The organism is Borrelia puertoricensis (assembly GCF_023035875.1).
Classification (GTDB): domain Bacteria; phylum Spirochaetota; class Spirochaetia; order Borreliales; family Borreliaceae; genus Borrelia; species Borrelia puertoricensis.
In genome coordinates this window covers 115,344-173,014 of sequence record NZ_CP075379.1, presented here as the reverse complement: position 1 = coordinate 173,014, position 57,671 = coordinate 115,344, and the positions used below count along the sequence as shown (strand labels likewise).

Annotated in this window: 52 protein-coding genes (2 of these 52 cut by a window edge); 39 read left to right on the top strand and 13 right to left on the bottom strand. The window is 28.8% G+C overall.

The features are described 5' to 3' along the window. The 3 genes in view from bpuSUM_RS00835 to bpuSUM_RS00825 are tightly spaced (each overlapping or abutting the next) and all read left to right on the top strand, a layout consistent with a single transcriptional unit that may run on beyond the window. Positions 1–138, top strand: the end of a protein-coding gene (locus bpuSUM_RS00835; RefSeq protein WP_247065362.1) for a vWA domain-containing protein. It extends 852 nt beyond the left edge of the window; the window shows 138 of its 990 coding nt (coding positions 853–990); its start codon lies beyond the left edge, outside the window; it ends in the stop codon at positions 136–138. Then, complete coding sequence (locus bpuSUM_RS00830) at positions 120–707, top strand: tetratricopeptide repeat protein (protein WP_247065361.1); 588 nt, start codon at positions 120–122, stop codon at positions 705–707. The genes bpuSUM_RS00835 and bpuSUM_RS00830 overlap by 19 nt, the downstream gene beginning before the upstream one ends. After that, on the top strand, positions 656–2,701 hold the full coding sequence (locus bpuSUM_RS00825) for a hypothetical protein (RefSeq protein ID WP_247065360.1): 2,046 nt from the start codon (positions 656–658) through the stop codon (positions 2,699–2,701). Before bpuSUM_RS00830 ends, bpuSUM_RS00825 begins: the two co-directional genes overlap by 52 nt. Positions 2,702–2,748: 47 nt before the next feature. On the opposite strand, the gene infA is transcribed toward bpuSUM_RS00825, so the two are convergent. Continuing rightward, positions 2,749–2,970 carry a translation initiation factor IF-1 gene (gene infA, locus bpuSUM_RS00820; RefSeq protein WP_012537936.1) on the bottom strand — a complete coding sequence of 74 codons (222 nt, stop codon included), beginning with the start codon at positions 2,968–2,970 and terminating at the stop codon, positions 2,749–2,751. Positions 2,971–3,137: 167 nt separating this feature from the next. On the opposite strand from infA, the gene bpuSUM_RS00815 reads away from it, so the two are divergent. After that, complete coding sequence (locus bpuSUM_RS00815; RefSeq protein ID WP_247065359.1) at positions 3,138–3,521, top strand: TraR/DksA family transcriptional regulator; 384 nt, start codon at positions 3,138–3,140, stop codon at positions 3,519–3,521. A 3-nt stretch (positions 3,522–3,524) separates the two neighbouring features. Here bpuSUM_RS00815 and bpuSUM_RS00810 read toward each other — a convergent pair whose 3' ends face one another. Next, the gene (locus tag bpuSUM_RS00810; RefSeq protein WP_247065358.1) at positions 3,525–4,682 is read right to left on the bottom strand and encodes an OmpA family protein; all 1,158 of its coding nucleotides are present in this window, start codon (positions 4,680–4,682) and stop codon (positions 3,525–3,527) included. A 161-nt stretch (positions 4,683–4,843) separates the two neighbouring features. On the opposite strand from bpuSUM_RS00810, the gene malQ reads away from it, so the two are divergent. The 4 genes from malQ (at position 4,844) to bpuSUM_RS00790 (ending at position 11,071) form a co-directional block, all read left to right on the top strand. Beyond that, a complete protein-coding gene (gene malQ, locus bpuSUM_RS00805; RefSeq protein ID WP_247065357.1) occupies positions 4,844–6,325 on the top strand; it encodes a 4-alpha-glucanotransferase in 1,482 nt (493 codons plus the stop codon). A gap of 75 nt (positions 6,326–6,400) precedes the next feature. Beyond that, a complete protein-coding gene (locus bpuSUM_RS00800; RefSeq protein ID WP_430644641.1) occupies positions 6,401–8,251 on the top strand; it encodes a putative glycoside hydrolase in 1,851 nt (616 codons plus the stop codon). 22 nt (positions 8,252–8,273) lie between these two features. After that, entirely contained in the window at positions 8,274–9,251 is a 978-nt protein-coding gene (locus bpuSUM_RS00795; RefSeq protein WP_247065356.1) for a calcium/sodium antiporter, read from the top strand. A gap of 71 nt (positions 9,252–9,322) precedes the next feature. Then, the gene (locus bpuSUM_RS00790) at positions 9,323–11,071 is read left to right on the top strand and encodes a hypothetical protein (RefSeq protein WP_247065355.1); all 1,749 of its coding nucleotides are present in this window, start codon (positions 9,323–9,325) and stop codon (positions 11,069–11,071) included. Positions 11,072–11,074: 3 nt separating this feature from the next. On the opposite strand, the gene bpuSUM_RS00785 is transcribed toward bpuSUM_RS00790, so the two are convergent. Further along, positions 11,075–11,242: a hypothetical protein gene (locus bpuSUM_RS00785; protein WP_247065353.1), complete on the bottom strand. Its 168-nt coding sequence runs from the start codon at positions 11,240–11,242 to the stop codon at positions 11,075–11,077. A 74-nt stretch (positions 11,243–11,316) separates the two neighbouring features. Here bpuSUM_RS00785 and bpuSUM_RS00780 point away from each other — a divergent pair, with 74 nt between their 5' ends. Beyond that, positions 11,317–12,912, top strand: coding sequence for an RHS repeat domain-containing protein (locus bpuSUM_RS00780; RefSeq protein WP_247066211.1), 1,596 nt, complete (start codon positions 11,317–11,319; stop codon positions 12,910–12,912). Here the strand turns inward: bpuSUM_RS00780 and alr are convergent. The 4 genes from alr to bpuSUM_RS00760 all read right to left on the bottom strand — a co-directional run bounded on the left by alr (position 12,904) and on the right by bpuSUM_RS00760 (position 16,083). Beyond that, a complete protein-coding gene (gene alr / locus bpuSUM_RS00775; protein WP_247065351.1) occupies positions 12,904–14,004 on the bottom strand; it encodes an alanine racemase in 1,101 nt (366 codons plus the stop codon). The two genes, bpuSUM_RS00780 and alr, sit on opposite strands and share 9 nt — an antisense overlap. Before the next feature lie 77 nt (positions 14,005–14,081). After that, a complete protein-coding gene (locus tag bpuSUM_RS00770) occupies positions 14,082–14,498 on the bottom strand; it encodes a hypothetical protein (protein WP_247065349.1) in 417 nt (138 codons plus the stop codon). 3 nt (positions 14,499–14,501) lie between these two features. Further along, positions 14,502–14,927 (bottom strand): hypothetical protein, encoded by a 426-nt coding sequence (locus tag bpuSUM_RS00765; RefSeq protein WP_247065347.1) that lies wholly within the window; start codon positions 14,925–14,927, stop codon positions 14,502–14,504. A 22-nt stretch (positions 14,928–14,949) separates the two neighbouring features. Next, entirely contained in the window at positions 14,950–16,083 is a 1,134-nt protein-coding gene (locus tag bpuSUM_RS00760) for an LIC_12708 family protein (RefSeq protein ID WP_247065345.1), read from the bottom strand. Positions 16,084–16,146: 63 nt separating this feature from the next. Here bpuSUM_RS00760 and secA point away from each other — a divergent pair, with 63 nt between their 5' ends. Further along, positions 16,147–18,843, top strand: coding sequence for a preprotein translocase subunit SecA (gene secA, locus bpuSUM_RS00755; RefSeq protein ID WP_247065343.1), 2,697 nt, complete (start codon positions 16,147–16,149; stop codon positions 18,841–18,843). 12 nt (positions 18,844–18,855) lie between these two features. Further along, positions 18,856–19,467 carry a superoxide dismutase gene (locus tag bpuSUM_RS00750; protein WP_247065341.1) on the top strand — a complete coding sequence of 204 codons (612 nt, stop codon included), beginning with the start codon at positions 18,856–18,858 and terminating at the stop codon, positions 19,465–19,467. Between the two features lie 93 nt (positions 19,468–19,560). Here the strand turns inward: bpuSUM_RS00750 and nagB are convergent, their stop codons facing one another. Further along, a complete protein-coding gene (gene nagB / locus bpuSUM_RS00745; RefSeq protein WP_247065339.1) occupies positions 19,561–20,364 on the bottom strand; it encodes a glucosamine-6-phosphate deaminase in 804 nt (267 codons plus the stop codon). 32 nt (positions 20,365–20,396) lie between these two features. Further along, on the bottom strand, positions 20,397–21,602 hold the full coding sequence (nagA, locus tag bpuSUM_RS00740) for an N-acetylglucosamine-6-phosphate deacetylase (protein ID WP_247065337.1): 1,206 nt from the start codon (positions 21,600–21,602) through the stop codon (positions 20,397–20,399). 174 nt (positions 21,603–21,776) lie between these two features. On the opposite strand from nagA, the gene fliD reads away from it, so the two are divergent. From fliD to bpuSUM_RS00715, 5 genes are all read left to right on the top strand, one after another. Beyond that, entirely contained in the window at positions 21,777–23,777 is a 2,001-nt protein-coding gene (gene fliD / locus bpuSUM_RS00735) for a flagellar filament capping protein FliD (protein WP_247065335.1), read from the top strand. Positions 23,778–23,898: 121 nt separating this feature from the next. Next, entirely contained in the window at positions 23,899–24,903 is a 1,005-nt protein-coding gene (locus bpuSUM_RS00730) for a flagellin N-terminal helical domain-containing protein (RefSeq protein WP_247065333.1), read from the top strand. A 129-nt stretch (positions 24,904–25,032) separates the two neighbouring features. Continuing rightward, positions 25,033–26,151, top strand: coding sequence for an ATP-binding cassette domain-containing protein (locus bpuSUM_RS00725; protein ID WP_247065331.1), 1,119 nt, complete (start codon positions 25,033–25,035; stop codon positions 26,149–26,151). A 6-nt stretch (positions 26,152–26,157) separates the two neighbouring features. Continuing rightward, positions 26,158–27,057 (top strand): ABC transporter permease, encoded by a 900-nt coding sequence (locus tag bpuSUM_RS00720; RefSeq protein ID WP_247065329.1) that lies wholly within the window; start codon positions 26,158–26,160, stop codon positions 27,055–27,057. A gap of 49 nt (positions 27,058–27,106) precedes the next feature. Continuing rightward, positions 27,107–28,003 carry a glycine betaine ABC transporter substrate-binding protein gene (locus bpuSUM_RS00715; protein WP_247065327.1) on the top strand — a complete coding sequence of 299 codons (897 nt, stop codon included), beginning with the start codon at positions 27,107–27,109 and terminating at the stop codon, positions 28,001–28,003. Here the strand turns inward: bpuSUM_RS00715 and yidD are convergent. Then, positions 27,992–28,285, bottom strand: a complete 294-nt coding sequence (gene yidD, locus bpuSUM_RS00710; protein ID WP_247065326.1) for a membrane protein insertion efficiency factor YidD — start codon at positions 28,283–28,285, stop codon at positions 27,992–27,994. The genes bpuSUM_RS00715 and yidD overlap by 12 nt on opposite strands. Before the next feature lie 194 nt (positions 28,286–28,479). Here yidD and bpuSUM_RS00705 point away from each other — a divergent pair, with 194 nt between their 5' ends. From bpuSUM_RS00705 to bpuSUM_RS00685, 5 genes are all read left to right on the top strand, one after another. Further along, positions 28,480–29,664: a TolC family protein gene (locus tag bpuSUM_RS00705; RefSeq protein ID WP_430644640.1), complete on the top strand. Its 1,185-nt coding sequence runs from the start codon at positions 28,480–28,482 to the stop codon at positions 29,662–29,664. A 12-nt stretch (positions 29,665–29,676) separates the two neighbouring features. Beyond that, complete coding sequence (locus bpuSUM_RS00700) at positions 29,677–30,654, top strand: efflux RND transporter periplasmic adaptor subunit (protein ID WP_247065324.1); 978 nt, start codon at positions 29,677–29,679, stop codon at positions 30,652–30,654. 15 nt (positions 30,655–30,669) lie between these two features. Next, positions 30,670–33,843 (top strand): efflux RND transporter permease subunit, encoded by a 3,174-nt coding sequence (locus tag bpuSUM_RS00695; RefSeq protein ID WP_347343287.1) that lies wholly within the window; start codon positions 30,670–30,672, stop codon positions 33,841–33,843. 102 nt (positions 33,844–33,945) lie between these two features. Next, positions 33,946–34,239: a PG0541 family transporter-associated protein gene (locus bpuSUM_RS00690; RefSeq protein WP_247065322.1), complete on the top strand. Its 294-nt coding sequence runs from the start codon at positions 33,946–33,948 to the stop codon at positions 34,237–34,239. 146 nt (positions 34,240–34,385) lie between these two features. Then, positions 34,386–36,278, top strand: coding sequence for an AMP-binding protein (locus bpuSUM_RS00685; protein WP_247065320.1), 1,893 nt, complete (start codon positions 34,386–34,388; stop codon positions 36,276–36,278). 1 nt (position 36,279) lies between these two features. Here bpuSUM_RS00685 and bpuSUM_RS00680 read toward each other — a convergent pair whose 3' ends face one another. Beyond that, positions 36,280–38,157 carry a penicillin-binding protein gene (locus bpuSUM_RS00680; RefSeq protein ID WP_247065319.1) on the bottom strand — a complete coding sequence of 626 codons (1,878 nt, stop codon included), beginning with the start codon at positions 38,155–38,157 and terminating at the stop codon, positions 36,280–36,282. 141 nt (positions 38,158–38,298) lie between these two features. Between bpuSUM_RS00680 and hisS the strand changes: the two genes are divergently transcribed. Next, complete coding sequence (gene hisS / locus bpuSUM_RS00675) at positions 38,299–39,669, top strand: histidine--tRNA ligase (protein ID WP_247065317.1); 1,371 nt, start codon at positions 38,299–38,301, stop codon at positions 39,667–39,669. 45 nt (positions 39,670–39,714) lie between these two features. On the opposite strand, the gene bpuSUM_RS00670 is transcribed toward hisS, so the two are convergent. Continuing rightward, positions 39,715–40,854, bottom strand: coding sequence for a tetratricopeptide repeat protein (locus bpuSUM_RS00670; protein WP_247066205.1), 1,140 nt, complete (start codon positions 40,852–40,854; stop codon positions 39,715–39,717). A 186-nt stretch (positions 40,855–41,040) separates the two neighbouring features. On the opposite strand from bpuSUM_RS00670, the gene bpuSUM_RS00665 reads away from it, so the two are divergent. Genes bpuSUM_RS00665 through rseP form a run of 17 tightly spaced genes read left to right on the top strand, consistent with a single transcriptional unit; the run spans position 41,041 to position 57,013 of the window. After that, the gene (locus tag bpuSUM_RS00665; RefSeq protein ID WP_247065315.1) at positions 41,041–41,985 is read left to right on the top strand and encodes a tetratricopeptide repeat protein; all 945 of its coding nucleotides are present in this window, start codon (positions 41,041–41,043) and stop codon (positions 41,983–41,985) included. 37 nt (positions 41,986–42,022) lie between these two features. Next, entirely contained in the window at positions 42,023–44,725 is a 2,703-nt protein-coding gene (gene greA, locus bpuSUM_RS00660; RefSeq protein WP_247065313.1) for a transcription elongation factor GreA, read from the top strand. Between the two features lie 10 nt (positions 44,726–44,735). Next, positions 44,736–45,827 (top strand): recombinase RecA, encoded by a 1,092-nt coding sequence (recA, locus tag bpuSUM_RS00655; RefSeq protein ID WP_247065311.1) that lies wholly within the window; start codon positions 44,736–44,738, stop codon positions 45,825–45,827. A 1-nt stretch (position 45,828) separates the two neighbouring features. Beyond that, positions 45,829–46,602, top strand: coding sequence for a hypothetical protein (locus bpuSUM_RS00650; protein WP_247065309.1), 774 nt, complete (start codon positions 45,829–45,831; stop codon positions 46,600–46,602). Next, complete coding sequence (locus bpuSUM_RS00645; protein ID WP_430644639.1) at positions 46,574–47,317, top strand: pseudouridine synthase; 744 nt, start codon at positions 46,574–46,576, stop codon at positions 47,315–47,317. The genes bpuSUM_RS00650 and bpuSUM_RS00645 overlap by 29 nt, the downstream gene beginning before the upstream one ends. Beyond that, positions 47,318–47,974, top strand: a complete 657-nt coding sequence (gene cmk, locus bpuSUM_RS00640; RefSeq protein WP_247065307.1) for a (d)CMP kinase — start codon at positions 47,318–47,320, stop codon at positions 47,972–47,974. It begins immediately after the preceding gene. A gap of 13 nt (positions 47,975–47,987) precedes the next feature. Further along, positions 47,988–49,649 (top strand): 30S ribosomal protein S1, encoded by a 1,662-nt coding sequence (locus tag bpuSUM_RS00635; RefSeq protein WP_247065305.1) that lies wholly within the window; start codon positions 47,988–47,990, stop codon positions 49,647–49,649. Next, positions 49,642–50,244 carry a tetratricopeptide repeat protein gene (locus tag bpuSUM_RS00630; protein ID WP_247065303.1) on the top strand — a complete coding sequence of 201 codons (603 nt, stop codon included), beginning with the start codon at positions 49,642–49,644 and terminating at the stop codon, positions 50,242–50,244. The genes bpuSUM_RS00635 and bpuSUM_RS00630 overlap by 8 nt, the downstream gene beginning before the upstream one ends. Positions 50,245–50,292: 48 nt before the next feature. Then, on the top strand, positions 50,293–51,036 hold the full coding sequence (locus bpuSUM_RS00625; RefSeq protein WP_247065301.1) for a hypothetical protein: 744 nt from the start codon (positions 50,293–50,295) through the stop codon (positions 51,034–51,036). Between the two features lie 14 nt (positions 51,037–51,050). Then, the gene (locus bpuSUM_RS09935; RefSeq protein ID WP_347343286.1) at positions 51,051–51,329 is read left to right on the top strand and encodes a hypothetical protein; all 279 of its coding nucleotides are present in this window, start codon (positions 51,051–51,053) and stop codon (positions 51,327–51,329) included. Further along, positions 51,301–51,918, top strand: a complete 618-nt coding sequence (locus bpuSUM_RS00620) for a Maf family protein (protein ID WP_247065299.1) — start codon at positions 51,301–51,303, stop codon at positions 51,916–51,918. The genes bpuSUM_RS09935 and bpuSUM_RS00620 overlap by 29 nt, the downstream gene beginning before the upstream one ends. A gap of 39 nt (positions 51,919–51,957) precedes the next feature. Beyond that, on the top strand, positions 51,958–52,722 hold the full coding sequence (rpsB, locus tag bpuSUM_RS00615) for a 30S ribosomal protein S2 (RefSeq protein ID WP_247065297.1): 765 nt from the start codon (positions 51,958–51,960) through the stop codon (positions 52,720–52,722). A gap of 17 nt (positions 52,723–52,739) precedes the next feature. Next, positions 52,740–53,576 carry a translation elongation factor Ts gene (gene tsf / locus bpuSUM_RS00610; RefSeq protein WP_247065295.1) on the top strand — a complete coding sequence of 279 codons (837 nt, stop codon included), beginning with the start codon at positions 52,740–52,742 and terminating at the stop codon, positions 53,574–53,576. 35 nt (positions 53,577–53,611) lie between these two features. Continuing rightward, a complete protein-coding gene (gene frr, locus bpuSUM_RS00605) occupies positions 53,612–54,166 on the top strand; it encodes a ribosome recycling factor (protein WP_247065293.1) in 555 nt (184 codons plus the stop codon). Positions 54,167–54,170: 4 nt separating this feature from the next. Then, complete coding sequence (gene uppS / locus bpuSUM_RS00600) at positions 54,171–54,863, top strand: polyprenyl diphosphate synthase (protein ID WP_247065291.1); 693 nt, start codon at positions 54,171–54,173, stop codon at positions 54,861–54,863. Then, the gene (locus bpuSUM_RS00595) at positions 54,811–55,716 is read left to right on the top strand and encodes a phosphatidate cytidylyltransferase (protein WP_247066203.1); all 906 of its coding nucleotides are present in this window, start codon (positions 54,811–54,813) and stop codon (positions 55,714–55,716) included. Before uppS ends, bpuSUM_RS00595 begins: the two co-directional genes overlap by 53 nt. 16 nt (positions 55,717–55,732) lie before the next feature. After that, on the top strand, positions 55,733–57,013 hold the full coding sequence (rseP, locus tag bpuSUM_RS00590; protein ID WP_247065289.1) for an RIP metalloprotease RseP: 1,281 nt from the start codon (positions 55,733–55,735) through the stop codon (positions 57,011–57,013). Positions 57,014–57,054: 41 nt separating this feature from the next. Here the strand turns inward: rseP and trhA are convergent, their stop codons facing one another. Next, positions 57,055–57,671, bottom strand: the 3' portion of a protein-coding gene (gene trhA, locus bpuSUM_RS00585) for a PAQR family membrane homeostasis protein TrhA (protein WP_247065287.1). The gene runs 73 nt beyond the window's last position; 617 of the gene's 690 nt are visible here — the last part of the coding sequence; the start codon falls outside the window, past its right edge; it ends in the stop codon at positions 57,055–57,057.

The following is a 57,671-nucleotide window of genomic DNA, read 5'->3' as shown; positions in this document are numbered from 1 at the left end:
AATGATATAATGAAAAAAAGTTCAAGTGATATTTTGCTTATTGGTATTCTAAGATATAAGCTTTTTTTAGCTATCTCTTTTTTATTTATAGTATTGTATCTATTTGTTAAGGTCATTAAATGGGACGAAACTTTTTAATTTGGTTTTTAATGAGTTTTATGTTTGCATCCTTTTTATCTTGTTCTAATATTAGAGCTATGTCTCTTATGGCCATTGGTAATTATGAATATATTAGAGGTGATTATCAGGGTGCGATTTCCACTTATTATGATCTTGTAGATGATAAGCAAGCTACGTCGTGGGGTTATTATAATCTTGGGATTGTATATTATTCTTTAGGAGAGTATGAAAGCTCTCTTCGGATGTTTTCGTATGCAAAAAGAGATAATGATTCCTTTTTGAATTTTAATATAAACTATAATGAGGGAATAATATACTATAATCAAGGACTTTATCGAAAAGCAGAGGTGGCATTTAAGGAAGCTTTAAGGATCAATCCTGCAAGTTATAATGCTAAATATAATCTTGAACTTGCAATAATTAAAAAAAGAACTATTCCAGAAGATTTAGATAGTTTAAGTGTTAAGAGAAGTCAAAATTTTATTGAGAACAATGAAAATTTTTTAAGGTATATTGAAAATCTTGAGAGGGTTTTATGGGTAACAAGATCAGAAGAACAAACTGTGTCTTTGCAAGAAGATTGGTGATATCTTTAGTTTTATTTTTTATAAATTTTGAAATTTATTCTTTATCTGGTACCGATTATTTAGTATCAACTAAGGTCCTTAAAGGAACTAAGGTTGTTCATGTGATTAGATTAAATTTATCTCAAGATATTGATGAGACATCATTAAAGTTTGAAATAAGTAAAGATATAAATGATAACACCGAAATTGCTTCGATATCAAAGGTACCAGATGGAGATAATATTGTTACAGAAATAAAAATTGAATATGATTTTGATAAATTGGGATTTGTTAAGATTCCTTCATTAAAAGTTGTTTATCTTGGTGAAGTTTATTTAAGTTCAGAGTTTGAAGTGGTTGTTTTGAAAGAAGATGAGTCGCAGTTCTTTGGTTTGCCAGTTAAATTGTATTGGGATTTTGATAAAGAAGAAATTTATGAGTATCAGAGTGTTGGATTTGTTTTGCGTGTCAATTGGCTTGTGAATAATAATTTGAAGTCTATTGCTAGTTCTTTTAACGCTGTTAAAGATGCAATGATTGATAGAACCCCTATATTTGAAAATATTAAATATAGAACTTTTAATAGTAAAGAAATCTTGGATGTACCCCTTTATAACTTTATATTAACCCCTCTTAGAGGTTCAAAAGATATTGTTATTCCTAGTGTTTCTTTTAATATAGGTGAAAATATTGCCCGTATGAGTCCTGGTATTTCTTTAAAAATTAAACCAATACCCGATGAGGTTAAGTCTTTGGCCGTTGGAACTTTTAAAATTGATTATGAATTTCCTAATTCAACTTTAATTAATCAAGATACTTTTACTGTTTTAATAAAAATTACAGGGCAAGGTAATCTTCCACATATTCGTTTTCCAGAAATTGAGACTTATAATTCTAAAGTTATTTATAATAAAAAAAATTATAATTTTGAACCTTCAAAAGATGGTTATAAGGGCAGTATATCTAGGATATATACTCTTAAACCAGATAATAAGGGTAATTTATTCTTAAATATTGGTGATTTTACTTATTTAAATCCTGATGATGGGAAAGTTTATAAACTTGATGGTAAACGACTAAAATATGAATATTATGGGGAATTGAAAAATAATAATGATTCTGGTCAAGAGTTATTGTCAGATTTTAGTTTGCTTTCATATCATGATATTTTAAAACATAGGAATAAAACTTTTTTATTCTTTGTTCCTGTTTATTACTTAATTTTGATACCAGGAATTTTATTCTCTTTAGCTGTTTTTATTAAATATAAAAAGTTCTTTATCGCATCAGGTTGTGGATTAGTTATTTTAATATTAACTCTTGCTGTTAGTCTTAATGCTATTAACGATAGTTCTTTGTCAGAAAATAATATAAATGATTTAATTGAAGATTATAAATCAAAAAATTATGTTAATGCTCTTAATAGAATTGATAATATTCTTAAAAAGAATCCAAGTTATTCAGGACTGTGGTTAAACAGAGCTCTCATTTTGAATAAAATGGATAGATATTTTGATGCAATTTATTCAGCTTATAAAGCATTTTTTACTTCACCAAGTAATGATACCTTTTACAGGGTGATTGATTTTATTGAGGCTAAGAATGGAGTTAATGAAAATATTCGAAACAATAGTTTTGTTTGGTCTAATATTTTTTTTATTATTAGTTTAATTTTAATAAATATTTTAATAATGATTATTTCTTGTAAATTTTATGCAAAAAATTTAAAGAAAATTATTTTATTCTTGCTTTTATCTGTAACGTGTTTTACTTTATTTCAAACATATTACTTTTATGTTGACCAGCAGTCTGAGATTGGAATTATTAAAGGTGATCTAGTTTCTCTTTATAAAGTTCCTGATAATTTTTCAAGAAGCTGGCGATTCTTAAATGGGAATATAAGTGTTTATTTACTTAATAGAAAAGATGACTTTGTTCTTATTCAAACAAGTCATGGCCTTCAGGGATGGATTCATAAAAACTTTATTGCATCTGTTAAAGATAGTTTAATATAAAGTAATAGCGATCTGTTAATTGATTTAATTTCTTTTGATATAAGTAGTTATTTTTCTCTATATACTATTCTCCCTTTTGTAAGATCATAAGGTGATAGCTCAACCTTCACTTTATCTCCAGGAACTATTTTTATAAAATGTTTTCTCATCTTTCCAGATAGATGAGCTAAAACTAAATGCCCATTTTTAAGTTCTACCCTAAACATTGTGTTAGGGAGAGATTCTTTAACAATACCTTCAGTTTCAATAGCTTCTTCTTTAGTGTTCAAAATGCCCCCTTGTTATTTATGTAACAGAATCAATTGTACACAATTAGGAATATCATTGCAATTATTTTTTATTAAAAATTAATGTACTAGTTTACATTATATGGGATTGTTTATATAATTACACGGAGTTTTTTAAAAATTGTAATTTATTATAGGGAGGTAATATCATGCATAAAAGTAATTTTGAGCATGAATTTGTTGAAAAGATGCGAAATTTTCTTTTAGAATCAAAAAAAGAAATATTAAATTCTATAAGATCTGTTGAGGATAGTAAAAGAGAGATCATTAATAATGATATGCATTTAAAGGACATCATTGATATTGCATTTGATAATATGGATGGAAATAATCTTGAAGCTTTAAGTTCAGTTGAGAAAAAGAAGTTGCATTTAATAAATCAGGCGCTTTATAGAATTTCCCAAAATACTTATGGTAATTGTTTGGCATGTGATAAGAGTATTGCAAAAGAAAGACTTGAGGCTATTCCTTATGCATTTTTATGTATAAGTTGTCAGACTAAAAAAGAAAAAAAGAGCAAGCGATCAATTTAATATTTAATTGTTTAGAATTGTAATTTCTACTCTTCGATTTTTTGATGCTAAAGGAGATGAGTTTTCATACTTAGGTTTTTTAGCACCCCATCCTTTAAAAAATATTTGGTTTTTGTTCTTTATTTTCATTTTTAATAAATAGTTTCCAATTGAATGAGCTCTTTTTTCAGACAATTCTTGCATTTCTTGTTCTGTTCCAAACTTTGCTGTATGTCCTTCTATGAGAATATTGTTGTCTTTAAACTTTTCTAATAAATTGGCTATGTGTTTTAGTTTGTTGTATTCTTTTTTAAGAATTTGAAAAGAATCAGGATAAAATTCAATATCTAAACTTAATTTGATGCCATTTTTGTTTTTCTCTATGTTAATAGAGTCTATCTGTTTTGTTCTAATATATTCTTTGACTTCATGCTCTATTATGTTGTCATTTGGTAGTTCAATAGAGATTATTTTCCCAAATGAGTTTCCAGTCATTTTGATATTATTGTTGTCATTTTGCATTTGAAATTCATATGTATCATTATATTTATATATGTTTCCTAATTTTGAGTCGAAATAAATTATTTGGTTAACCTTTTGAGAGAATAATATGTTTTTTACGTTATATTTAGACTTGTAATTTGATAGAATTATGTCGTAGTATTTGCCATTTATTTTTTCTTTGCCTTTGTACACATAATTTACATCAAATTTTGTAACAAAATCTTTTATTTCTTGTGAAATTTCAGATGCTTGAATATATTCTTCTGCTGGATATGTCCAAGTTTCATTTACTTTTATGGGTGTTTTTGGGAATCTTGGGATGCCTCTAACAGAAGGTCTTTTTTGAGCATTATTAATTTTATATTCGCCTTGTTTGTTTATGCTAAAATTTCCTTCAAATTCTTCTTTAAGTAAGTAAACGTCGCTCTCATTATCTCTTTTTAACACTCTAAAGTAAGATTTGATATCTGCAAAATTGTTTTTTACATCTTTTACTTCGCTTGAAACTTGGATATTAGTTTTGGTTTTTGAGTTAAATCTTCCATTTAGGTAAATTTCTTGATTATCTGTAGTTTCTATTCTGAATTTAGCCCCCTTAGTGTATTTAAATTCTAATATTTCAGATGAAAATGCTAGAGTATTTGTTAAAAATAGTAATATAACAATTTTAATATTCATTTAACAAATTATATCATGATTGAGATTATGTTTTTTGAGAAATATTTCATTAAATCTTTTGAATAATGCTTTGTGAGTTTTACATTTTAGTTATAATGATTGTATGTGGACGGTTGTTTTAAGATATTAATTAAATAGTCAATTGTTTTGAGGTATAAAAAATGAAAAGAAAAAGTGGAATTTTGCTAAATATTAGTTCTCTGCCATCTAAATACGGTATTGGTGATTTAGGGAGAGGGGCATATAAATTTATAGATTTTCTTGCCGCTTCATCACAAGGTTATTGGCAGATATTACCTTATTCGCCTCCTAATTTTGTGGAGTTTCCTTATTCAAGTTTTTCTGCATTTGCTGGTAATATCAATTATATTGATTTAAATGCTATTGAGAGGTTTATTGACATAGACTTAAGCACTCTTGAATGCTTGGAAGATAGATATGTTGATTATGATAAGTTAAAAGCTAAAGAAGTTGTTTTAAGAAATGCTGCTTTGAATTTTTTGCACAGGGCAACGATTGATGAGATTCATGCATTTGAAAAGTTTAAAAAATCAGCTGCTTATTGGCTTTTAGATTTTTCAAGTTTTGTTGCTTTTAAAGAGTACTATTCTAAGTTTCAATCTTCACAGGCTTTTAATCTTTTATTTAGTAGAGAAATTTTAAAAAGGGATGCTAAGGCTTTAGCTAAGCTTAGAGAGACACTTGAGGTTGAGATCAACATTCAACAAGTTTTACAATATTTCTTTTTTTCACAATTTAAAGCTTTAAAAAAATATGCTAATAATGCTGGAATTAAAATAGTAAGTGATGTTCCTATTTTTGTGTCTTATGATTCTGCTGATGTTTGGGCGCATCAAAAATATTTTAAATTAAGGTTTGATGCAAGTAAAGATAAGGTAACGGGGATACCTCCTGATTATTTGTTTAGCAAAAAATATCTTTGGGGCAATGCAGCTTATAATTGGAAAGCTTTAAGAAAAGATGACTATGCATGGTGGATTAATCGTATTGATTTTTTGCGTAAATATGTGGATATTGTTAGAATCGACTATTTTAGAGGATTTGTATCAACTTGGGAGGTTCCTGCAGAAGAATCTTTGCTATTTGGTGGACAATGGGTAAAGTGTCCCGGGAAAGATTTTTTTAAACAGGTTCTAAATGAGATTAATGACTTAGAAATTTGGGTTGAAGACCTTGTAAAAGATCGTGGAGATACATTTAGGTTAAGAGATTATTTTGGTTTCCCAGGAACTAAAATGATGCAATGTGCATTTGATTTTGATTCCACAAATATATATCTTCCCCATAATTATATAAGAAATTGTGTTGTTTATACAGGTACTCATGAGAGTAATACTATTCGTGGATTTGTTAACTCTGTTGATAATGAGCATAAGAAATATATTTTTGATTATTTCGATACTAATGAAAATGCTATTGTTTGGGATATGATAAGGGGGGCGATGGCTAGTGTTGCAAATAGTGTAATAATTCCAATGAAAGATTATCTTGATTTGGTATCTGATTTTAGTATGAATATGTCTGATACAATGCTTAACAATTTTAGAATATTAAGTGGTGATTTGAGTGACGATTTAAGTAAAAAGATAAGTGACATTACAAAACTTTATGGAAGAACTTAATAGGAACTTCAATAATTTGTTAAAATGATATTTGTTTTTTAATATTTATTTTTAAAAAGGCTGGATGTCATTTATATGAAACTTAATACATATATAATGCTTGTGTATATAATTTGTTTGTTGTTTGCTTATTTTTTCTTGTGTTTTCATTTGCATTCATTAGATGAGAGTAAATATTTTAAGAATGGTGGCTTATTTTTTATTAATAAAGGTGCTTTATATAAAAAGCATAATAATGTGATATTTAAGGTTGAACCCAAGGGGCTAGAGACTAGATGGATATATCCGTTTGCAAGACCTGTGTCTAAGAGAATAACTTCTATTTATGAAGATTTTTATTCCTCAAATTCCCTTTTGACAACTAATGACTCTGTTTATGTTTCTCATGATTATTTTAAAAGTTTTAGAAAATTAGTTGATAATGAGAAATTTAATAAAAATTCTTACATTACATCAAGTGCATTATCTCGAGGAGAATATAAGCGTATTGCTATTGGTACTTCTAATAGTGGAATTTATTTAAGTGTTAATGATAGTTTGGATTTTACGAGTCTAAATTCTTTAATTTCTAAGATATATCTGGGTGCTGGTTATTATGATATGGTTAGTGCAATAGAGTTTTCGAGAAACAATGTAAATGAGTTGTACTTTTCCTGTGGAATTTATGGAGATATTATTTTAATTAATACAACTCTAGGGGTTGTTAAGAAGTTGGATTTTCCCTTTAAAAAACAGATATTGCGTATTATTGATTTATCGGATGCAAAAATGGAAAAACTTTTGGTTAGAACTTATGATAATCATTTTTATTCCTATGTTGATGGCAAATGGACTTTTGATGGTCAATTTTCTGTGTATGGAGAAAATTCTGTTGAAAAATTAGAAAGGATGCATCTTGCTTCTAATAAGGGGTCAATTTATTTAACGGCTTACACTCTTCGAAGCAAAACAGCTATTGATGAGAGATTTGAGTTTATAAAAAGATTAGGCATGAATGCTGTTATTATTGACTTTAAAGATGATAGTGGTATTTTAACTTATTCAAGTAAATTAGCTTTGCCAAACAAGATAAAGGCTGTTAAAAATTTGATAGATGTTCCTTATATTTTAAATAAAGCAAAAGAACTTGGAATATATGTTATTGCACGAGTTGTTGTGTTTAAAGACGCTAAACTTTATTTTTATAATAATTGTGAGTATGCTCTTTGGAATAAAAAGACCAATCAGCCTTGGGCAAACCTTGTAAAGGTTAAGCATGGTGATTCTTTTAAATTTATTCAAAAGGAACATTGGGTAGATCTCTTCTTGCAAGACACATGGGATTATAATTTATCTATTGCAAAAGAAATTCAGTCTCTTGGAGTTGATGAGATTCAGTTTGATTATATTAGATTTCCAACAGATGGTCCTGTGTCTCTTATAACTTCAAGATTTAATAAATATAAGATGCATGCGATTGATGCTCTTGAATCTTTTTTAATTATGGCTAGAAAAAATATTTATATTCCTATTTCTATTGACATTTACGGAAATAATGGATGGTTTATTACAAATAGTATTGGTCAAAATATTTCTATGATTGCGGATTATGTTGATGTTATTTCTCCAATGTTCTATCCTTCTCATTATACTAACGATTTTTTAAAGAATGAGTTATACTATACTACGAGAGCTTATAAAATTTATAAGGAAGGAAGTAATAGAGCTGTTGTATTCTCATCAGGTAAGGTTATAATTAGACCTTATGTTCAAGCTTTTTTGCTTGGTTCTGAACGCCGTGTGAGTAAAGAAGTTTATTTAAAATATTTTTCTCATCAATTAAAAGGAGTTAAGGAATCTTTAGGCAATGGCTTTAGTTTATGGAATGCATCTAATATTTACTATATGGTTAAGAATGATTTAAGCGAATTTTTAAATTTTTCTTAAATGTTTGTGGAAGGAAATTTTTTTGGCACATATTCATCTTTTTTGTGTAATATTTAGTATCTTTTTGTTATATCTTGGTGGGAATTATCTTTTAAATAGTTCTGTTAACATTGTTACTTATTTTCAAGTTCCTAGTCTTTTAATTGGTGTTATAATAGTATCCTTATCAACAAGTGCTCCAGAGCTTTTTACAAGTTTAATAGCATCTCTTAAGGGTAAAAATGAAATTATTGTTTCTAATATCATTGGGAGTAATATCATTAATATGTTGCTTGCACTTCCCTTAACAGGGTTGTTTTTGAGGATTGAAACTGATTTTAAGAGACTCAAATTTTCTTTTATAATTTTATTTTTATTGATGTTTCTTCTTTTATTGCTTTCTTTTGATTTTAGTACTTTGTCTTTTTTTAAGGTGCCTTATTATAAAACCAGTTCATTGGTGATTTTAATTTTATTTTTATCTTATCTATTTTTATTTTACAAAGAAGAGAAAAAATATAATTCTGTTCCAAAAAATTTAAAAAATCTTAATTGTAATTATGGGTTTAAGTTTTTATTTTTAAATATTTTGCTCTTATTATTAAGTATATATTTCTTATATTTCGGTTCAAAGTTGTTAATAGATAGTTCAATATACATTGCACACAATGTTTTTAATATTAGTGAGAAAGTGATTGGAATTGTTTTTGTAGCTTTTGGGACCAGCATCCCAGAGATCGTCGTTTCTCTTTTTGCAGTAATTAAAAAGGAGTCAGATATTGCCATTGGTAATATCATTGGAAGTAATATATTTAATATTGGGTTTATTTTATCTAGTAGTAGTTTTGTAAATCCAGTACTCATGAGTGATATTTATTTGGCTGATTTTAGTATCATGTTTGTTGTATCTTTAATGTTATTATTCATAGTGAGATTTCAAGGGGCTTTTAGTAGAGGACCTGCTATTCTATTTTTATGTTTATATATTTTATATAATTCATTTTTATTTGGTAGTTTTTAATTTTATTGAATTTGTCAATATGTTATTATATGTTATGATGGTTTTGTATATGAGGAGCTTGGAAATATAAGATGAAAAAATTACCCGAAATTTTCTATCTCAATGATAAAGAAGTGGAGATTTTGATTTCTCAAATAGGGATTTCTTCAGATGCTCAAAAAATGATTTTAAGGATTATTTTGGAACATAAGCACAATGTTATAGATTATGCTAAATTTATCGAAGATTATTCTGTTAAAATTCGTGGTCTTAAAGGAGAATTGGATTTTTTATTTCGCAAGCTTTATGAGGTTAAGAGAGGAATTATTATTAATAAGTCAACATCCAATGGGGAAATGGTACCTTATAAAATAATAATAACAGATGAAAATAGTTATAATTTTTATTATTATGCTATCGAGGATTTGTTTTTAAAGCATTATGTGGGAATAGAACTCTTTAGTACTTTACTTACAATTAAGAATATAGATAAAAATTTATTGGCTTTTGAAAAAGAGTTTGTCATTCTTTCAAATTCAGACATTAATCTTAAATATTTTCAAGAAAATTCTTCATCAAAAAAGATATTTGTGTTGAATTCTTTAATAATTCCATCAGGAAAAGCCTTATATTTTATTGAATTTATGAAGAGAATTTTATTTGGGATTGCTTCTAACAGAATAGTTAAAGATATTTTTATGAGAGCTAAAAATGTAAAGCTTAGTGAGTATGATCGAATGTTAGATGAGGGTATTAATGGTGTGAGAGTTGCTTATAATTTGCTTTTAGGAATTTTAGAAAATAAGGAAGAAATTTTAAATAAGAAAGGTGTTAATATTTCTAAACATTACTTTATTTTTTTAGAAGTATTAAATATTTATATTACTAATGAGAAAAACTTAGAAGAACTTAGAAATTTAGAAAGCATTAAGATTGATGAAACTTTGAAATCAATTGAAAAAACAATAGAGTTTAAACCAAGATTTATTAATATAGAAGAATTTAAAAATATTCTTCAAGAGCATGTTGAAGGATTATCTGATTCTGAATATTTTTTAAAGACGGCTAATGAATACTTTTTTGAGTCTAACATTAAGGGTTCGTTACCCAAAATATTTAGTATTAAACGTGGAATGTATTTATATAAGCCATGTGCCTATTCTATGTTTTTAAAGGAATTCGATCAAATTTTAGTTGATATTAGGGATAAATTGAGAAATGATTTTGTGAAAGTATTTAATAGTGGGAAGAATTCTTCTACTATTTTAACAGAAGAAGGTCTTGAAAAAACATTGATTGAATTTATTGCTAATTATGATATAAATGATTATTGTTTAAAAAATAAGGTCGCATTTCTTGATTTTATTGTTTCGCATTATAAACGAGTTTCTAAAACACAGAATATTCAGACCCATCTTAAGGATATAATCAAAACCGAAGCCGCTAAATATTTTAAAAATAGTAATACGTTTTTACCACTTTATAAGATTTATAAAGTTGACCTATCTAATCTTTTAGATGCTGCTTATAGAGATTTGCCTTTGTTAAAGAGGCTTGTGTTATTCTTAACAGGGAGACAGCAGAGTTATAAAGAGGCTTTATCTAGATTAAATTCTAAGATTGTGGTTAAAGAGAATGCTGAGCTTTTTGATCCAAATGAAAGAGTGAAAAGACAACTAGATAAAAGACGAAAACAAAGAGAAGAGTTAAGGGAGCAAATTAGGAGTTCTTATGTTAGAAAAGGCAAAACCCCTAAGGAAGCAACTTTAAATAGGGCCTATACTAAAAGTGAACAAGATGAAGCTTGGTTGAAATTTGAAGATAAATTGAATAAAAAATAAATTTTAAAATAAATCTTTAGGTCTTCTTGCTGTATTTTTTGAGGTTTGACATTCAGCATAGTGTTTTATTTTACCATTTTCAAATTTAGACTTCATTATAATTTTTCCGCCCCACTTGCTTAATAATTCTTTAGAGCCACTTCTTTGAGCATTTTTAGAAATTTTTGCCATCTTAAACTCCTACTTAAACTAATTTATTGTATAATAAATTTATCAAAATAATGTTGATTGATCAAGGAATGACTATGTTTTTGGTGATGTTTTTTGTGTCTTGTGCTCTTTTTTCAGAAGAAATTTATTATAGATTTGTTGATTATGATATTAATTATAGGATAATCGGGAAATATGAGATCAGTAAAGAAAATGCGGAAGAAGAGTGTGGATATAAATTTACTTATGATGATAGCAGGCTTGTATTTGTTGATTATGTTGGCAAACTTAGTATTTTAATTCCTTCTTTTTTTGGTGCAAATCAGATCAAAATAGAATATTCTGGGGATATAGAAAGGAGATTATTTTTAAATGGAGGTTTTGCTGCTAAGAATTTAAAAGATATTTGTGTTGAACAAATAGAATATTTTCCAAATGGCAGACCAAAGAGTATTTTTAATTATAATAAATCTAATGAGATTATAAGAGATAAGTATGGAATTGCTTATTATCATTTTATTTACAATGATGATAGTAGTTTTTATGTTTATAGGTTTAGTGAGGTTGGTTTTCAAATTAAAGATTTAAATAATGTTTATTATACTAAAATTATTTATGATGATTCTGATCGGAGTAAAACAGTTTTATATTACGATGATAACAATTATAATATCAAGGCTAAGAATGGAATATATGGTTTTAGATTAACTTATGACAGTTCACATAATATTATAAGGGAAGAATATTTAGATCCGGTAGGTTCTTTGTATTCAAACCCTTTTTCTGTTGCAATAAAGACGTATCGTTATGATTTTGACGGCAAGCTCATTGAAATTTTAAATTATGATATTAAAAATAATTTGACTCCCGATGAGAATAATGTAGCAATATATAGATATGAATATAATTTAAAAGAAAAAGACTATTTTTATAAGGAGTATAATTATGATGCTAACAATAATTTAACCGTTAGTCAGAATGGTTATGCTATGAGAAAAACCATTTTTTATATGCAAAATAATGAAAAAAGGGTAATAAATCATAGTAATAGAATAAATAAAAATTATAATAGTGATATTCCAGCTAGTTATGAGGAAAAATATGAAATAATGAATGACTTTAAGGGTATTGCAGTTTATAGTTATAAGTATGATAATAAGTTTTATTTAATTGAAAATCTTTTCTTTGATAAAGATTTTAATTTAATTAGTGATTCCAATGGGGTGATGATTTATAAGTATGCTTATAATGAGGATGGCCTTCTTAAGTCTCAAGAGCATTATGGAGATTTTGATAATCCTATAGATGATTTTGAAGGTGTTTTTAGATATAAATTTGCATATGATGTTAATGGCAATTTGATCTTGAAGAGTAATTATTCTAAGAGTGGAGTTTTGGTTGCAGATCGGAGTGCTATTTTTGAGTATGTTTATGAATATGATAAACAAAATAGACTTATTAGTCAGAAAAATTTTGGTAATTTAGGCCAGTTACAAGATGATATTCACGGTGTTAGTGTGTATAAATATGAGTATAATAAATTTGGCAAGATTTCAAAAAAGACAAATCATGGTCCAGATTTAAGGCTAAGAGATGATATTGGGGGTATTTCGGTTTATAAATGGATTTATGATAGTAAAGGAAATTTAGTTGATTTTCAAAAGTTTGATTCTTTAGGTAATTTAATATAAATATTTCTTTTTCTTATGTTTTCCAATGGAGCAAAGTATTTCATATTTACTCATACCAGATTCTTTGCTAAGTATATCTAAGCTTAATCTTTCAGAAGTAATTTCTACTTTTTCTCCTATGTTAATTTTTAGATCTTTAGGGATTTCTATTATTGAAATATTCATACATATTTTTCCTCTAATGAAGCATTTTTTATCTCTTATTATACAATAAAAATTGTTAGATGTATTTTGTGGAATTCCATCGAAATATCCAACTGGTAAAAGTCCAATTTGCATATCTTCTTTTGCCGTAAATAGACCAGAGTATGATATTTGTTCTCCCTTTTTTATCTTTTTAAGAAATATGATTTTTGAATATAAGCTGAGTACGGGTTTAAGTTGTAAATTATTGTTTAAGCCGTTTGAATTTGGATGATATCCATATAAAATAAGTCCTGGTCGTACCATATTAAATTTTTCATTTATTTGATAGTTTGTTATGTGTTCTGAGTTAGAAGCATGAATGAATTTTGGTTTTATATTCTTGGTCTTAAGTTCGTTTATAAAATGAACAAATTTTTCGATTTGTGCTTGAGTGATTTTTCTATTTTCTGTTGTTGGTAAATGTGTGCAAACTCCTTCAAATTCTACTGATTTTGAATTTTGAATTTGAATTGCTAGATTAAGAGCATTTTCTATTTTAATTCCATATCTATTCATTCCAACATCAACTTTTAAATGAACCTTGATTCTTTTATTTTGTTTTTTACATTCTTGTTCTATTAGTGATAAATATTGGGAGTCAGCAACAAAGGGTGTAATATCGAACTTAACTAGATTTTTTATTGCATTTTTATCTGTGTTGATGTAGAGCAATATATTTGCTCTTTTGTCTATTTTTTTAATCTTTAAAGCTTCATCTATCCAGAAAATGCCAAAATAATTTATTTCTTTTTCTTTTAAAAATTTAAATGTCTGAATAAGCCCATGTCCATATGCATCAGCTTTTAGTGTGGCTACTAATTCTTTTTTTTGAATATGATTTTTAATTGCGGTTAAGTTATATTCTAAATTTTTAAGATTTATTATGATTTCTTTATTTTTAATCATTTTTGTATATTCTTTTGATTTATTTCATTGTCTTATTTTTTGGAATTGTAATTAAAATTGTATCTCATAAGCTAATTTTAAAGAAAAGGTACTCTTGGTGCAAAAAAATGAATTATTCCAATTATTAATGCTAAGATTCCTATTACTTTTTTATTGCTTTCAATGAAAGATTTGAATTTTCCATATTCTTTATTATTTTGAAAACTTGTGGGCATTTTTTGACTTAAGACGAGGATAAAACCAATAAAAAATAAACTGATAGCAGGAAATAAATTTCCAATTATTGGCAAATCATAAGGTATGATTATTTCAAAGATGCTAGCTATTAAAAATGTTGTGCCAAAAATGCTTCTTACATTTTTGTTATTGTTAATTAAATTTATAAATTCTTCAAAGATGATTAAGCACTTAAATCTTTCTCCCAAAATTGGGAATGCTAGCACTATCCCCCCCAATATATTAAGTAAAACAGATATAAAATATATTTGCAACATCTATTATCCTCCAAGATTTAATCTTTTACTAAAATATGCCTTATCGCCTTTCTGATTTATTAGCACTATGTTTAATAAACCCTTTTTTCTGTATGCAACATTAGTATATAACGTATAGTTAATCTTGTCTATGTAAATCATATTATTTTCAATAAGTTTATTATCTAAGTATACTTCTATATTGGCTTTTCCTAAGTCTTTCATGTTTTGACTTTTAATATTTATTTTGATATATAGGTTTTCATTTTTTATTTTATGTTCTATTGTGATGGTAGGGTTGTATTTGCTTTCCAATTTTTGTAATTTAGGAATTAATACAATTTTGATAATAATTAGCATGATGACAAAGATAATTCCCAGAGTTAGATTTTTTTTTATTCTTTGCTTATGATTATTTTGTACTTTACTTTTGCAAGTTTTATTTCTCATAAATGTTGACTTTTTAATGATTTCATAGTTTAAGTAAAGTATTTAAATTCCACCAATAGACGCTGACCCCACTTTTTTCTCCATAAAGTATGCTAAGTATTCCATCCTTAGATAGGCTTTCAGCAAGAAATTTAAGGTTAGGTGGTTCGATTAGGACCATTTGTTCTTTTATTTTGCCCTTCTTATCCAATTTCCATATTAAAGTATTAGACAGGTTTTTCATGTTAGTGGATGCTATTATTTTATCTTTTTGAATTCCAATGATGTTTATAAAACTTTCTTGTTGATCATCTAATAAGTTTTGGGGTAGTGTAATTTTATTTTTTATTTCAAATTCCTTATTTTTGTTTAAGCTCATTGTGTAAAAATATTGATTTTTGATCCTCACTCCAAGGTCGTTAATGTTTTCATTGGTTCTAATGTTTTCATAGTGAGTTGTCTTTACATAAATGATTTTTTTGTTTACTTCAAAAAATACTTTATCTATTGATATGTTATATTTTTTTTTCTCTTCTTCCGGTATTTGTAATATATTTGTATTAACATAAATTTTGTAGAGGGGTGAGAGATCTTTATCGTAGGAGTATATTATATATCCTTCATTAGATATAGTTATTATTGCTATATTGTTTTTGTCGTCAATATTGATATCGTAAACTTGTGGAAATAGTGTTCCATTCCGTCCTTCTTGTCCCAATACTTCTACAGATGAATCTTTATTTAAAATAAATATTCGTGTGGAGTATGCTATGTTTTCTTTCTCATCAAATTTAGATTTCTTATTATTTAGCTTATCTGATACTACAATAAAGTCTTTTGATGGATAAATTGCCTTAATATTTTCAAAATCTACTTTTTTGATTTTAAGGTCAGAATTTGTTTTGAATATTCCATTTTGGTAAGTTTGAATTAATTTCCCATAAGAATTAAAAATCATGAGTTTATTTGCTTTTGCCTCTACAATGTATACAAGTCCATTATATGTTTTGATATCAAAGCTTGAATTGGTAAATTTGTTTACAAGTGGTGTTATTTCTCCAGGTAACGTTCCAAATGGTATTTTAAATTGTTGTTCTCCAATTTCGTTTAAAGTTTTGATATTACATGATATAATCATAAAAAATAGATTTAAATGAATTTTATAAAACTTTTTCATGTTTTAGATGTTATTATTTTAAATGGTTGAAAGTCAATTATTTTAGGAGAATTGATACCTGATATGTTAAGAGCAATATTTGAAGCAACTATTGGTTCAAAAAGTAAAAGGGATCTAAAAAGTTATTTTCCTGTTTTGAGAACTATTAATAAGCTTGAATCTTGGGCATTGTCTTTGTCAGATGAAGATTTTATTATGGAAACAGAAAAATTTAGAGATGAACTTAAGGAAGGTAAAACTTTAGAAGATATTTTAGAGAGAGCATTTGCATTGTCTCGAGAAGCTGCCAGAAGGCGACTTAAGGAGAGACCTTATGATGTTCAACTTATTGCTGGACTTGCGCTCCATCAGGGTAAAATAATAGAGATGAAGACGGGAGAAGGTAAGACTTTATCTTCAGTGCAGGCTGCTTACCTTAATAGTTTAACTGGTGATGGTGTTATTATTGTTACAGTTAATGATTATCTTGCAGAGCGTGATTCAAATTGGATGAAACCGGTTTTTGAGCTTTTAGGAGTTAGTGTTGGTGTTGTGTTGTCTAATATGGATTCTGCTAGACGGAAGGTAGAGTACAATAAAGATATTACTTATGTTACAAATAATGAGCTTGGATTTGATTATTTAAGAGATAACATGTGCTTTGATTTGTCTCAAAAATCTTTAAGAAATTTTAATTATTGTATTATCGATGAGATTGATTCTATTTTGATTGATGAGGCTAGAACTCCTTTAATTATTTCAGGTTCTACAGAAGGAGATACTAGTGCTTATCTTGAGGTCAATTCTCTTGTTTCGCTTTTAAGAGAATGCTCTAAAGATCCAAAAACTGGAGATTATCCTTTAGAGATCGATGAGCTTGATGGGGATTATACGATTGATGAAAAGGGTAAGAGAGTGTCTTTTACGGCAAATGGTTTAAATAATCTTGAACAAATTTTGGTTTCAAAAGGCATAATTAAGGGATCTATGTATGTTGATTCTAATTTTAATTATGTTCATTATATGACTCAGGCATTAAAAGCCCATTTACTTTTTTTAAGGGACAGAGAATATATTGTTGGGGATTCTGGGGTTGAAATTGTTGATGAGTTTACAGGTCGTATTTTGAAAGGGCGCAGATATTCTGATGGATTGCATCAGGCTATTGAGGCTAAGGAAGGTGTTAAAGTTGCAAGTGAAAATAAAACTATGGCAACGATTACATTTCAAAATTTGTTTAGAATGTTTAAAAAAATTTCTGGTATGACTGGTACGGCTGATACAGAGGCAAAAGAATTTCATAGAATATATAATCTTGATGTTATAGTTGTTCCAACTAATAAATTGGTAGCAAGAATAGATGAGGATGATATTATTTATTACACCGAGGAATTTAAATTTAAAGCAATTACGGATGAAGTTTATGAGGCTTATAAGAAAGGACAACCTGTGCTTGTTGGGACAGGTTCTATTGAAAAATCTGAAATTCTCTCAAATATGTTTAAAAATAAAGGTATTAAACATGAAGTTTTAAACGCAAAGAATCATTTTCGTGAAGCGTTAATTATTGCTGAAGCGGGAGCAAAACATTCTGTTACAATTGCAACTAATATGGCTGGACGTGGTACTGATATTAAGCTTGGGGGTAATCTTGAGCATCGAGTTCGTAAAAAGTTTGGAATGGGCATGAGTCTTGAAGACTTTCAGAAGGCTATGCAAAATGAGAGAGAACAGTATCTTGAAGATTATGAGGAAGTAAAGGCTCTTGGTGGGCTTTATGTTATTGGTAGTGAACGTCATGAGTCAAGAAGAATAGATAATCAACTTAGGGGTCGAGGAGGAAGACAGGGAGATCCTGGTCGGTCAAGGTTTTATGTATCTCTTGAAGATGATCTGATGCGGCTTTTTGCAAGCGATAATTTGAGAGCTTTGATGGGAAAACTTGGAATGGCAACAGGTGAGCCTATTGCACATTCTTTGTTAACGAAATCCTTAGTTAATGCACAAAAGCATGTGGAAGATAGAAATTTTGAGATTAGAAAACATCTCTTAGAGTATGATGATGTTATAACAAAGCATAGGGAGTTTATTTATTCTCAAAGAGATTTAATTCTTGTTGATAATAATATTAAAGAACGTGTTCTTCTCTCTTTAAGAGAATATCTTGATTTTTTATTTGATCAAGTTAAGGGAGAAGTAGTTACGAGTTCTGTACTAAATGAGATAAATTCAATTTTTGCTTATATGATGGAAAGTGTTGGTTATGTTGAAACTATGAATATTGTGGATTTGAAAAATAAGTTAATGGAAATTGCAAGGACTAATTTAGATGCAAAGGAAGAATTAATTGGAGTTGAATTTTTTAATGAATTTTTAAAACATGAATATTTAAGGAATATTGACTCTAAGTTTCAAGATCATCTTGCAAATCTTGATTCTTTAAGAGAATCGGTTTATCTGAGATCTTATGCTAATAAAAATCCAATTACTGAATATAAAGAAGAAGGTTTTGCGATTTTTAGTGAGCTTGTTAAAGATATTAAGGTTGAAACTTTAAGGCGAACTTTACAGGTGAGAGTGGATGTTAATTCTAGTAGTTATAAAAATAACAAGCCTAAAAATGTTCGTGCTACTCATAAAGAATTTTCAGACATTGCTTCGGTAGACAGAGGTAATACAGTAGGAGTTCAAATAATTAGAAGTACTCCTAAAATTGGAAGGAATGAACTTTGTTATTGTGGCAGTGAAAAGAAATATAAAAATTGTCATGGAAAAAGCTAAAAGGAGGATTTTGTGTTTAAATTACCAGAACTTGGTTATGCTTATGATGTTTTAGAGCCATACATTGATTCTAAGACAATGGAAATTCATCATAGTAAACATCATAATTCATATACAGTAAATTTAAATTCTGTTCTTGAGAAGACAGAAATAAATTATTCTCAGGATATTGAAAGTATATTAAAAAATATTCAGCGATTTCCCAAAGAGTTCCAAGCAGCTATTAGGAATAATGCTGGTGGATATTCTAATCATACTTTGTATTTTAGGATTTTAAAACCTGGGAACAAAGATAATATTTTAGAAAATTTTGAAGAGCATGTAAATGCTACTTTTGGCAGTCTTGATAATCTTAAGATGGTCTTAAGAGATGCAGCTATTAGTATTTTTGGAAGTGGTTGGGCTTGGCTAGTTATTCATGCAAGTAAAGAATTGCAGATAATATCAAGACCAAATCAGGACAGTCCTTTGATGGAAGACTATAAACCTATTTTAGGTATTGATGTTTGGGAACATGCTTATTATCTTAAATATCAAAATAGAAGGATTGAATATATTGATGCGTTCTTTAATGTTTTAAATTGGGAAGAGGTTTCAAGAGTATATAATGAAATCATAGAATAATGTTATTTTAAGCTTTTCGTAAACTAGGCTTAAAGAGTTTATGTCTTGTGCTTAGTTTATGTTAGATTTATTATCTTTAGAAATTAATAACGTTTATATGTCATTATTAAAATTATCTCTTTCAATATCATTGAAATACTTTACTGTACCGACTTTTAGTTCATATGTTGCAGCTTCGTCTGATACTATGATTGCGTTTTTATGTAACTGTAGAGCACTAATTGTCCACATATGATTTACTCCTTTTTCAATAGCATGTTTTAATGCTCTTGCTTTATTATGTCCATTGACTATAATCATCACTTCTTTTGCATCCATAATTGTTCCAACCCCTACTGTTAAGGCACTTTTGGGAACTTTATTAATATCATTTTCAAAAAACCTTGAGTTTGCAATAATTGTATCTTGAGTCAAAGTTTTAATTCTTGTTCTTGAGCTCAGTGATGATCCAGGTTCATTGAATGCAATATGACCATCAGGTCCAATTCCTCCTACAAAAAGCATAATGCCACCGTAAGATTTAATTTTGTTTTCATATTCTTCACATTCATTTATAAGATTAGTAGCATTACCATTTAACATGTGTATATTTTCTTTTTTGATATTTATATGTGAAAAAAAGTTGCTCCACATAAATGAGTGATAGCTTTCAGGATGATTTTTATCTAATTTTATGTATTCATCCATATTAAATGTGACTACATTTTCAAATGAAATTTTTCCGAGTTGATTCATTTCAATTAAATGTTTATACATTCCAATTGGTGAGCTACCCGTTGGGAGTCCTAAAATGAATGGGTTTTCTTTTGTTGGTGAAAACTTTTTTATTCTCATAGCTACATGATTAGCAGCCCATTTTGAAATTTCATTATAGTTAGATCGAATGATTAATCTCATTTGTTGCTCCTTATATTTATAAATGAATAGAATCAAAGTTTATTGAAAATGATTTTTGATTCTATCATTGTTAATTTTAAGTCTAAGTCTTTGTCAAGGACATTTATATTTGCATCATAACCATGACATATTAATCCTTTTTTTTCAAGATTAATTATCCTTATTGGATTGTATGAACTTGCTTGAATGGCATCGCTTAGGCTATATCCAAATTCTACTAAATTTTTAATGCCTTGTATCATTGTGAGAGCCGATCCTGCGATTGTGTCACTTTCTACAATATGAAATAATCCGTCATCGTTAAGGTATACTTCTTCTCCATTAGCTATTAATTTTCCAGACGGTTGTAGTGTTGGAGTTAATCCATCAGTTACAAGCACTAATTTGCTTATGTCTTTAAGTTTTCTAAGCATTAAAACAAGTTTTGGGTGAATGTGATGTCCATCAGCAATAATTTCACAAGATACATCTCCATGAATTAAAGTTGCTCCTATTGCATTTGGATTTCTGTGATCAAGTTTTGACATTGCATTGAAAAAGTGCGTTGTGTGAAGTATTCCTACTTGAAAGCCCTCGATCATATTTTCATATTTTGCATTAGTATGTCCTGCTTGAAGTGTTATGTTGTTTTCCATGCAAAACATTGCAAGCTCTCTCATGCCTTTAAGTTCAGGTGCAACGGTCATTGTTGCAATATTTGTTCTTTTTCTTCCGAAGGAATCCGTAAAGGTCCCCCCCGCGGCGTCTATGAATTTTTTCATAACCTCAATACTTGGTTGTTGGAGATAGGAGGTAGGATGGGCGCCTTTTTTTTCAGAAGAGAAAAATGGTCCTTCAAGATGGAGTCCTAAAATTTTTGCACCTTTTTCTTTGCCTATTGCTTCGGTACATGCTTTGATTGTTTCAATCATTTCTTCAGTTGGACGTGGGTATAGCGTTGGTAGAAATCCTACTACTCCATACTCTGCTAAATATTGTGACATTTTAATTATTGAGTTTGTTGAGCATTGGTCGGTTCCGTATCCGTGAAATCCATGTATGTGATTGTCATAAAGACCAGGGGTAATATAGTTGCCCTTAATATCAATCATTTCATAGTTTTGTAGATCAATTTTTTCAAGTCGATCAGCTGTTACGATATCAAAGATTTTACTGTCTTTAATAAGAACCGCTGAATTGTCTATTTTATCATTGCCTGTCAGAACAGATTTTGAATTGAACAAACAGAAATTTGGCATATTTACTCTCCTATAAACTTAAATTTTACTATAAGCAAATATCTTTTTTAAAGATGCTTGTTTTTTTATTTGTCTTTTAATAGGAGTTCTGTTGTTAGTTTTGACGTAATATATGATTTTGTGTATAAAAATTTATGTTTTTTATGTTAAAATTTCTAACTAAGAGGTGTTGTAATGTCTTCTGGATTTTTTGTTCCAGGTGTGGATAATAAATATAATACTAAAGAAATCCGTGAATCGATGCTTAAACCTGATAAGGCCAAGATAGATTCATCTGTAAAAAAACTTGAAAACTTAGAGCAAGAGAAACGAGCTTGGCAAATGATTAATAAAAAGATCTCTACTTTAAATTCACTTGCAAGGCAAATTATGTCTCTTAATAGTCCTTTTAATTACATGTCAGGTAATTCTAGTAATAATGATATTCTCTCTTTATCTGCTCGTTATGGAGCTAAAAATGAAACTTATAAAATTGATGTTAATCAGATAGCAAGTTCTGATATTTTTTTATCTGCGAATTTTAAACAAAAGGATATTAGTATTCCTTCAGGAGATTATGTATTTTTAGTTGGTAATAAAGAGATTAAGATTAGGAATAATGGAGATATTGATTCTCTTGTAAAGGATATTAATAATCGAGGCAAGGAATTTTTATCTGCTAAAATTGTGAGAAGTGATAGTGATGGGAATAGTAGGTTGATTTTGCGGTCTTTAAAGGAAGGTGAGAACAATAAACTTATCATGAAAGGTGAGGCTTTAAAGCTTGCTAAACAGATAGGTATTTTAAGTGAGCTTACAACAAATTTTAGTCCTAATTTGACAGAAATCGTTAATAATCAACAAAGTAGTAGTAATAAAATTTTTCTTGATAAGGATGATATTGTATTAGAGCCTCTCTCAGAGATTTCAATAAGTATTCCAGAGAATATTGAGGTTAGTAGTAGAAGTAAAATTAAATTTGAAATTAAATATTATGATTCAGATGATAAAGGTATTTTAAAAGAGATTGTTTTTAATCCTGGAGATGCTACATTTGAGGGTGCTAAGGTTGAGGGTGAAGATAGTATAATTAATCTTGAATCTGATCATAAACTTCCTTTGAAAGAGAGAAAGTATATTCAGATTAATATGATTAAAATTCATAGTGGTACAAATTCTTTGGAGTTGCCCCCAATAAATGTTGCAAGTGATTTTGAAAAAGTCGAGGTTGAAATTGGTTCACTTTTGGATTTAAAAGAGATCAATATCGAAAATAAAGTTAATAATAAGGTTTTTGTTATTCGCAATATTGAGATCTTTGATCCAAAGAATAGAGATGGGTTCTTGCCAATAAATGCCAAGAGCTTTGCAGAAAATGCAAAGGTGAAGTTTGATGGAGTTGATGTTGAGCGTGATTCGAATACCGTTAATGATTTAATTCCGAATGTTACATTGAATTTAAAACAAGCATCGGATGATACTATTGTTGTTCGAGTTGAGCCTGATTATGAGGGAATTAAAAAACTTTTATTAGATTTTTTGGTAGCTTATAATCAGGTTCTTGCTGAAATTAATATTGTAAGTTCAAATGAGAGTAATTTGGAAGGTCAAAAATCGGATGTACTTGAAGAATGGTCCTATTTCAGTGATGAAGAGAGGGAAGAAGCTTATAAAAATTTGGGAATCCTTAGGGCAGAGCTTGCATTAAAAAATCTTAGATCAAGATTAGAATTAATCATGTTTAATGCATATAGGACTAATGATCCTAATTTTTCAATTATCAATCAAATAGGGGTGTTTACTAATTCTATGTCTTCATCGGGGGGGCTTTCGCGTTATTTAGGGCTTGACGAGAAAAAATTTAATGAGATAATACAAAGCAATATTAATTCAGTCAAGGAACTTTTTGCAGTTGATTTTAATGATGACCGCATTTATGATGATGGACTTGCTAAGATGCTTGGCGATTATCTATCTCCTTTGATAAGTTCTGGAGGATTTATTTATAATAAGATCAGAGATTATGATCTCAAAATTCCCAATCAGAAAAATGTTGTTGAAGATTATAAAAAGAAGTATGAGGAAAGAGAACAGAAGGTTGAAGGAGAACTTAATACTTTGGATTTTACTGTAAAGCGTATGAAGGAGCAAGAGGAAATCCTTAAGTCTTTGAATCTACAGAGGCAAAACAGATAACAAATTTAAATTAATATTGTATTTATTTTTTTCTTGTTTTTGTGATATCCTTTTAAAAAGACAAATGGATTTGTCTAAAATATCAAAAAATTATATTAATTTGTCACGGAGGAAATGATATATGATCATAAATCATAATACGTCAGCTATAAATGCTTCAAGGAATAATAGCATTAATGCTGCTAATCTTAGCAAAACTCAAGAAAAACTTTCTAGTGGGCATAGAATTAATCGTGCATCTGATGATGCTGCTGGAATGGGTGTTGCAGGAAAGATTAATGCTCAAATTAGAGGATTATCTCAGGCTTCTAGAAATACTTCAAAGGCTATAAATTTTATTCAAACAACAGAAGGGAATTTAAATGAAGTAGAGAAAGTATTAGTAAGAATGAAAGAACTTGCTGTTCAGTCTGGTAATGGTACATATTCAGATGCAGACAGAGGTTCTATTCAAATTGAAGTTGAGCAACTTACAGATGAAATCAACAGAATTGCTGATCAAGCTCAGTACAACCAAATGCATATGTTGTCCAACAAATCAGCTGCTCAAAATATAAAAACAGCTGAAGAGCTTGGAATGCAACCTGCAAAAATTAACACACCAGCATCATTAGCTGGATCACAAGCTTCATGGACATTAAGAGTACATGTGGGTGCAAATCAGGATGAAGCAATTGCTGTTAATATTTATGCAGCTAATGTTGCAAACCTTTTTGCAGGTGAAGGTGCTCAGGTTGCTCCAGCTCAGGAAGGTGCACAACAAGAGGGAGTTCAGGCTGCTCCAGCACCAGCAGCAGCTCCAGCTCAAGGTGGAGTTAATTCTCCAGTTAATGTTACAACTACTGTTGATGCTAATATGTCACTTTCAAAGATAGAAAATGCTATTAGAATGGTAAGTGATCAAAGAGCAAATCTTGGTGCTTTCCAGAACAGACTTGAGTCTATTAAGGCTAGCACAGAATATGCTATTGAAAACTTAAAATCATCTTATGCTCAAATTAAAGATGCAACAATGACAGATGAAATTGTTGCATCTACAACTAACAGCATTTTGACACAATCCGCAATGGCTATGATTGCACAAGCAAATCAAGTTCCTCAGTATGTATTATCATTGCTTAGATAAATTTGATTTTTCAATAAGGGTCTCTTAAAAGACCCTTATTTTTATTTGTGTCAATCAAGATTCTGATATTTTAGTATAATTAATATTGATTTATATAGAATTATAATGTTTTTACATTAGGAGTTTGCTTTGTCTAAGGTTAGTGTTAAAGTCAGGAACCTTTATAAAACATTTTCTTATAATAAAAATAAAAAACAAATAGTTAAGGCTATAAAGAGTTATGAGAGTGGTAAAGATAGATCTGACATTTACAAAGAATCTTCTGTTTTTATTGCAAATGCAAATATCAGTCTTGATGTTTATGAGAATGAAATTTTAGTTATTATGGGTATGTCAGGTTGTGGTAAATCTACTTTTGTTAGATGTTTGAATGGTATACACAAAGTTGATTCTGGGTCTATTTTAGTGGATAATATAGAAATGAATGATATTAATCAAAAAGCACTCTCTGCTTTAAGAAAAGATAAATTTGCCATGGTTTTTCAGAATTTTGGACTTTTCCCACATATGAATGTTTTAAGGAATGTGACTTATGGACTTGAAGTTAAGAATGTTCCTAAAAAAATTAGGATTCAAAGAGCCCTTGATATTTTAAAACTTGTAGGTCTTGAAGGTTTTGAATATAAATATATAAATGAGCTTTCAGGTGGAATGAAACAGAGAGTAGGCATAGCACGAGCTTTAGTGGTTAACCCTGATATCCTTTTAATGGATGAGGCTTTTTCAGCTCTTGATCCTTTAATTAGAGGAGAAATGCAATGTGAGCTTTTAAGGTTGGTAGACAAATTAAAAAAGACGGTTGTATTTATTACTCATGATTTGATTGAAGCTTTTAAATTGGGAAATAGAATTGCTTTTATGAAGGATGGTGAGATTGTTCAGGTGGGTAGGCCTTTAGAAATATTAAGGGATCCCAAAACAGATTTTATAGCTAATTTTATTAAAAATCTTCCCGTTTTAAATATTTTAAAAATTAAGGATATTATTAAAATAGATTTTATTCTTAATGGTGATGCTGATAAATGTAATGTTATTCTTGAGAAAGAGAATAATAATTTTAATTTATATGATTTGTCTGTTAATAAAAAATGTAATAATCTTATTTCTTTAAATTTAGGTTTGGATGATGAGATCAAAAGTGTTGTTAAGTATTTAAATAAGTTGGATTATTTGATTATAAAAGGTGAACAAGATGATATTATTGGATACATTGATTTAGGGGAGATTGCTAGTTTGTTGGCGAGATAGTTATTTATGAATAGAGATTTTATAGTTGCTAATATAGATAAGGCTTTTAATTTTTTAGTTGACAATTTTTCGGATTCTAACGGTATAGGGTTTGCGAAAATCGTAATTTTTTTTTATGATAATTTGAAAAAGTTGTTTCTTTTAATTAATCCTGTTTTTTTTATTATTCTAATTTGTGTTTTAAGCTTTTTATTTTTAAAGAAAAGATTAGCTCTTTTGATTATGTTAGGTTTTTGCTTTATTTTGTATTTTAATCTTTGGGAAGTTTCAATGGATACGATATCAATTATTTTTGTGTCTGTGTTCTTTTCGGTAATTTGGGGAATTTTAATAGGTATTTTAGGTGGATATTATTCAAAATTTTATGTATTTTTAAAACCATTGCTTGATTTAATGCAAGCAATGCCCCCATTTATTTATTTAATACCAGCTATACCTTTTTTTGGTATGGGTACATCTTCAGCTATTTTTGCTACGATAATTTTTGCAATGCCTCCAGTTATTAGATATACAAGACTAGGGATTATTCAAGTTTCAGGGGAAGTCATTGAGGCAGCAAAATCTTTTGGAAGTAGTAATATTCGTATTCTTTTTCAGATTCAGTTGCCATTAGCTCTTCAAAGCATAATAGAGGGAATTAATCAGTCAATAATGATGGCAATATCTATGATAGTAATCGCGGCAATGGTTGGTTCATCAGGACTTGGTAGAACTGTAATATATTCTGTTGAGAGATTGCATTTTGGTGAGGGCTTAATATCTGGATTAGCTGTTGTAGTAATAGCTATTATTTTAGATAGAATTATGCAGGCTATTTTTATCAAGTTTAGTTACTTAAATACTGATAATTATGGAGTGAAAAAAGAAAATAAGTTTAAAAGATTTTTTGAAATGTATAATAAATAATATTTTATTTTTATATTTTATTTTTGTGTAGTAGTGGGAGAATTGATCTATGAAAGGTTTATTGATATCTGTTTTTATAAGTTTTATTTTAATTTTGTTTTCTTGTGATAAGAATGATAATTCTAAGGATAGTGGCTTTAAAAGTGTAAAATCAGTCAAGATTGCATATGTTAATTGGATAGGAGAAACGGTTGCTACCAATATTATGAAAGTTGTTTTTGAGAAAATAGGATATAATGTGGAGATATTACCTGTTACAACATCTATAATGTATCAGTATTTAGCATCAGGGCAGGTAGATGGTATGGTATCTGCATGGGTGCCTACGGCCGATAAATTTTATTATGAAAAATTTAAAGATAAGTTTGTTGATCTTGGTGCTAATTATGAGGGAACATTACAAGGGTTTGTGGTGCCAAGTTATGTTACAATTTCAAGTATTTCTGAACTTAAGGGTAGAGGAGCTGAATTTAAAAATAAAATGGTAGGCATAGATGCTGGAGCGGGTACGCAGCTTTCTGTAGAAGGAACCCTCGAGCGTTATGGATTAGATAAAGAATATGAACTTATCTCTTCAAGTGAGAGTGTAATGCTTGCAAGTTTAGAATCTGCCATTAAGAAGCATGAGTGGATTTTAGTTCCTTTATGGAAGCCTCATTGGGCATTTACCAAATATGATATTAAATTTTTAGATGATCCTTTGTTGTCAATGGGAGGTCCTGAGAGTATTCATTCTCTTGTTAGAATTGGACTTAAAGATGCTGATCCCGATGCTTATTATTTGTTTGATAATTTTTATTGGGGTGATGAGTTGTTGTTATCTTTAATAGAGAAAAATTATAAGGAGCCTGGACAGGAATATAGAAATGCTGTTGAATTCGTTGATGTTCATAAAGAATATGTCAAAAATTGGGTTCCAGATAAATATAAAAATTTATTTAATTAATCTTGTTTTAAAGATTTTTAATGAATTTAATATTGGCTTTTCAGTTGGTAATGATTCAAAACCCCCTTTAAATAGAGCATTACATCTAAGCAGTCTTAATATAATTAAAATAAGAGCTGTTATGATGTTATATTTTTTGAGACATTCTAGTGCGTAATTTGAACAGCTGGGTTCATATATGCAGTGAAAACCAACAATTTTGGAAAGAGTGTTTTGATATATTTTGATTAATAAAATAAGTATCAAGTTGAATATTATAAAAAATTTTTTGAAAATATGCATGTGTGTAATAATATTACAATATTGTGCTACTATTATGTTAATTATTATCAGTATTGTTAAATTTAATATATTAAGACATAAGTATTTTGTTATATTTATAGGAGTAAATAATTAAGAGGTTAGTATTAATTTTTATTTTATCTTTTTCTTCTTATGCAGAAGTTATTAAAATATCTGTTGAAGATGCTATTCGTATGGCTTTAGAGAACAGTTTGGAATCTAGAGATGCTGAGTATAGAGAGAAGATAAAAAAATTATATAAAGATAATTCTTGGAATCTTTTGATCCCAAATTTAGGGTTTTCTTCAAATTTTTCAAGGCAAAACTCTTTTATGCCTAATTTAGAAGGGAGGGGACATTGGGGCTTGAATTTTGGTGTTGCTGCTGATCTTTCAGTATCCCCATCTATCGTTAATAACATTAGACTTACCTTTTTTAATTATGAGGCTGCTAAGATAGGCAGAGAAAAAGTCATTAAAAATATTAGGTTAAATGTTCTTAAAATGTATAATGAGCTTTTAGCCTTTAAAAGTATTTTAAAAGTGTTGGAAAGTCAGTTTGAAAATAGCAAACTTAAATTTGAGCAAGTAAAAATTTCTTATCATAATGGGCTTATTTCTGAGATAGATTATCTTGATGCTAAGCTTAAGCATATTAGATTTCAGCCTAGTTTAGATGAACAAATTATTAAGTTTGAAGAGACAAAAGGAAGATTTAAATTATTATTAGGATTGGATATCTTGCAAGATTTTGAGATTATAGGAGAATTATCAGATGAAATCTTAGACATTTCATTGTTTGATGAAGTCATAAATATTGATGGGTATTTAGAAGTTAGAGAGTTAAATAATTTAACTAAAATTATGAAAACTACTCTTGAGAGTCTTTGGCTAGATGCTTTTTTGCCAAGGTTTTCGTTCTCAGTTTCTTATAATCCTGGGAGCATTTCTTTTAGTGATGGTTTGAGTGGTTCATTTAAGCAAGGATTACATTTTTCTTTGGGTTTAACTTATAGCTTTACCGAAATTTTTCCATTTTCAAAAAGTTTTACAGAGATATGGGAACGAGATTATCGGTTAAAATTCTTAGAGAATCAAATTGAAAGTAAGATTCGTGAATTTGAATCTAATATTATTCAAAAACGCAAAAGTGTAAGACTATATAAGTCTATTTTAGATAACTCCAAGACAAATTTGGAGATGTCTAAGAAGAATTATCAAGTAGCTTTTGATGCCTTTAATGTGGGTACTATAGATCTTATTAAATTAAATGACATTGAAGCTTTCTATAAGCAGAGTGATTTACAATTTATACAAGATAAGCTAAATTATGCTAATGCAATACTTGAGTATAGAGATTTAATAAATAAGTTGGATTGATAAGGATTTTTTATGAATTCGATTTTTAATATGAGAGGTTGCTTTAAGTATTATTTGTTGTTTTTAATTTTATTATTTGTCCTTTCATGTAATGAGGGGACTGAGAGTGAACTACAAGGAGATATTAATACCAATAATACTACCAATGATTTTACTAATGAGCCTTATAGATTTCCAGTTGTTGCAATGAGAGTTCGGCAGGGTGCTTTGAGTAATTATATTTCTTTAAATGGCGATGTAGATACCAAAGTTAAAGTTGAGGTATTTCCCAATATTACAGGTAAAATAGTGTCTCTTAATATGAAACTTGGAACTTATGTAAAAAAGGGGCAAATTATTGCGACACTTGATCCTTCAAAACCAGGTTTTCTTTATTTAAAAAGTCCAGTAAGAGCCCCGATTTCTGGGTATGTTTTAGCTATTAATTACAAAATTGGAGAAACAGTTGAGACTCAAACAAGTATTGCGTTAATAGGTAGAATGGATGTAATTCAGATTAAAACTTATGTTTCTGAAAAATATATTTTAGATGTTAAAGTTGGCAATGATGCAATTATTGAGCTTGAATCTTATCCTAATGAAAAATTTAAAGCTAAGATTTCAGAAATATCTCCTGTTTTGGATTTTAAAAGTCGTTCTGTTGCAATATGTCTTGAACCTATAGGGGATAACACAAGAAAAATGATTATTGGTATGTTTGCCAAGGTCAAACTTATTACTAATCATTTAGAAAATGTGATTAAAATTCCAAGCAATGCTTTTGTTGAAAGGGAAGGTAAACTTTGTTTATTTAGATTAAATCCAGATACAAAAACAGTTGAAAGGGTGTTTCCTTTAATAAATTTTGAAATAGATAATATTATGTCTATTCGGGATGGTATTAATGAGGGTGATTTAGTTGTTATTGAAGGTATTTCATCTCTTTCTGATGGAGCTTATGTAGATGTAGTTGATATTCGAGATGGGCTTGATGTTGAAGACAATGTTTGATTTTTGAGGTTAAGTATGTTAGTAAAAAAAGTTGTTGGCAAACCAATAACAATGTTAATATTGTTTTCATTATTAATGATGCTTAGTATTTATACTTTTTCAAGATTAAAGATAGATTTGCTTCCCAACATTGGAGACAGTTATATCACTATTTCTACTCAGTATGCAGGAAGTTCGGCAAAAGAAGTGGAAGAAAAAGTAACAAGTATTCTAGAAAGTAATCTATCCTTAGTTAAGAACATAAAGACAATAACTAGTAGTTCTTTTAAGGGCCATAGCAGTATTAATCTTCAGTTTTATCATGGAACTAATTTAGATTTGGCTTTGAATGAAATAAGAGATGCACTTGAGATTTCAAAAAGAAGTTTACCAAAAGAAGCAAGCTTACCTAGGATTTATAGAGGAAGTTTAGGCTCTTCGCCAATAATATCGTTTGTTATGTATTCAGATAGACCGATCTTAGAACTTAAAAGGTATGCAGATAATGTTCTTAAGCCTAAGTTGGAAAGACTTAATGGGGTTGGACGTGTGCAAGTTATTGGAGGTGGAGATAAGCATATTTTAATTGAAGTGTCGCAAAATAGGTTAGAGGCATATGGACTTACTTTATCAGAAATAGTACCGTTTATTTCTTCTCAAAATGTTGAATTTTCGGTTGGTAACATGTTAGATAATGATTTGGAATATCAAGCACAAGTATCTGGAAGATTTAATTCAATTAAGGATTTGGAAAATGTGGTTATTGCTTATAGGAAACCAAGTATTTATTCTTTAGGTGATAATTCATTTGTTCAAGTTAGACTTAGAGATATTGCAAGTGTTAAGAGTGTTGCTCAAGATGTAGAGGATTATGTATATTATAATGATAAGCCTTCTATTGTGATATCTATACAAAAAGAGAGTGATGCAAATTCTGTTTTTGTTTCAGATGCAGTAAATGCAGAGGTTGAAAAAATCAAGCTTTCACTTCCAAAGGATATATTTTTAGACATTTCTTATGATGACGCTGAACACATCAAAAAGGCTATTTCTTCTGTTGCTAATTCAGCTTATTCTGGAGCAGTTCTTGCATTATGTATTATTTTTTTCTTTTTAAGGAGCTTTAGAGCGACAATTATTATTGGTATCACAATACCATTAGCGATTGTTATTACCTTTTGTTTAATGTATTTTGCAAATATTTCACTAAATGTTATGAGTCTATCAGGTCTTGCTTTGAGTGTTGGTATGCTTGTAGATTGTTCTATTGTTATAATGGAGAATATATATAAATATAGGCAGAAGGGTGCCAAGCTTATTTCATCTGCTATTCTTGGAACACAAGAAATGATGTTGCCGATTATGGCTGCAACCTTGACATCGATTTGTGTATTTGCTCCTATGCTTATTTTTAAGGCTGAATTGGGTGTTATTGGTGATTTTGTTAGGGATTTTGCTTTTACTATTGTAATATCTTTAGTAGCTTCTTTGTTTGTTGCAGTTTTCTTAGTACCTGTGCTTTCAAGTTATTATATTGGGCTTTATACTGCTTCTCAAAAGCCTATCAAAAATAAATTGATTAAAAGAATTGATGATTTTTTGTATGGTATTTATTTTGTTGGAGAGAGATTTTATGTTAAATTGCTAAACTATGTTTTAACTTGGAAATTAGCTTGTTTATTGATTATTTTCTTTAGTTTTATTTTAAGTTTAGTGTTATTTCCTCTTTTAAATGTATCTTTTCTTCCCTATGAACATTCTTCTTTAATTCGTTTTGATTTTAAATTTCCTCATAAGACAAGTTTGAAAATTTCAAAGTTTTATTCAGATAAAATTTTAGAGATTGTAAAAAGTGAAATTAAGGTTTATAAGAGTATCATTTCTGAAATAAATTCAAATGGTTTTACCTTTAATGTTGCATTTCCTTTAAAGGAAGAAGTTGATGGAGAATTCGTTGAGGATGAAGAGGATGTTCGATATAGAGTTTATAAACGTGTTGAGAGGCTTTATCCTGATTTTAATTCTAATACTTCTTCACGAGAAGGTACTTTTGGTGCGTCGCCTATTGAGATTAAAATTATTGCTTCGGATTTTGAGTATGCAAGAGAATATGGAGAATTTTTAGTTAGTCTTTTAAAGAAAAGATTCCCTAGTCTTGTCAATCCTAGACTTAATATACTAGAAGAGATGCAAATTGATATAGAAATAGATAGAGAAAAGGCCTATTCTTATGGAATTAATATGGAAACTCTCTCAAGAGAAATTAGGGCTAATATTGGTGGAATTTCAGCAGGAAATTATATTGAAGGTGGAGTGAGTTATGATATTTTGCTTAGGCTTGATAGAGGCAATATTGCTAGCTTTAAAGATTTAGATAAAATATCTATTTTAAATGCATCTGGTGTTCAAATTCCCTTTTCTTCAATAGTTAGGCTTAAGAAAACAAAAGGAATTGGTGAGATTTCCAGAGAAGATCAGTCTTTAGTAGTAAAGCTTACAGCAGGTATTGCTCCAGGTGAAAATTTAGCTTTAATTACAGCAAATGTAGTAGATTTTGTAACTAATAAGGTTCCTCAGAGAGATGGGGTGTTGGTTAAGTTTGGAGGAGAATACAGTGAGTTTACAAGTAGTATGCAGCATTTTGGGGTGATAATGTTTATGGCTGTCTTGCTTGTGTTTGGAGTAATGGCAGCACAATTTGAATCTCTCTTAAAGCCATTCGTTATTCTCTTTACAATACCATTAACCTTAATAGGTGTTGTACTGTTTTATTTTATATCTGGAGAAAAGGTTTCTGTTTTTACTGCTATTGGTATGCTTATGCTTATTGGTGTTGTTGTTAATACGGGTATTGTATTGGTAGATTATATTAATTTGTTGCTTAAGAGGGGCTTTAATCTTAGAGATGCAGTGCTTGAGGCAGGTCGCTCCAGGTTTAGGCCAATTTTGATGTCTGCTTTAACATCAATAATAGGACTCTTTCCACTTGCATTCTCAAGTTCAAGTGAGAGTGATCTTGTAAAACCAATTGCTTTTACTTTTATTGGTGGAATGGTTGCTAGTACATTTTTGACTTTACTTTTTATTCCTATTATTTTTGAAATTTTTTATAAACTTTCTATGAAAGCTTTTATTTCTTTTAAGTCAGGGATTTCTGTTGACAAAATTGAGCTTAAGAGAAGAAGTAGGGGGGGCTCAAATAAAATATAAATGCAAATAGTATTGATATTTCTAAAAGTAATATTAGGGAATGTAATATTGATGGTAGTTCGAATGATGTTTTATTGACGAGGATTAAGATTAGGAGGGTATGTGTACAGAGCAGAAATAATCTCTAATCTATCTTTAGAGCTTGATATTCATGAACATATGCATAGGATAGAAAAAGATTTAGGTGAATGTATATATTATTCTAAGATATATAATGTTCAAGGAAAAGGGAAAACAGGTGAGAAGCAAGGTAATGAAATTTGGCCTGAAGAAAATTTTATTCTTGTGGTTTATACTGATAATTTATTTGTTATAGAAAAATTAAGAAATGCTGTTGAGATCTTGGATCAAGAGTATCCTACTGAAGGAATTAAATTTTTTGTTATAGGTAACTAAATCTCTATTTATTTTTGGTAATACATGTTTTATTTTATAAAACTTTTTGTCTATTGACAAATTTAAGCTAATGAAAATTGAATTATGATTTTGTTGTTTAAGGTGTTATAATTTATTTATAATATTCGTTATTGTAGTAGGGTCTTATGTCAATAGTAAAAAACTTTTTTGAAATTGCTAAAAAACGTGGCAATGGAGTTGCACAAATATATAGAAGTAACAAAGATTATTTCAAGGTTACTTATGAAGATTTAAAAAATAATGTGTTAAAATTTGCAGCATTTTTAAAAAAGATGGGTTTGGGATATCAGGATAAAGTGTTTGTTTGTTCTGAGAATAGGATTGAATGGAGTGTTATAGATTTTGCGATTTTGGCTTTGGGTGCTGTAGATGTTCCAAAAGGAGCTGATGTTATCCTTTCGGAAGCCGAAGTGATTATTAATAATGTGCTTCCCAATATAATAATAGTGGAAAATTTAAATCTTCTTGATTTGGTTGTTCAGATCGACTTTAAAGTTGACCCTATAATTGTTATTATTGATGACTTAGATGAAAAAGATAAAATACAGTTTGGTAATTTTAAAATTTATACTTATAAAGAGTGCATTTCAATTGGAGATAAGTCAAGGCGAGATGAAGAGATTATTGAAATTTTGAGTAATATTGATCCTGATGATATGGCAACAATAATATATACTTCTGGTACTACAGGGAATCCTAAAGGAGTAATGCTTTCTCATGCTAATTTTCTTTATCAGGTGTCTAGTTTTAGTCGAATGATTAATACTAGTGAGGGACAAATATTTATGTGTATTTTGCCAATTTGGCATTCATTTCAAAGGTCATTTTCTTATAATATTTTTCTTAAAGGTATGACTTGTTTATTTTCAAGTATTGTTCCAAGAAACATGCTTGATGATATGAAAAATATAAATCCTCATTATATTGCAGCCGTGCCTAGGCTTTGGATTGCAATAAGGCAAAATATCTTTAAAGAGGTTGCCAAGAAACCATTTTTGTCAAAATTGTTATTTAAGATTTTTGTTAAATCAGCATGTTTAAATGATATCTGTTATAGAATAATTTTAGGATTATATCCTGATAATGGATTTGATTTTTTATTTCCTATGAAAAAGATCTTAGGGCTTTTGGGTCTGATTTTTTTATTTCCTCTTAGAGTGTTGGGAGATTTAATTATCTTTAAAAAGATAAAGAAAATTTTAGGCAATAATTTTGTTGTTGGGGTCACTGGTGGGGGTAGTATGTCTTTATCTGTTGTTAGGTTTTTTAACTCAATTGGGATTGAGCTTGCGAATGCTTATGGATTAACAGAAGCATCTCCTGGTATTGCGTCTAATGAACATGAAAAGATAATGATTGGTACTTGTGGTAGGATATTGCCTGGAACTATTGCTGAGATTAGGGATGAGAATGGCAATAAGCTTAAAACACCAGGCAAGGGAATTTTATTTATTAAAGGTCCTCAGGTTATGATTGGATATTATCAAGATGAAGATGCTACAAGACAGGTTATTGGAGCTGATGGATTTTTGAATACGGGTGATATTGTTAAGTTATCAAAGGATAATGTTGTTCAGATCATAGGACGAGAAAAAGATACTATTGTTTTAAATAATGGAGAGAATATTGAGCCTGCTCCAATTGAAATTAAGCTTGAAGAATCTTTACTCATTGAAAAGGCTGTTGTTGTGGGTCAAGATCAAAAATTTTTAGGTGCATTGATTCTTCCTAATTTTGAAGAGATAAATAAATATTTAGAAAGCATGGGTCAAAAAATTCTTGATGCTCACAATAGGCAGCAGATTATTGCAAATAATATTGTTCTTAAAGCTATTAATGATGAGATAAAAAAGCTTATTAATAGAGCCAATGGATTTAAGCCTTTTGAGCAAATATTGAAATTTGTTCTTTTAGAAAAACCGTTTGAAGTAGGTAAAGAAATGTCTATTAAGATGGATGTTAAGCGTAATTATATTTTAAGTTTTTATAAAAATGAGATAAAGAGTTTATTTTCTTGAATTATTTTAAGATTATTTCAAGTTCGTCTATATATTTTAATTTTGTATTAGGTGGTTTAGATTGTTTGTATACAAAGCCATTTCCTTTTATGTTGATTTTTATGTTTGTATAGTTTTTTAAGATTTTCATTAAATCTCTTTTTGAGAGTCCTGTAAAGTTTGGCAGTGTTTCTGTTTTTTCATATTTTATTATAGGTTTTGGTATGCTAATTTTTGAAGAAATTTTGATTTCATTGTATTCATTTTTATTATTGCGATGTTCAATCAATTCTATTATTTCTTTTGCCATTGGTGCAGCAATTCTTGTTCCATATATTATCTTTTTAGGATATCTGTATACAATATATATAATGTATTGCGGATCTTCTGTAGGATATATTACTAGTATTGAGGACGTATAATCTTCGTCCGAGTATTTACCTGTGTTTTTATCAATTACTTGTGAAGTTCCACTTTTTGCTGAAATGCTTAAGTTTTTCATCTTTAGTTTTGGAATTCCTCCTTTGTTTACGACTTCTCTCATCATTTTTAGAACTTCTTTTGCTGTGTAATTAGATATTACTTTTTTAATTTCTTCTTTTTGAAATTCTTGAATTGTATTTTCCATTTCGTTGCTTATTCTTTTTATGATTTTGGGTTTTAACATAATTCCTTCATTACTTAATGCGCTAGCAGCTTGTAATATTTGAATGGCAGATACTCCTATTTCTTGTCCAAATCCAATTGTGGCTTTACTTCGTCCAGACCATTTTGAATGGTGGGTTAATAGACCTTTTGTTTCTCCGGGAAAAGGGAATCCTACTCTTTTTCCAAAACCAAAGTCTGTTAGTTTATTATGGAAATATTCGTTACTTACTTTGTCTGTAATGTGTGCTATTCCTACATTTGATGAGTAGATTAAAATTCCACTGGAATCAATATAGCCATAAGGAGGATTTAGAGTTTTAATTGTAACTACTTCTCCTGATTTAAATTTTTTTTGGTATATACCGTTATCTAAGAATTTTTCATTTGATTTTAATAATCCACTGTCTAATAGAATGGCTACTGTAAAAATTTTATTAATACTTCCAGGTTCATAGGTTAGGGATGTGGCAAAATTGTTCCATATTTCTTTAGGATATTTTGCATAGTAATTAGCATCATATTGTGGAAATTGAAGCATTGATAAAATTTCTCCATTCTTAGCATTCATTACTATGGCAATCATATTTTCAGGTTTATTTTCTTTAAAGTGTTTTTGAGCTATTTGGTTTATGCTCTTTTGAAGATCTATGTCTATTGTCAGATATATGTTATTTGTATTTACTTTTTCATTTATAGATTTTTGTTTTGTAAAATCTTCATTCAATATGGTGTTTAGAGAAAGTTCAATGCCTGTAAGTCCAATATTATCAGTTCCTACAAATCCTGTAATATTGCTAGTTAATTCTTTAAATGGATAAATTCTTGTGTAGTCTGGATAAAGTATAATGTCTTTTAATCTTCCTTCTGACTGAATTCTTTTAATTAGTTCAGATTCTTCTCTTGTTATTTTTCTTTTTATATATATGAATCCTTTTTTCAAAGACAGTTTTTTTTTAAGTATTTGAGGATCAATTTTCAATATTGCACCAAGAGTTTCTGATGTGTTTACAATATTTTTTATTTTGTTTGGATCCGTTCCGACCGAATGTGATTTTGAAGAGAAGGCTATGATTTTACCATTTCTATCATATATGTTGCCTCTTCTTGAGATATGGTTTATATTTTGAGAAAAATGTTGTATGTTTTTTGAGGACATTAGCACAAAATATTTATAAATGGTTAACAGCGTTATTATTAGGAAAATTGTGAGGACTATATTTAATCTTAAGCTGCTAGCAAATTTTTTATGCATTAAATATTTAGATGCTCCTTAATTATAGTAAATATTTTACAGTTGATGATTTTAGTATTAGTGTTTGATTAATTTTTTTTCATATTTATAATATTATATTATGAAAAAATTAAATTTGAAATTAATAGAGGTTTAAATATAGTGGATATTAGAACTTTAAAGGGTTTTAGAGATTACTTGCCAAAAGAAGCGTTAATTCGTACTCATATTATAAAACAAATATATAGTGTTCTTGTTTCGTATAATTTTGATTTAATAGATACTCCTATTCTTGAGTATTCTGAATTTCTTTTAAGAAAAAGCGGGGATGAGGTAGAAAAACAAACTTATCGTTTTAAAGATAACGGGGATAGAGATGTTTCTATGCGTTTTGATTTAACGGTTCCTTTTGCAAGATTTATGGCTTCTAATAGAGCTAAGCTTAAATTCCCTTTCAGGAGATCTCAGATAGGCAAGGTATTTAGAGGTGAGAATACTCAGAGGGGTAGATATAGAGAATTTATGCAATTTGATTTTGATATAGTAGGTGAGGATACTTTTCGTAGTGATGCTGAAATTTTATCTATTGTTTATTGTGGACTTGAAGAGATTTTTTTAAATTTCATAGAAGGTATTAATAGAAAGTTTGTTATTCATTTTTCTCACATTGGTATATTGAATGCTTATATTGATAAGTTGGGATTAAAGGATAAAGCCGCTTTTATTTTAAGGAATATAGATAAATTAGATAAAATGGGGATTGAAAGTGTTAGAGAAAATTTGCTTGTACAGATAAACGAATCTCATGTTGATTTGATATTGGAGTTTATAAATTTAGAAGGGACTTTTTGGGATAAACTGGAGACCTTAAAAGGTATTTTAGAGAACAATGATGCTGTTAAGAGGATTGAGGATATTTTTGTACATTTGAGTGCATTGGGAATTCAAGATGCATTTAATTTTAATCTTAAGATAGTTCGTGGGCTTGATTATTATACCGGGCTTGTATTTGAGGCTACGATGATAGGCATTAATATGGGGAGTATTTGTAGTGGTGGAAGGTATGATAATCTATTATCTTTATTTTCTAGCTCTTTGCAAAAAGTTTCAGGGGTTGGGGGATCTTTTGGTATAGATAGAATTCAAGATATAATTGAAATTGAGAAATTTAATTATATCAAGTTGTTTGTGGTTAAGGCCAGTTCTAGAGTATTAATTGTTAATATAGACGATAGTTTACAAGATTATTATTATAAACTTGCGGATAAATTTAGAAGACATGATTATTCGAAGATAAATAATATTGCTTGTGAAGTATATCCTAAGAGTAAAGAGGGTAAAAATATTAAGGTACAAATAGAATATGCTCTTAATAAGGCTATAAGATTTTTAATTTTTGTAGGTCAAGATGAATATAGAGAAAATAAGTTGAAAGTGAGAGACTTGACTAAAAAGGAAGAATTGTTGTTGTCTTTTGATGAAGCTATAAAATTTATTAAGGGTAATGACAAATTTTTATGCACACCTTTTTAACTTAAAGCTATTTAAGCTTTAATACCTTTGATTCCTTATTAAGTATTAGTTTTTTTGTTTTTCTATCTTGCGTATCGTAATTGCATTTAGGGTTAATATGTTTGTGTTATAGTCATAGTCTATTTGTCCTAGTATTTCAACGTAATCTTTAAAATTGATATCAATATCAAAGGTTGTTTTTGTTGTTATAATGCCTTCAAGAGCATTTTTATTATATCCTACGTAAAAGTCAAAGTAAGTTATGTTGTCTTTCTTTTCAATATTGTTTGCAATTCCTTCCCATTTGACATATACATTTGAGTAAATTAATGGATTTTTTTTGATTTCTTTTAGAACTAAATAATCGTCGAATGTGATAAAATTAGGCCTTGAGATAAAACTTGCAAGATTTTTAGCTTTAAGTTTAATTGATTCTGATGCATTTGAATTTAATATTTTATTTATTTCAATTCTTGCAAAATTATCTTTGCCTTGCTTTAGGTGAGTTTTTATTTTTTGAAATGAATTTCTGATTTCAGTTTCAGTAAGTATAAATACAAATTGTCCTTCATGGTTTTCAATTTTTTCTTTGTCATTTATTTTAATATCATCAATGTATGCCGCAATATTGTTAATAGCTTTTTTCTCTTTTACTTTAGAGTTATTTAATGTCAGCTTAATTGTTCCTTTTGAATGTATGAGTAAGAATATTGCTGTCAATAAGAATGCAAGACTTGCTATTGTTAGTAATGTTCTTGTTAATTTAGATAAATTTTGTCCCGTTGCTACTTTGATTTCTGGAAATAGCTTGGTATATATTTTGTTTTTATTAAGGAATAGTGCTCCTTGAATAGGATTTTTTCTAATGGTTTCTAGGGAGAATTCTGATCGTTGTATTTCTTGATTCTCTTCTATCATTTTAAGCCATATTTGTATAGCCTTATCTTCTTTGCCTTGAGCTGCTAATAGTATTGCGATTGATTGCTTTACATCTGGTTCTGTTGGATTTAAAGTGTAAGCTTTCTTTAGATATGTTTGAGCAGTTCCTAAATTTCCCATTCGAAGATAAGACATTCCTAAAATGTAATGATAAAAATAGTAATTTTTATAAATGAAAATTTCCTTTTCTAAAAGTTTTACTACGTCTGAATATTTGTGAGAGTTATAATAATTAATAGATTTATTAATAAGTTTATTAGGTTCCATTGCCATAAAGTTGAAGTTACCCTCATGATATTATTTTTTATGTTTTATATATAAATTTTATCTTAAAAAAATAATAAATAAAATATTGTTTTTTGTTTTAAAAAGACCGGTTTGACTAAAAATTTATTAATGTTATAATTATATAAGCTCGTTTGGGATTTATACATATTTTAAAGTGGTAGGAATGTGTCATCAGAAAAAATCGCGGAATTAATCAAAGATATTTATTTAAGCTTCAGAAAAGGTGATTTTAAGACAGCTTTAATGAAATCAGAAGAAGCACATTCTTTTGATTTTGATAATATTGAGATTTTAACTGCTTTAAAAAGTTCTGTGTATTGGAATGGTCAAGTTGAGAGTCTTGATCGAATAGATAAAGACTATGAGAAAGCTGAGTTTTTAATAAGAGAATGGAATAATTTTGCTAGAAAATATTTAAAAAAGATGAATTTTGATTTTATTCAAGGTCGTAACTCAATTAAGTATTTTGTATTTCAATTGTGCTTAGAGATATATAAAAATATATATAATTTACAGCCAGAGAACTTAGATATTTTAATAAAAATTGCTAAGTCTTACAAGGGAATGGGTAATTATGAGCGAGCCATAACTGTTTTTTTGCAGATTTTAGGAGATGCAAAAGATAATGCAGATGTAGTTGCTGAACTTGCTGATTCTTATGCCCTTATTGATGAGATTAAGGAGTCTAAGGTATTATTTAGAGAGGCTTTTTTTATTAATCCCCAAAAGATAGATATAGATGCTCTTGAATCTGAGATGATACTTAAATTAATAGAAGCTATTAAGAGTGATAGAAATATTTCTGATACTCTTGTTAAGGAGTGGATACCTGTTTATGGAGCACTAAATGGTGTTTTTAATATAAAAAGAGAATTAAGACCTATTGAACTTGGTCATTTAAAGCAGTCTGTTTATAGTTTGCGTAATGAGCTTAAGGAGAAGTCTTATAGATCAATAAATGAGAGTATATTACTTCCAAGGCTTATTAATAAATATTTTTGGCTTATTGATCATTATGTAAGGATAAAAGAAGATCGTGTTCGGATTGATGAAATTTTATCTTATATTAAGGAAATAGATATAGGAATATATCAGCAATATGTTAATTAGATTGGTTTTTTAATAAAATTGGTATTAGGAGAGTTAAATGTCTAATATTACTATAGAAAGATTAGATAATATCTTGCAGGAGGATAAATGGACAAGGATAGTTGTTAATAATTATTCTCTTGCCAAGATAAGGGAATTGGATGAATTAATAGATAGTATAATTTCTGAAAATTTAACAGAAGAAGCTTTAGATATTTGTGGTAAACATTTAAAGGATGTAAAGAAAAGTATTGCTGGTCTTTATATTTCAGGCATGCTTATATATAGTAGAAGGCCACTTAATGATATGAGTTTGCTTACAGTAGTAGACTTGTTTTCACAGAATTTGAAGTGGTCTCTTGTTGAACATATATGTCACAAGATGCTTTTAACTTCTGAAAATAAGCATGCACTCTATACGCTTGCAAAGATATATTCGCAAAATAATGAGAATGATAAACTTCCAGATATTTGGATGCGCATTGTTGAAGCTGATGTTGATGATACTGTATGTGTAAGGCAACTTGCTACGCATTATGAGAATATTGATTTGCAGAAATCAATATATTTTTTTAGAAAGGCTATTTACCGTTTTATCGATAAAAAACAAATGTCAGGTATTAGAGAGGTGTGGTCTAAATTGATCAGATATGTTTCTGATGATTTTGATTCTTTTCTTCTTATACTTCAAAAAGTTGAGAAAGAGCTCGGATTTAAAAAGGTTGTTGTTCTTTATGAAGATTTATATGAACATTATTCTGTAAGTGAGAATATTGATGAGACAATAGAGATTTTGAAGGGAATTTTAAAGCTTGACAATAAAAATCAAAAAGCAAGAGAAAATTTAGTTCTCTTTTTAAGAGAAAAATATAAAGACGTTAAAAATATTGAAGAATATCTTGAAAAGTCTGATCTTGAAAATTTGGATAAAAATTTTATTGATGTTTATTCTGATTTTGAGAAATATTTATTTTTTGCTAAGGGTAATTTTGTATATCATCAAACCTGGTTTGTAGGAATAGTTAAGGATGTAAATGAACAAGGTATTGTGGTTGATTTTGTTTCTAAACGAAGACATTTTATTAGTTTTGATATGGCTATATCTGCACTATCTCCTCTTAAGAAAGAAGATATTCGAGTTTTAAAGGCGATTAAACCAAAAGAAGAGCTTGTAGAGAATCTGAAGAGAGATGTTGAATGGGCCTTAAGGATAATTATTAAAAGCTATAAGTCAATTGATCTTAAAGGGATAAAAAGAGAACTTGTTCCAAGCTTAATGACTCAGAGTGCGTGGAATGCTTGGAGTGTAAAAGCTAAACAAATTCTAAAAGATAATCCCCATTTTGTTATGGCATCTGGAAAAGCCGATTGTTATATATATAATGAGCGAGCTTCTAATTTTAATGAAAAGATTTATGATAAATTTAAAGTAGAAAAGGATTTTTATAAAAGATATGAAATTTTTATGCACTATTGTACCGCTGGTAGTGTTGTAAAGGATTTACATGTTGAAGAGGAAATGCTTAATTACTTTTTGATTTATGTTAATAATTTTGCAAAAGTTGATCATTATGTTATAAGTTCTTATGTAATACTTAAATCTTTAAAAAATTCTGAGAGGGGTGGTGCTTTTAAGATTAATATTGAAAAAGATATTAGTTTGGAGGTTCTCTTAAGGGAGTATCCCAAGGATATAGTTGATCTTTTTGATTCAATCTTGAATGCGGAGATTAAAAAGGAGTTGGTATCCTTAATCAAGGATGAATTAGTTGATTGGGTTGTTTATTATAAGCAGCTTTTTCCTTGTTATGTTAATAAAAAATTGATAGATTCTCTTTATAAAGAAGATATAAAAGAGACAGCAGATCTTTTTAACTATGTCATAAAAAATTATAAAGTTTATAAAGATGCTTATATTTGGCTTTTAAAGCATTATACTTCGTATTCGCTTGATTTAGATTATTCTGATTCAGAATTATTAATAAATTTGATCAAAATTTTAACAGATAGTGTTGTTAAGATTAATAATAAAAATAATTCTGTCGCTAACAAGAGAATTTATAAAATGGTAATGAATCTTTTAATTAAGGATAAATATCTTAGTATTGTTTTAAATAATGTCATGGATGAAGAGCTTGCCAAAAGAATATATATGACTTGTTTTTATATAAGAGATTTTCCCCCAAAGGATCTTTTACATATTAAAACTGCAATAAGAAGTGTGTTTATTGATCTTGAATTTGAAGATGAGAAAATGCAATCTTCGGGGGATAAAGTCGAGATAGGATTTTTAACTATTTTAAGTTCTCTTAGTAAGAAGCAAAAGGAATTGCAGTATTTAAAGGATGTAGAAATACCTGAAAATTCTAAAGAAATTGGGAAGGCCCGTGAACTTGGTGATTTGAAAGAAAATGCAGAATATCACTCTGCAAAGGAAAGACAACAGTTTTTAACAAAGAGATTAAATTCTCTTATGTCAGAAATAGATGTTGCAAAAGTTATTGACACTAAAGAACTTCAAAGCTTTGTTGTTGGGTTTGGAACAAAAGTTACTATGATTAATAAAGATACAAAAAGGGAAGAGTCTTATTTGATATTTGGACCTTGGGAGTCAAATCCTGACGAAGGCATTATATCATATAAATCCCCTTTTGGAGAAAATTTGTTAGATGCAAAAGAAGGTGATAATCTTGATTTTGTAATAAATGATACTCATTTTCAATACTATGTTAAAAAGATAGAACCTGCCAAAATTAATTAGAAGAGGTAAAATGTCGAAATTAAAAGATAAAATAGATGATTCTTTAAATGATAGATTAAATAGAGAAAAGGCCATTGAGCTTGCTAGAATTCAAATAGAGAAGGATTTTGGGAAAGGAAGTCTTATTAAGATGGGAGAGTCTCCTGTGGGTAAAGGCATAGAGAGCATACCTAGTGGTTCTATTTTGCTTGATGAGGCAATTGGTGTTGGAGGATATCCAAGGGGAAGAATAATAGAAATTTTTGGCCCTGAATCTTCTGGAAAAACCACTTTAACTCTTCAAGCAATTTCTGAAGTTCAAAAAAATGGTGGAATAGCAGCTTTTATTGATGCTGAACATGCTCTTGATCCTGTTTATGCAAAAGCTTTGGGTGTCAATATTGATGAACTTTGGCTTAGTCAACCTGATACTGGGGAACAAGCTCTTGAGATTGCTGAATATTTAATTAGAAGTGGTGGAGTTGATTTGATTGTTGTTGATTCTGTTGCAGCTTTAACGCCACAAGCAGAGATTGATGGAGAAATGGGTGATTGTCAGATTGGGCTTCAAGCAAGATTAATGAGCAAGGCTTTAAGAAAGATTACGGGTATACTTTCAAAGTCTAAGACTTGTATTATGTTTATCAATCAACTAAGAATGAAAATCGGTGTAATGTTTGGCAATCCAGAAACTACTACTGGAGGAAATGCTTTAAAATTTTATTCTTCTCTTCGTCTTGAGGTTAGGAAAATTGAACAGGTAACGGGGAGTGCTGCAGATGATGTTATTGGGAATAAGGTAAGAGTTAAGGTTGTGAAAAATAAAGTAGCACCTCCTTTTCGTAAAATCGAGCTTGTGATTTATTTTGGAAAAGGTATTTCACGTGAAGCTAGCATATTAGATGCTTCGATTAAATATAAGTTGATACAAAAAATAGGTTCTTGGTATTCTATAGGAGATGATAAATTAGGACAAGGTAGAGAAAGTGCTATTATTTATCTCATTAAAGAAAAAGAACTTACTAATGAACTTGAGGTTAAACTTAGAAAGATAATTTTTGAAGGCTTAAGTCTAGATTCTATTGAAATTGGACTACCTAATGTTAAAAAAGATAAAGAATAGAATGACAAATTTAGATGATTATTTAATTGTTTGTGATGATTTTAAAGGGGGAATAGAAATTTTCTTTGATTATATAAAAAATAAAAGAGAAATTTTAAAGACTTTTAATTTAAATAAAATAGTAGAAGATTTTTTGATATTTTCTGAGAGTATTGAAATAGATGTTAAAGACTTAATTAAGTTTTATTCTTTTTCAACCAGTTTGCTTTATTTAAAGACACAAATTTTTTATCCAGTAAAATTAAAAGATAAGAAGTTAGTTGAAAGGGAGATGATTAAAAAATTGATAAATTTCAGTGAAAAATATGCCAAGTCCAAGTCCTTAACTCGAAATTTAAAAGATGAGAAGTGTTTAAATGTATCTACATTTTCTTTTTTGAGAGAAAATAGTATTTTTTTTGAAAGTGCGGATAATGTTCAAAATTATATGATAGGTATTAATAAGGTTAAAAGTAAAGTCAGTAGGATAAGTAAAAAGCATGATAATATTTTACGTAATATTAAATTTAGATCCAATGTTATTTTAGGTATATATGACGCTAAAATTTTTGATAAAAAAACAAAAATTATTTCTCTTTTAACCAAGGAGGATAATTTTATTTTTGAATTTTTATTAAATTTTGATGATAAGTTTTACTTTTTTGAGAGATTTTGTTATTTTTTAATCGTTCTTGAATATAAAATGTCAAATATTATAGATTTAGTTTACGTAAATGATAAATTGGTTTTAAGAAAGGGAACAAGTATTGACGAATACAAACAGCAAAGGGCTTAGAGTTCATGTTTTTTTGGCAGAGAAAGGTGTGGGCTCTAGGAGATTTTGTGAAGATCTTATAAGAAAGAATTCTGTTAGAATAAACAATACCCTTGCAAAGCTTGGAGATAAGGTGTTCTTAGGCGATAGAGTGGAGTGTAGAAAACAAGTATTTGTTTTTAGGGATTGTAAAGTTGAAAATAAGATTTATATAGCCCTTCATAAGCCTAAAAATTACTTGTGTTCTAATTTTGATCCAGAGGGGAGACAGTTGGCAATATCTTTAGTTCAGCCTTTGTTTAAAGAACGTTTATTTTCAATTGGTAGACTTGATTTTAAGAGTTCTGGGATTTTACTTTTTACTAATGATGGTCAGTTTGCAAATAATATTGTTCATCCAAGGAGTAAGGTTGAAAAAGAATATATTGTTGAGTCAAAAAGGGCTGTTAATGAGAATTTGCTTATTAATTTTAAACATGGAATAAAGATAGGAAGGGAAATCTTTAAGTTGAAATCTTATGTAATGCTTAGCAATACTTCTGTTAAGTTAGTTTTAACGGAAGGTAAAAATAGGGAGATTCGAAAAGTTTTTTTAAGTAAGAATATTTTTTTAAAGAAAATTCACAGAATTAGAATAGGTAATATTAAATTGGATGATTTAAAAGAAGGGCAAATTAAGGTTTTGTCTTTAGCTAAGATTAATAAATTCAAGACACAAATTTTGGGAGAATATTAAATGGTAATAGCAATTGATGGCCCGTCAGCTTCGGGTAAAAGCTCGATTGCAAAAGCATTGGGGGTAAGATTAGGTTTTAAGTTTATTAGCTCTGGTTATTTTTATAGGATAATAACTTTGATTGCTCAAAGGTTTTCACTAAACGAATATGATTTGCTTAGTGAGAGTAAAATTTTGGAACTTGTATCACAAAATGATATCAAATTTAATGGTGTTGATTTTTTGCTTAATGGTATAAATGTTATAAGTCATATTTTAAATGAAAGAATAGATTTTCAAGTTTCTCTTTATTCTTCTTATATAGGTGTTAGAAATATTGTTAATAAAAAATTAAGAGAAATAGTTAAATTAGAGGATGATAATTATATAATAGAGGGTAGGGATATTACTACTGTAGTATTTCCAGAAGCTGAGGTCAAGATTTATCTTGATGCTTCTGTTAAAGTGCGGGCTTTAAGACGGTATAATCAAAGGAGTGATTATATAACTTTAAATGAGTTAGAGCAAGCACTAGAGAGACGGGATGAAATTGATCAAAATAAAGAGTATGGTAAATTGAAATTGGATAAGGAAGTGTTTTATATTGATACGAGCTATAAATGCTTAGATGATGTATGTAATGTTATCATAAAGACGTTTAATTTGAAAAAAAAGTGATAGAGAGGTGAGGATGGAAAATCAAGAAGATTTACAAGAAAATTATCTAAAGGTTCTTGCAAAAGTAGAACTAGGTAGTAGTGTTTCTGGTGTTGTTATAAATGTCATGAAAGATTATGTGCTTGTAGATATTGGTTATAAGTCTGAAGGTTTTATTAGAATCGATGAATTTGAAACCATTCCAAGTATTGGAGATAAGCTTGATGCAATAGTTACAAAAGTAGGAGGAGAATTAGGGTTAGTTCTTAGTGTTGCAAAGCTTGATTCTCTAAATTTGCAAGATAAGATCGATGAGTATATTTCGAATAGAAAGGTACTTAAAGGCAAGATTTTAGTTGAACTTTCAAGTGGTTATAAAGTTCAGATTAATGAAAATGTTATTGGATTTATGCCATCTTATTTGAGTTCTAAATTTAGAGATGAAAAATTAAAAAGAGGTTTAGTGGTTGAGTTTTATGTTATTCAGGCAGATAAAACGGATGGCCTTAGGCTTATTCTTGATAGACGAACTTTGGAGAGAGAGAGAGAGTTTTTAAAGAAAAAAGAACTTGTTAGTTCTTATAATGAGGGGGATATAGTTGATGGTGTTGTTGAGAGAATTACAGATTATAGTGCTATTATAAAGGTTAAAAATCTTGTTTTAGGAATATTGCATAAAAGGAATATTGCATTTAATCGTGTTGAGAATATTGAAGATTTTATTCGTGTTGGTGATAAGTTAAGATTGAAAATCATTAAATTAAATGTAAATTCAGTAAAGATGGAGTTATCTCTTAAGGCGTTGAAGACAAATCCTTGGGATTCTATTGAGTCTAAATATAAGGTTGAAAGTATTGTAAAGGGCAAAGTTGTCAAAATATTACCTTTTGGTGCTGTAGTTGAGCTTGATAGTGAGATATCAGGATTTATTCATATAAGTAATTTTTCTTGGGTAAGGGTTATAAAAAGTCCTCAGGAATTAGTTAAAGTTGGTCAAATCGTAGAAGTTAAGATTTTGGAGATAGACAAGGAAAATCAAAAAATATCTTTAGGTATTAAGCAAGTTAATGAAAATCCATGGAATAATTTGGTTCAAAGGTGTGCTGTTGGTAAAGTTGTTCAGGGGGTTGTTAAAAATATTACAAAGACGGGAGCTTTTGTGAGCATTGAAGAAGGTATAGACGCATATATTAGTAAATTTGATATTTCTTGGATTGACGAAGTTAATCCTGAGGAATACTTTAAATTAGGAAGTTCAATTAGTGGGAAAGTAATTGAATTTGATGCAAAGAAGCAAAATATTAAGTTAGGAATTAAACAGTTGGAAGAGAATCCTTGGGATGATTTTTCTAAGAGCTATAAGAAAGGTGATACTCTTGAAGTTGAAATTGTGGAGAAGAAGTCAAAGGGAGTTCAGGTAAGAGTTTATGGTAAAATAATGGGATTTATTAGTAAAATACAACTTGGAGATACAAAAGAGTCCAGTTTGGAGACTTTTGAAAATTTGAATATTGGAGACAAACTTAAAGTTATAATCACCAATATTGATTTTAAAAACAGATTAGTTTTGCTTTCTTATAGGGCGTATAAAGAGCAAAAATCAAGCGAAGAAATTTCTTCTTATTTGTTTAAGGAAGATGATGAAGAATCTTATAAACCATTTGCAAATCTGTTAAAGAGGAATGCTAATGTTTAAAAATAAATTTTTTATAGGTATTTTGGCAGTTATTGTTTTTGTGGGAATTGTTATTTGTTTTTATAGTTCTATGGATGTAGATTATGTGAAGGCAGGAGGGGAAGTAGTAGAAAATCTTGAGAGGGATTTAAATCTTTATTTAAGAGCAAAAAATATTGAAGAGAAGATAGAATTGGAGTCTAAGATAGAAGAGTCTATAAATAAGAGAAACGATGTTGCTTATGAATTTCTTTCACGGTTTTATCTTGTCCGATCTACTTATTTTCAAAGTAAAGGTTTATACAAAGAAGCTCTTGAGGATTTAGATATTGTTATTGATTCAAAATGGATTGAAAGAGAACTTGCCTATCTTAATAAAGCTGTGATTTACGAAAAAATGGGGCAGGTGGATAATGCTTTAATCATATATGATAAACTGATTAAGCAAACCAAATTAGATTTTATTAAAATTAGAGCTCTGCTTGGTAAGGCAGTATTAAGTGAAACTAGAGATAAAAAATTGGCTATTGATATATACTCAGAGATTGCTAATTTTTCTTATGAAAATAACTTATATGTTAATATTGCCAAGAATAAGCTTTTGCAGTTTAGATGATTTAATTTGTTTTTTTGTTTTAGTATGAAAAAATTTGATAATAATATTATGTTTTTAATTGTTTTTTTATTAGTAGTTGATTGTGGTCTTGAGGATATTATCATAGTCGATTCTCCTTTGGTTATTGATAGTAGAGCTTCCAGAGATACTCTTGCTTTTGCATTGCCTTCTTGGTATTTTGGTAAGGATCAAAATTCTAGGGTTAGGGGTTTTGATATATATTATAAATTTTATCCAGAAGGATCAAATTACTATTTTAGGGATTTTGCAAAAAGTGTTAAAGAAGATTTTAATGCTTTAAAGAGTGTTTTTAATAATATTAATGAGTTTAATAAAAGGGGATTTTATAAAATTAATTTGGATGATGATCGTTTTTCAGGAACTCCGACTTTGAAATTAGATAAAAGCTGGATTCAAGGAAATTTTTCTTTATATTTTGAACTTAATTTTGAAAATTTGAGAAAAAGTATTCCTGGTTCGGTTTTTATTAATATAAGGAAAGGTAATAGTCCTTCAGCACCCCTTATTAGGAGTATCAAGACATATAGATCTTATGTTGTTAATGATTTGTATAGGGAGTTTTTTGAAGCTTTGAAAAAATCTAAAGTCACGAAGAGTACAGATAGGCCATTTGATCTTAGTCATATTAGCGATAGCTTTTTTACAAAAGATGTTTCTCCTAAATATAATTTAGTAATTTTTGTTATGGCAGTAGGTAATGTTATTGAAGATGATTTATATAGTGTTATTGTAAATTTAGGGAGTCTGCATGGTTTTGAGTTGTCGAGTTAGTTAAAGGCGGGTGCATGGTAACGTTTTTTTTTCATTTAATTTTAACTAATATTATTATTTCTTTTGTGGTAAGCTTTTTTGTTGTCTTTTTTGGTATATTGAGATTTGGGTTTTTGCTGATTTATTTGATAAGTTTTTTAGGAAGTATTTTATTTTTATTTTTTATACCTCTTTTTTATTCCGATTATTATAATAGACAAGTGGATGTTTTATTTTATTTGTTCCCAGCTATTGGTTCAATAATTTTGATATCTTTATTAGGATTTGCTGAGAGAAGTAAAAATGATTTATAAAGAAAATTTTGAGCTTGCACTTGTATCAAATTCTTTTGCTAGAGCAGAGTTTTTAGAGGCTTTGAAAATTAAATTTTTATCCCTTAGTGTTGATATTGATGAAGGTTCAATAATGAAATCAGGTGAATTTGGTATTACAAAGAGGATAGCGGTTCTTAAACTTACTAATGCTATTGAGAAATATGGCAAGGATAAATGTTTAATTACTGTTGATACTTTGTTAAAGAATGATTCGATTTATGTTGGAAAACTAAGTGATGAAAAGGAAGCTTTTAGTAAGATAATGGGATATAGTCATAAGCTTATTGAGGTTGAGACTAGTTTTTGTGTGTTTATTCCAGGAAGAGAGAAAATAGTTAAAGCCTGTGAGGTTTCATTTATTAAATTTAGGGAATTAACACCAGATATTGTTTATCATTATATTTCACTTGGTCATTGGAAAGATAAAGCTGGGGGTATAAGTTTGAAAAATGGTGTTGCAGATATCTTGATTGAATATATTAATGGTAGTTATTCAAATATTATAGGCTTACCAATTGGTTTGTTTTATGATATTCTTATTAGAGAAAACGTAATTTCCACTATATAAGTAAGTAGTGAGTAAAAGCGAAGGATTTAGGAGGTCATTTTGGCAGTTATTACTATGAAAAGTCTTTTAGAGGCCGGAGTTCATTTTGGACATCAGGTAAAAAGGCTTGATCCAAGAATGAAGAGGTTTATCTTTTCAGAGAGAAATGAAATTCATATTTTGGATTTGCAAAAAACTTTGCAAGGTATTAAAGATTCTTATGAACTTGTTCAAAGTGTTATAAAAAGTGGTAAAAAGGTCTTGTTTGTTGGTACTAAAAAGCAGGCAAGTGAGATAATTGAACAAGAAGCCAGAAGAAGTGATATGCCTTATGTTAACAATAGATGGCTTGGTGGAATGCTTTCAAACTTTAATACTATTAAAAAATCAGTTCAGAAATTAAAAAAATTAGAAAAAATGGAAATAGATGGAACTTTTGAGATGATTAGTAAAAAGGAAGTTTCTCAACTTAATCGGGAAAAGTTAAAATTATCTAAAAATTTGACAGGAATTAAAGATATGGAAGAGCTTCCCGGTGCCGTTTTTATTATTGATCCTAAAAGGGAACAAATAGTGATTAATGAGGCTAGAAAGCTTGGTATTCCTATAATTTCAGTTGTTGATACAAATTGTAATCCAGATGTGATTGACTGTCCAATTCCTGGAAATGATGATGCAATTCGTTCCGTTGCTTTATTTACTAAGATAATATCTGATGCTATTTTGGAGAGTGATAAAGAGGTTGGAATTCAGATAGTTGAAAATTTGAATGAAGAAGACTTAATGAGTGAGATTGAAGTTAAGAATGAAAAAAAAGAATTATAAAATTTAAGGAGAATAATATGAGTATTAGTCCTCAAGAGGTAAAAAAACTTAGAGATGCGACTGGAGCTGGATTTGGTGATTGTAAGAAGGCATTAGATGCTGTTGGTGGTGATTTTGAATTGGCTAAGAAAAAACTTCGAGAGATGGGTATTGCATCTGCTTATAAGAGAAGTGGTAGGGATGCTAAGGAGGGACGAGTATTTTCTTATGTAAATAAAGAGAGAGTGGGTCTTTTGCTTATTTCGTGTGAAACAGATTTTGTTGCTATGAATAGTGATTTTGTGACTTTTGGAAATTCTTTGATAAAACAATTGGTTGAAAGTGGTAAAGATTCTTTAGATGAGCATCAAGAGCTTGAAATTAAAAATTTAGCGGCCACAATCAAGGAAAATATTCATGTAAGTAAGATTTATATTTCAAATATTGCATCTAATGAACTTTTAAAAAATTATCTTCATGGAGAGCAATCTAAGATAGGTGTGTTTATTAAATTAAAGGTAGATGATATTTTAAAAATGGAAGATGAGAGTTTAAATAATCTTGCAGTGGATTTAGCTTTACATGTAGCAGCTTTTGCACCGCTTTATTTAAGCGTTGGTGATATTTGTCCTAATTATATTAAAGAACAGGAAGAATTGTTTACAAAGCAGATGGAAGCTAGTGGTAAACCTGAAGCTGTAATTAAAGGAATAGTATCTGGGAAACTTAAAAAGCATTTGGGCGAAATTGCTCTCTTGGAACAAGGATTTGTAAAGGATGATAAGCTTACCGTTAAAGAAAAGATTGAAGAGATTTCTAAAGCAATTTTAACGAAGATAGAGATAGTAGATTTTAAATATTTAAGTGTTGGGTAATTATTTATGATCTTTTTAATTTTAAGGAGGCTTGAATGGAGGAATATAAGGCTTTATTGGATGAAAAGATGGGTAAAGTTCTTTTATCTCTTGAGAGTGAATATAGATCTTTAAGAACGGGCAGGATAAATAGCTCTCTTTTTGATAAAATATTAGTTGATTATTATGGAGAAAAAACCCCTTTAACTAGGGTTGCCAATGTTAGTATTCCCGAGGCAAGGCTTATTGTAATTCAGCCTTGGGATAAAAGCTTATTATCTAAAATAGAACAGGCTATACTTAATTCAGATCTTTCTATGAATCCTTCAAGTGATGGGGCAGTCCTTAGAATTAAAGTACCTGTATTGACTGTTGAGAGACGTAGAGAAATAGTAAAGCAGGCAAAAAAAATTGCGGAAGAATATAAGGTTGCGGCCAGAAATGTAAGGCAGGAATTAAATAATAAGGTCAAGAAGCAAGAAAAAGATTCTCAGATTACTGAAGATGATTTGCGTCGGATTTTAGATGATATTCAAAGAGATACTAATTCTTATATCAAGAAAATAGATGAGATTTTTGATGTAAAAACAAAAGAAATAATGGAAGTTTAAATTTATGAATAATAATTCCCTTCCAATGCATGTTGGGATCATCATGGATGGAAATAGAAGATGGGCTTTAAAAAGAGGTCTGTCATTGTTTGAAGGACACAAAGAAGGCTTAAAGAGAGCTAAGGAAATAGTTAAATATTCTCTTAAATTAGGCATAAGATATTTATCTCTCTATGTTTTTTCTACAGAGAATTGGAATAGGACAAAATTTGAAATAGAGCATTTGATGTTTTTGATTGCCGATTATTTAAGTTCTGAGTTTGAATTTTATAGTAAAAATAATATAAAAATACTAGTATCAGGAGATATTGAAGCTTTAAGTAAGGAAGTAAGAAAGTCAATCATCGATGCTATTGATTTTACAAGAAATTTTGATGGGCTTGTATTAAATTTGGCAATTAATTATGGTGGTCGAAATGAAATAGTTAGAGCTACTAAGAAAGTTTTGGGAAGTGGTTTACAATTTGAGGCTTTAGATGAAATTGTGTTTTCTAAATTTTTGGATAATCCTGAGCTTTGTGATCTTGATCTTTTAATTCGTACTGGTGGAGACATGAGAATAAGTAATTTTTTTTTATGGAGAATTGCTTATTGTGAATTTGTTTTTTCAAGTGTTTTGTGGCCAGAGTATTCCGTTTCACATTATGATAACGACTTGGAATGTTTTAAGAATAGGAAGAGAAATTTTGGGAGATAAAAGTTTATTTAATCTTAGGTCTAAAAAATTAGCATTTATTGCACGACTGGGGACATTTTTGTTTTTTGTTCCTTTAGTTTTGTTTTTAATATTTTTAGAGTTCAATAATTATTTATTTATTAATATTTTAGTTTTTATGTTTAGTGGAGTTGCTGCAAAGGAAATTAATGATTTGCTTAAGGTTAAATCTTCTTCCATTTCTAGTACTTTATCTTTCTTTTTAGGGATAGCTCCTCCAATGTTGACATATGTACATTTCAATGTTTTTGATTTGGGTATAAATATAATATTTTATTTGTTTATAACTTTAGTTTTTAGTAACTGGATTGTTAATTTGGTTTTCATTAAAGAGAATGAAATTGTTAATTTTTTATCTCAGGCAACTTCGATAATTTTCATACTTATATATCCGGGTATTTTGATGTCATTTGTTGTTGCTATTACTACTTTGCCAAGAGCACCTATTCTTTTGTTAATACTTTTCTCTATGGTTAGTGGTAATGATACTTTTGCTTATCTTGTTGGATATTTTTTGGGAAAAAATAGTTATAGACCTACAATTATTAGTCCCAATAAAACGATAATGGGATTTTTAGGCGGTATATTATTTTCTGTTATTGTTGCAATAGTTGTGGTATGTTTAGGGTTGATAAATTTAACTTATGGAGAAGCTATGATTTTTGGTGTCTTAATAGGATTTTTTACTATTATTGGTGATTTATTTGAATCTGGACTTAAACGTAGTGCAGGAGTTAAAGACTCTGGCAATATTATTCCTGGTAGAGGTGGTGCTCTTGATTCAATTGATTCATATCTTTTGACAGGTCCTATATTTTATTTATATTTGTCATAATTTTTGGGAGTAATTGATGTATATTTTTCTTAGTATTTTGGCGTTTACCTTTATAATATTCATTCATGAATTAGGTCATTTATTTTTTGCAAAACTTTTTAAAGTTAAGGTTGAAGTTTTTTCTATAGGGATAGGCCCTAGTCTTTTTAAATTTAAAATAAAAGACACAGAGTATAGATTTTCTCCTATTTTTTTGGGTGGATATTGTAAGCTTAAAGGAGCTGAACATTTAGAAAATGAGCTTAGATTAAATAGGCAGCTTGAAGCGGATAGAGATTCTATTTTTGGTATTTCTAATTTTAAGAAAATATTAATATATTTTGCAGGTCCTCTTTTTAATTTAATTTTTGCATTAATAGTTTTTATTGCAATAGAAATGATAGGTATTGTTTATCCTGATTATTCTAATAAAATAGTAGTTATTAATGATAGTGTTTTGAGTAAATTTAGAGATGGGGATATTATTTTAAGCGTTAATAATAGTGATGTAAGATATTTTTCCGATTTAAATAAAGTTGTTCCTTTAAAAAATTCAAGAGTAACTTTCATAGTTTTAAGGGACAGTAAGACTATTAGTTTTGAAGGTTATACAAGCTTAGATAAGCTTTTAAAGGAAATTGGTCCTTGGATAAATCTTATTGTTTCTAAAGTTAAAACAAATTCTTCAGCTGAAGTTGCCGGTCTTAAACCTAATGATAAGATAGTAAGCATTAATGATATTATTTTAAATAATAATGTGGAACTAAATAATTTGATTGAAAAGCTTGATTCTAACATTGTGGATATTAATTATGAGAGAAATGGAGAGATTTTAACTTCTAAGTTGGTGTTTCAAGATACTAATAAAAGCTTAGGAATTTATTTATTGCCTGGTTTAGAGCGAGTGGTTAAGTCAGATAATTTAGGGATTGCTATTAAAAATTCTTTTAATAAGGTCTTAGATATTTTAGGTCATATTCTTTACTCCATTGTTGCATTATTCACTAATTTTAAGAATAATGCTAAAAATGTTACAGGACCTGTTGGTATGATTAACATTATTGTTGATTCTTTTTCTGTTGGAATATTATCTTGGTTTAATACTATTGCTATTTTTAATTTACTTATTGCTGGTATGAATTTATTTTTTGTTGTAATTCCAATGCTTGATGGAGGTCAAATTCTTATTAGTTTAATTGAAATCTTGCGTGGGAAACGATTTAGGGCGAAAGTTATTTATTATTTTTATATTTTTGGTATTTTGTTGATGTTAAGTCTTTTTATATTAGGTTTTTTTAATGATTTACGTAATCTTTAGTCAATTTATGCTGTTTTGTTCAAGCAGATCTTATTTGATATTTAATTAATAGGGAGTACATATTTGAACATGAACCAAAAATGAGCAAAAGATGCAAATAATATTACAATATGAAAAAGATCATGCATTCTCATATTTGCTATTGGATTAAGTTTTTTGCTTGTTGAGTAAACTATTCCCCCTAATGTGTAGAGAATACCCCCAAGTGCTAGCCATAAAAATCCTTGTATAGGGAGAATGTTATAAATGAGTCTGATTCCGAATATGATGCTCCATCCCATAAGTATAAATATGCATCCGTTAAGCCATCCAGGACTGTTTACGTATATTGATTTAAAAATAATTCCTAGGATAGCAAATCCCCAAACGGTTATGAGGATTATTTTTCCATAAACATTTGGCATGAGAATTAGACATGGTGGAGTGTATGTTCCTGCTATCAATATAAATATTGAAATATGGTCAAATTTTCTAAAGAGTTGTTTTATTTTGCTTCCTTTTGTAAAAATATGATAAAGAGTACTCATCGTATATAGTAATGTCATTGATGAACCATAGATAAGAAATAATACTGCATGGAGATACTTTTTTGAATGAGTTGATAGAGTAATGAGAATTGTTGTTCCTATTATTGATAAAATAATGCCAAATAAGTGAG

Excerpts from the sequence above, each read along its gene's own strand:
- frr (WP_247065293.1), top strand. The coding sequence starts at position 53,612 with ATGGAGGAATATAAGGCTTTATTGGATGAAAAGATGGGTAAAGTTCTT.
- bpuSUM_RS00780 (WP_247066211.1), top strand. The coding sequence starts at position 11,317 with ATGTTTTTGGTGATGTTTTTTGTGTCTTGTGCTCTTTTTTCAGAAGAA.
- bpuSUM_RS00595 (WP_247066203.1), top strand. The coding sequence starts at position 54,811 with ATGATAACGACTTGGAATGTTTTAAGAATAGGAAGAGAAATTTTGGGA.
- bpuSUM_RS00760 (WP_247065345.1), bottom strand. The coding sequence starts at position 16,083 with ATGAAAAAGTTTTATAAAATTCATTTAAATCTATTTTTTATGATTATA.
- bpuSUM_RS00680 (WP_247065319.1), bottom strand. The coding sequence starts at position 38,157 with ATGCATAAAAAATTTGCTAGCAGCTTAAGATTAAATATAGTCCTCACA.
- bpuSUM_RS00765 (WP_247065347.1), bottom strand. The coding sequence starts at position 14,927 with ATGAGAAATAAAACTTGCAAAAGTAAAGTACAAAATAATCATAAGCAA.
- bpuSUM_RS00830 (WP_247065361.1), top strand. The coding sequence starts at position 120 with ATGGGACGAAACTTTTTAATTTGGTTTTTAATGAGTTTTATGTTTGCA.
- nagB (WP_247065339.1), bottom strand. The coding sequence starts at position 20,364 with ATGAGATTAATCATTCGATCTAACTATAATGAAATTTCAAAATGGGCT.
- alr (WP_247065351.1), bottom strand. The coding sequence starts at position 14,004 with ATGATTAAAAATAAAGAAATCATAATAAATCTTAAAAATTTAGAATAT.
- yidD (WP_247065326.1), bottom strand. The coding sequence starts at position 28,285 with ATGCATATTTTCAAAAAATTTTTTATAATATTCAACTTGATACTTATT.
- bpuSUM_RS00695 (WP_347343287.1), top strand. The coding sequence starts at position 30,670 with ATGTTAGTAAAAAAAGTTGTTGGCAAACCAATAACAATGTTAATATTG.
- rseP (WP_247065289.1), top strand. The coding sequence starts at position 55,733 with ATGTATATTTTTCTTAGTATTTTGGCGTTTACCTTTATAATATTCATT.
- bpuSUM_RS00685 (WP_247065320.1), top strand. The coding sequence starts at position 34,386 with ATGTCAATAGTAAAAAACTTTTTTGAAATTGCTAAAAAACGTGGCAAT.
- bpuSUM_RS00770 (WP_247065349.1), bottom strand. The coding sequence starts at position 14,498 with ATGTTGCAAATATATTTTATATCTGTTTTACTTAATATATTGGGGGGG.
- bpuSUM_RS00800 (WP_430644641.1), top strand. The coding sequence starts at position 6,401 with ATGAAACTTAATACATATATAATGCTTGTGTATATAATTTGTTTGTTG.
- cmk (WP_247065307.1), top strand. The coding sequence starts at position 47,318 with ATGGTAATAGCAATTGATGGCCCGTCAGCTTCGGGTAAAAGCTCGATT.
- bpuSUM_RS00625 (WP_247065301.1), top strand. The coding sequence starts at position 50,293 with ATGTTTTTAATTGTTTTTTTATTAGTAGTTGATTGTGGTCTTGAGGAT.
- bpuSUM_RS00810 (WP_247065358.1), bottom strand. The coding sequence starts at position 4,682 with ATGAATATTAAAATTGTTATATTACTATTTTTAACAAATACTCTAGCA.
- bpuSUM_RS00635 (WP_247065305.1), top strand. The coding sequence starts at position 47,988 with ATGGAAAATCAAGAAGATTTACAAGAAAATTATCTAAAGGTTCTTGCA.
- recA (WP_247065311.1), top strand. The coding sequence starts at position 44,736 with ATGTCGAAATTAAAAGATAAAATAGATGATTCTTTAAATGATAGATTA.
- bpuSUM_RS00825 (WP_247065360.1), top strand. The coding sequence starts at position 656 with ATGGGTAACAAGATCAGAAGAACAAACTGTGTCTTTGCAAGAAGATTG.
- nagA (WP_247065337.1), bottom strand. The coding sequence starts at position 21,602 with ATGCCAAATTTCTGTTTGTTCAATTCAAAATCTGTTCTGACAGGCAAT.
- fliD (WP_247065335.1), top strand. The coding sequence starts at position 21,777 with ATGTCTTCTGGATTTTTTGTTCCAGGTGTGGATAATAAATATAATACT.
- bpuSUM_RS00790 (WP_247065355.1), top strand. The coding sequence starts at position 9,323 with ATGAAAAAATTACCCGAAATTTTCTATCTCAATGATAAAGAAGTGGAG.
- bpuSUM_RS00815 (WP_247065359.1), top strand. The coding sequence starts at position 3,138 with ATGCATAAAAGTAATTTTGAGCATGAATTTGTTGAAAAGATGCGAAAT.
- bpuSUM_RS00650 (WP_247065309.1), top strand. The coding sequence starts at position 45,829 with ATGACAAATTTAGATGATTATTTAATTGTTTGTGATGATTTTAAAGGG.
- bpuSUM_RS00670 (WP_247066205.1), bottom strand. The coding sequence starts at position 40,854 with ATGGAACCTAATAAACTTATTAATAAATCTATTAATTATTATAACTCT.
- greA (WP_247065313.1), top strand. The coding sequence starts at position 42,023 with ATGTCTAATATTACTATAGAAAGATTAGATAATATCTTGCAGGAGGAT.
- bpuSUM_RS09935 (WP_347343286.1), top strand. The coding sequence starts at position 51,051 with ATGGTAACGTTTTTTTTTCATTTAATTTTAACTAATATTATTATTTCT.
- bpuSUM_RS00785 (WP_247065353.1), bottom strand. The coding sequence starts at position 11,242 with ATGGCAAAAATTTCTAAAAATGCTCAAAGAAGTGGCTCTAAAGAATTA.
- bpuSUM_RS00705 (WP_430644640.1), top strand. The coding sequence starts at position 28,480 with ATGGCTTTAGAGAACAGTTTGGAATCTAGAGATGCTGAGTATAGAGAG.
- bpuSUM_RS00700 (WP_247065324.1), top strand. The coding sequence starts at position 29,677 with ATGAATTCGATTTTTAATATGAGAGGTTGCTTTAAGTATTATTTGTTG.
- malQ (WP_247065357.1), top strand. The coding sequence starts at position 4,844 with ATGAAAAGAAAAAGTGGAATTTTGCTAAATATTAGTTCTCTGCCATCT.
- uppS (WP_247065291.1), top strand. The coding sequence starts at position 54,171 with ATGAATAATAATTCCCTTCCAATGCATGTTGGGATCATCATGGATGGA.
- secA (WP_247065343.1), top strand. The coding sequence starts at position 16,147 with ATGTTAAGAGCAATATTTGAAGCAACTATTGGTTCAAAAAGTAAAAGG.
- bpuSUM_RS00715 (WP_247065327.1), top strand. The coding sequence starts at position 27,107 with ATGAAAGGTTTATTGATATCTGTTTTTATAAGTTTTATTTTAATTTTG.
- bpuSUM_RS00730 (WP_247065333.1), top strand. The coding sequence starts at position 23,899 with ATGATCATAAATCATAATACGTCAGCTATAAATGCTTCAAGGAATAAT.
- bpuSUM_RS00720 (WP_247065329.1), top strand. The coding sequence starts at position 26,158 with ATGAATAGAGATTTTATAGTTGCTAATATAGATAAGGCTTTTAATTTT.
- bpuSUM_RS00630 (WP_247065303.1), top strand. The coding sequence starts at position 49,642 with ATGTTTAAAAATAAATTTTTTATAGGTATTTTGGCAGTTATTGTTTTT.
- tsf (WP_247065295.1), top strand. The coding sequence starts at position 52,740 with ATGAGTATTAGTCCTCAAGAGGTAAAAAAACTTAGAGATGCGACTGGA.